General features: G+C 67.7%; 48 protein-coding genes and 1 pseudogene (1 of these 49 running past the window's edge). 30 read left to right on the forward strand and 19 right to left on the reverse strand.

Features of this window, described 5'->3' with window-relative positions; translation table 11 throughout:
• The first annotated feature begins 33 nt into the window (after window positions 1-33).
• From FHS28_RS00285 to FHS28_RS00345, 13 genes are all read left to right on the forward strand, one after another.
• The gene (locus tag FHS28_RS00285; RefSeq protein WP_088449612.1) at window positions 34-1,320 is read left to right on the forward strand and encodes a hypothetical protein; all 1,287 of its coding nucleotides are present in this window, start codon (window positions 34-36) and stop codon (window positions 1,318-1,320) included.
• Window positions 1,321-1,531: 211 nt separating this feature from the next.
• Window positions 1,532-2,716, forward strand: a complete 1,185-nt coding sequence (locus FHS28_RS00290) for a glycosyltransferase (RefSeq protein ID WP_221193643.1) — start codon at window positions 1,532-1,534, stop codon at window positions 2,714-2,716.
• Between the two features lie 2 nt (window positions 2,717-2,718).
• The gene (locus FHS28_RS00295; protein WP_088449610.1) at window positions 2,719-3,660 is read left to right on the forward strand and encodes an amidohydrolase family protein; all 942 of its coding nucleotides are present in this window, start codon (window positions 2,719-2,721) and stop codon (window positions 3,658-3,660) included.
• 48 nt (window positions 3,661-3,708) lie between these two features.
• Window positions 3,709-4,902 carry a glycosyltransferase gene (locus FHS28_RS00300; RefSeq protein ID WP_088449609.1) on the forward strand — a complete coding sequence of 398 codons (1,194 nt, stop codon included), beginning with the start codon at window positions 3,709-3,711 and terminating at the stop codon, window positions 4,900-4,902.
• Between the two features lie 89 nt (window positions 4,903-4,991).
• Complete coding sequence (locus tag FHS28_RS00305) at window positions 4,992-5,501, forward strand: hypothetical protein (RefSeq protein ID WP_088449608.1); 510 nt, start codon at window positions 4,992-4,994, stop codon at window positions 5,499-5,501.
• 265 nt (window positions 5,502-5,766) lie between these two features.
• The gene (locus tag FHS28_RS00310; RefSeq protein WP_088449777.1) at window positions 5,767-7,212 is read left to right on the forward strand and encodes a glycosyltransferase family 4 protein; all 1,446 of its coding nucleotides are present in this window, start codon (window positions 5,767-5,769) and stop codon (window positions 7,210-7,212) included.
• Window positions 7,213-7,223: 11 nt separating this feature from the next.
• Complete coding sequence (locus tag FHS28_RS00315) at window positions 7,224-8,345, forward strand: glycosyltransferase family 9 protein (protein ID WP_246409375.1); 1,122 nt, start codon at window positions 7,224-7,226, stop codon at window positions 8,343-8,345.
• The gene (locus FHS28_RS00320) at window positions 8,342-9,382 is read left to right on the forward strand and encodes a glycosyltransferase family 2 protein (protein ID WP_088449606.1); all 1,041 of its coding nucleotides are present in this window, start codon (window positions 8,342-8,344) and stop codon (window positions 9,380-9,382) included. Before FHS28_RS00315 ends, FHS28_RS00320 begins: the two co-directional genes overlap by 4 nt.
• A gap of 13 nt (window positions 9,383-9,395) precedes the next feature.
• Window positions 9,396-10,622 (forward strand): glycosyltransferase family 9 protein, encoded by a 1,227-nt coding sequence (locus FHS28_RS00325; RefSeq protein ID WP_246409378.1) that lies wholly within the window; start codon window positions 9,396-9,398, stop codon window positions 10,620-10,622.
• Window positions 10,546-11,496, forward strand: coding sequence for a glycosyltransferase family 4 protein (locus tag FHS28_RS00330; RefSeq protein ID WP_088449605.1), 951 nt, complete (start codon window positions 10,546-10,548; stop codon window positions 11,494-11,496). Before FHS28_RS00325 ends, FHS28_RS00330 begins: the two co-directional genes overlap by 77 nt.
• Complete coding sequence (locus tag FHS28_RS00335) at window positions 11,493-12,464, forward strand: UDP-glucuronic acid decarboxylase family protein (protein WP_088449604.1); 972 nt, start codon at window positions 11,493-11,495, stop codon at window positions 12,462-12,464. Before FHS28_RS00330 ends, FHS28_RS00335 begins: the two co-directional genes overlap by 4 nt.
• 144 nt (window positions 12,465-12,608) lie before the next feature.
• Complete coding sequence (locus tag FHS28_RS00340; RefSeq protein WP_184293910.1) at window positions 12,609-13,916, forward strand: hypothetical protein; 1,308 nt, start codon at window positions 12,609-12,611, stop codon at window positions 13,914-13,916.
• A 633-nt stretch (window positions 13,917-14,549) separates the two neighbouring features.
• Window positions 14,550-14,990 (forward strand): hypothetical protein, encoded by a 441-nt coding sequence (locus FHS28_RS00345; protein WP_088449601.1) that lies wholly within the window; start codon window positions 14,550-14,552, stop codon window positions 14,988-14,990.
• On the opposite strand, the gene FHS28_RS00350 is transcribed toward FHS28_RS00345, so the two are convergent.
• From FHS28_RS00350 to FHS28_RS00370, 5 genes are all read right to left on the reverse strand, one after another.
• Complete coding sequence (locus tag FHS28_RS00350; protein ID WP_088449600.1) at window positions 14,983-17,310, reverse strand: hypothetical protein; 2,328 nt, start codon at window positions 17,308-17,310, stop codon at window positions 14,983-14,985. The two genes, FHS28_RS00345 and FHS28_RS00350, sit on opposite strands and share 8 nt — an antisense overlap.
• Window positions 17,311-17,317: 7 nt before the next feature.
• Window positions 17,318-17,968, reverse strand: coding sequence for a D-sedoheptulose-7-phosphate isomerase (locus tag FHS28_RS00355; RefSeq protein ID WP_246409381.1), 651 nt, complete (start codon window positions 17,966-17,968; stop codon window positions 17,318-17,320).
• Window positions 17,965-18,981 (reverse strand): D-glycero-beta-D-manno-heptose-7-phosphate kinase, encoded by a 1,017-nt coding sequence (gene rfaE1, locus FHS28_RS00360; protein ID WP_088449599.1) that lies wholly within the window; start codon window positions 18,979-18,981, stop codon window positions 17,965-17,967. The genes FHS28_RS00355 and rfaE1 overlap by 4 nt, the downstream gene beginning before the upstream one ends.
• Window positions 18,978-19,481, reverse strand: a complete 504-nt coding sequence (locus tag FHS28_RS00365; protein WP_310736718.1) for an adenylyltransferase/cytidyltransferase family protein — start codon at window positions 19,479-19,481, stop codon at window positions 18,978-18,980. Before FHS28_RS00365 ends, rfaE1 begins: the two co-directional genes overlap by 4 nt.
• Before the next feature lie 81 nt (window positions 19,482-19,562).
• Window positions 19,563-21,992 (reverse strand): PAS domain-containing hybrid sensor histidine kinase/response regulator, encoded by a 2,430-nt coding sequence (locus FHS28_RS00370; protein ID WP_088449598.1) that lies wholly within the window; start codon window positions 21,990-21,992, stop codon window positions 19,563-19,565.
• Between the two features lie 287 nt (window positions 21,993-22,279).
• On the opposite strand from FHS28_RS00370, the gene FHS28_RS00375 reads away from it, so the two are divergent.
• The 3 genes and pseudogenes from FHS28_RS00375 to FHS28_RS23940 all read left to right on the forward strand — a co-directional run.
• Window positions 22,280-22,597, forward strand: coding sequence for a hypothetical protein (locus FHS28_RS00375; protein ID WP_088449597.1), 318 nt, complete (start codon window positions 22,280-22,282; stop codon window positions 22,595-22,597).
• Window positions 22,598-22,836: 239 nt separating this feature from the next.
• On the forward strand, window positions 22,837-24,324 hold the full coding sequence (locus tag FHS28_RS00380; protein WP_088449596.1) for a sigma-54-dependent transcriptional regulator: 1,488 nt from the start codon (window positions 22,837-22,839) through the stop codon (window positions 24,322-24,324).
• A gap of 134 nt (window positions 24,325-24,458) precedes the next feature.
• Window positions 24,459-25,310, forward strand: a pseudogene (locus tag FHS28_RS23940) (DNA topoisomerase IB); the annotation flags it as partial.
• A 211-nt stretch (window positions 25,311-25,521) separates the two neighbouring features.
• On the opposite strand, the gene FHS28_RS23945 reads toward FHS28_RS23940, so the two are convergent.
• The 4 genes from FHS28_RS23945 to FHS28_RS00400 all read right to left on the reverse strand — a co-directional run bounded on the left by FHS28_RS23945 (window position 25,522) and on the right by FHS28_RS00400 (window position 28,332).
• Window positions 25,522-26,268, reverse strand: coding sequence for a D-glycero-alpha-D-manno-heptose-1,7-bisphosphate 7-phosphatase (locus FHS28_RS23945; protein ID WP_246409383.1), 747 nt, complete (start codon window positions 26,266-26,268; stop codon window positions 25,522-25,524).
• Window positions 26,265-27,059, reverse strand: a complete 795-nt coding sequence (locus FHS28_RS00390; RefSeq protein ID WP_088449593.1) for an SDR family oxidoreductase — start codon at window positions 27,057-27,059, stop codon at window positions 26,265-26,267. The genes FHS28_RS23945 and FHS28_RS00390 overlap by 4 nt, the downstream gene beginning before the upstream one ends.
• A 308-nt stretch (window positions 27,060-27,367) precedes the next feature.
• On the reverse strand, window positions 27,368-27,835 hold the full coding sequence (locus FHS28_RS00395; protein ID WP_088449592.1) for a hypothetical protein: 468 nt from the start codon (window positions 27,833-27,835) through the stop codon (window positions 27,368-27,370).
• Window positions 27,832-28,332, reverse strand: coding sequence for a response regulator (locus FHS28_RS00400; protein ID WP_088449591.1), 501 nt, complete (start codon window positions 28,330-28,332; stop codon window positions 27,832-27,834). The genes FHS28_RS00395 and FHS28_RS00400 overlap by 4 nt, the downstream gene beginning before the upstream one ends.
• A 144-nt stretch (window positions 28,333-28,476) precedes the next feature.
• Between FHS28_RS00400 and FHS28_RS00405 the strand changes: the two genes are divergently transcribed.
• The 4 genes from FHS28_RS00405 to FHS28_RS00420 all read left to right on the forward strand — a co-directional run bounded on the left by FHS28_RS00405 (window position 28,477) and on the right by FHS28_RS00420 (window position 30,704).
• On the forward strand, window positions 28,477-28,947 hold the full coding sequence (locus tag FHS28_RS00405; protein ID WP_088449590.1) for a hypothetical protein: 471 nt from the start codon (window positions 28,477-28,479) through the stop codon (window positions 28,945-28,947).
• A 99-nt stretch (window positions 28,948-29,046) separates the two neighbouring features.
• On the forward strand, window positions 29,047-29,424 hold the full coding sequence (locus FHS28_RS00410) for a hypothetical protein (protein WP_088449589.1): 378 nt from the start codon (window positions 29,047-29,049) through the stop codon (window positions 29,422-29,424).
• A 13-nt stretch (window positions 29,425-29,437) separates the two neighbouring features.
• A complete protein-coding gene (locus FHS28_RS00415) occupies window positions 29,438-30,073 on the forward strand; it encodes a phage holin family protein (protein ID WP_184293912.1) in 636 nt (211 codons plus the stop codon).
• On the forward strand, window positions 30,045-30,704 hold the full coding sequence (locus FHS28_RS00420; protein WP_088449587.1) for a hypothetical protein: 660 nt from the start codon (window positions 30,045-30,047) through the stop codon (window positions 30,702-30,704). The genes FHS28_RS00415 and FHS28_RS00420 overlap by 29 nt, the downstream gene beginning before the upstream one ends.
• Before the next feature lie 139 nt (window positions 30,705-30,843).
• On the opposite strand, the gene FHS28_RS00425 is transcribed toward FHS28_RS00420, so the two are convergent.
• The 3 genes from FHS28_RS00425 to FHS28_RS00435 all read right to left on the reverse strand — a co-directional run bounded on the left by FHS28_RS00425 (window position 30,844) and on the right by FHS28_RS00435 (window position 35,220).
• Window positions 30,844-31,305 (reverse strand): ferritin-like domain-containing protein, encoded by a 462-nt coding sequence (locus FHS28_RS00425; protein ID WP_088449586.1) that lies wholly within the window; start codon window positions 31,303-31,305, stop codon window positions 30,844-30,846.
• Window positions 31,306-31,381: 76 nt separating this feature from the next.
• Window positions 31,382-33,838 carry an ATP-binding protein gene (locus FHS28_RS00430; RefSeq protein WP_184293914.1) on the reverse strand — a complete coding sequence of 819 codons (2,457 nt, stop codon included), beginning with the start codon at window positions 33,836-33,838 and terminating at the stop codon, window positions 31,382-31,384.
• A 107-nt stretch (window positions 33,839-33,945) separates the two neighbouring features.
• Window positions 33,946-35,220, reverse strand: a complete 1,275-nt coding sequence (locus FHS28_RS00435) for an AI-2E family transporter (protein ID WP_184293916.1) — start codon at window positions 35,218-35,220, stop codon at window positions 33,946-33,948.
• A 668-nt stretch (window positions 35,221-35,888) separates the two neighbouring features.
• Between FHS28_RS00435 and rpoN the strand changes: the two genes are divergently transcribed.
• Window positions 35,889-37,301, forward strand: a complete 1,413-nt coding sequence (gene rpoN / locus FHS28_RS00440; RefSeq protein ID WP_088449583.1) for an RNA polymerase factor sigma-54 — start codon at window positions 35,889-35,891, stop codon at window positions 37,299-37,301.
• Window positions 37,302-37,372: 71 nt separating this feature from the next.
• Here rpoN and FHS28_RS00445 read toward each other — a convergent pair whose 3' ends face one another.
• Window positions 37,373-37,762, reverse strand: a complete 390-nt coding sequence (locus FHS28_RS00445; RefSeq protein WP_088449582.1) for a hypothetical protein — start codon at window positions 37,760-37,762, stop codon at window positions 37,373-37,375.
• 358 nt (window positions 37,763-38,120) lie between these two features.
• Between FHS28_RS00445 and FHS28_RS00450 the strand changes: the two genes are divergently transcribed.
• The 6 genes from FHS28_RS00450 to FHS28_RS00475 all read left to right on the forward strand — a co-directional run bounded on the left by FHS28_RS00450 (window position 38,121) and on the right by FHS28_RS00475 (window position 47,756).
• Window positions 38,121-39,542, forward strand: coding sequence for a hypothetical protein (locus FHS28_RS00450; RefSeq protein WP_088449581.1), 1,422 nt, complete (start codon window positions 38,121-38,123; stop codon window positions 39,540-39,542).
• 63 nt (window positions 39,543-39,605) lie between these two features.
• Window positions 39,606-40,727: a mechanosensitive ion channel family protein gene (locus FHS28_RS00455; RefSeq protein WP_088449580.1), complete on the forward strand. Its 1,122-nt coding sequence runs from the start codon at window positions 39,606-39,608 to the stop codon at window positions 40,725-40,727.
• A 122-nt stretch (window positions 40,728-40,849) separates the two neighbouring features.
• Window positions 40,850-42,625: a hypothetical protein gene (locus tag FHS28_RS00460; RefSeq protein ID WP_184293918.1), complete on the forward strand. Its 1,776-nt coding sequence runs from the start codon at window positions 40,850-40,852 to the stop codon at window positions 42,623-42,625.
• A gap of 123 nt (window positions 42,626-42,748) precedes the next feature.
• Window positions 42,749-44,398, forward strand: coding sequence for a hypothetical protein (locus FHS28_RS00465; protein WP_088449578.1), 1,650 nt, complete (start codon window positions 42,749-42,751; stop codon window positions 44,396-44,398).
• Window positions 44,395-46,077: a hypothetical protein gene (locus FHS28_RS00470; RefSeq protein WP_088449577.1), complete on the forward strand. Its 1,683-nt coding sequence runs from the start codon at window positions 44,395-44,397 to the stop codon at window positions 46,075-46,077. Before FHS28_RS00465 ends, FHS28_RS00470 begins: the two co-directional genes overlap by 4 nt.
• A gap of 287 nt (window positions 46,078-46,364) precedes the next feature.
• Window positions 46,365-47,756, forward strand: a complete 1,392-nt coding sequence (locus tag FHS28_RS00475) for a chemotaxis protein CheA (RefSeq protein ID WP_088449576.1) — start codon at window positions 46,365-46,367, stop codon at window positions 47,754-47,756.
• A gap of 28 nt (window positions 47,757-47,784) precedes the next feature.
• Here the strand turns inward: FHS28_RS00475 and otsB are convergent, their stop codons facing one another.
• The 4 genes from otsB to FHS28_RS00495 form a co-directional block, all read right to left on the reverse strand.
• The gene (gene otsB, locus FHS28_RS00480) at window positions 47,785-48,549 is read right to left on the reverse strand and encodes a trehalose-phosphatase (protein WP_088449575.1); all 765 of its coding nucleotides are present in this window, start codon (window positions 48,547-48,549) and stop codon (window positions 47,785-47,787) included.
• Window positions 48,546-50,834: an alpha,alpha-trehalose-phosphate synthase (UDP-forming) gene (locus tag FHS28_RS00485; RefSeq protein ID WP_088449574.1), complete on the reverse strand. Its 2,289-nt coding sequence runs from the start codon at window positions 50,832-50,834 to the stop codon at window positions 48,546-48,548. Before FHS28_RS00485 ends, otsB begins: the two co-directional genes overlap by 4 nt.
• Window positions 50,831-51,400: a general transcription factor IIH subunit TFB4 family protein gene (locus FHS28_RS00490; RefSeq protein WP_184293920.1), complete on the reverse strand. Its 570-nt coding sequence runs from the start codon at window positions 51,398-51,400 to the stop codon at window positions 50,831-50,833. The genes FHS28_RS00485 and FHS28_RS00490 overlap by 4 nt, the downstream gene beginning before the upstream one ends.
• A 141-nt stretch (window positions 51,401-51,541) precedes the next feature.
• On the reverse strand, window positions 51,542-51,760 hold the full coding sequence (locus FHS28_RS00495) for a hypothetical protein (RefSeq protein WP_184293922.1): 219 nt from the start codon (window positions 51,758-51,760) through the stop codon (window positions 51,542-51,544).
• A gap of 123 nt (window positions 51,761-51,883) precedes the next feature.
• Between FHS28_RS00495 and FHS28_RS00500 the strand changes: the two genes are divergently transcribed.
• From FHS28_RS00500 to FHS28_RS00510, 3 genes are all read left to right on the forward strand, one after another.
• Window positions 51,884-52,867: an SDR family oxidoreductase gene (locus tag FHS28_RS00500; RefSeq protein WP_088449572.1), complete on the forward strand. Its 984-nt coding sequence runs from the start codon at window positions 51,884-51,886 to the stop codon at window positions 52,865-52,867.
• A gap of 162 nt (window positions 52,868-53,029) precedes the next feature.
• Window positions 53,030-53,656 carry a hypothetical protein gene (locus FHS28_RS00505; protein WP_184293924.1) on the forward strand — a complete coding sequence of 209 codons (627 nt, stop codon included), beginning with the start codon at window positions 53,030-53,032 and terminating at the stop codon, window positions 53,654-53,656.
• Window positions 53,653-54,354 (forward strand): hemerythrin domain-containing protein, encoded by a 702-nt coding sequence (locus FHS28_RS00510; RefSeq protein ID WP_088449570.1) that lies wholly within the window; start codon window positions 53,653-53,655, stop codon window positions 54,352-54,354. The genes FHS28_RS00505 and FHS28_RS00510 overlap by 4 nt, the downstream gene beginning before the upstream one ends.
• A gap of 55 nt (window positions 54,355-54,409) precedes the next feature.
• Here the strand turns inward: FHS28_RS00510 and FHS28_RS00515 are convergent, their stop codons facing one another.
• Together FHS28_RS00515 and FHS28_RS00520 are read right to left on the reverse strand one after the other, a co-directional pair.
• Window positions 54,410-55,369 (reverse strand): DNA/RNA non-specific endonuclease, encoded by a 960-nt coding sequence (locus FHS28_RS00515; RefSeq protein WP_088449569.1) that lies wholly within the window; start codon window positions 55,367-55,369, stop codon window positions 54,410-54,412.
• A 176-nt stretch (window positions 55,370-55,545) separates the two neighbouring features.
• Window positions 55,546-57,671 carry the 3' portion of a catalase gene (locus FHS28_RS00520; RefSeq protein ID WP_088449568.1) on the reverse strand. Its footprint extends 511 nt past the window's final position, so only the last 2,126 of its 2,637 coding nucleotides appear in the window; its start codon lies off the right edge, out of view; the stop codon is at window positions 55,546-55,548.

The following is a 57,671-nucleotide window of genomic DNA, read 5'->3' on the forward strand; positions in this document are numbered from 1 at the left end:
TTCAACCGTTCAGACGAACGAAAGGAATGCGACATGAACCAGCAAGGGCAACACCGAGGACGCAGTGACGAGCAGCGCCGCAATGAAGGACAACAAGAACAGTCCTCGCAGCGCAGCGGCTACGGCCAGCAGTACGGCAGCCAGCAGGGGCAGCAGTACGGCAGCTCGCAAGGGCAACACGGCCAGCAGTCCTACCAGGGTCAGGGCGGACAACGGGACGATTACGGACAAGGCGGCTACCAGGGCGGCTATCAAGGGGGCTCCCAAGGCAGCTACCCCGGCAGCATGCAGGGCGGCTCGCGCAGCTATGAAGGCAGCGAAGGCTACGCCGGTTATCAGAGCGGCAGCCAGCAAGGCAACTATCGCGACCAGGGCCCGCGCCATGAAGGCTCGCGCGAAGACCGTGGCGGCTCGCAGGACTTCAGCGGCCACTATGGCGCTTCCAGCGGCTATGGCTCCGGCTCGGGCGGCTACGGCGGCCAGAGTGGCTATGGCGGCAACTATGGCGGCCAGGGCAGCTACGGAGGCCAGAGCGGCTATGGTGGCCAGAGCAACTACGGCAGCCAGGGCGGTTATGGCGGGCAGGGCGGCTACGGCGGCTCCAGCCAGGGCATGCAAGGCATGCAAGGGCACCAGGGCGGCTATCAGGGCGGCAACTACCAGTCGGGCGGCTACGGCCAGCAAGCCGGCGGGTATGGTCAGCAGTCCGGGGGCTACCAGGGCGGCAACTACCAGGGCGGCGGCTATCAAGGCGGCTCCCAGGGGGGTTACCAGGGCGGCGGCTATCAAGGCTCGCAGGGCGGCATGGGTGCCTCTCAAGGCGGTTATCAGGGCGGCTCTCAGGGCTCGCAATCGTCCCAGGGCGGCTACGGCGGTTATGGCCAGGGCCAGAACTACGGCAGCAGCCAGCAGACCCACCACGATCCGGACTACCACCAGTGGCGCACCGAGCAGCTGCGCAATCTCGATGACGACTATCACTCCTGGCGCCAGGATCGCTACAAGAAGTTCAGCGAGGACTTCAACAAGTGGCGCTCCAACCGCGGCGGCAGCGGCAGCAGCAGCTCGTCGGACACCTCCGATCTGTCGGTCGGCAGCAGCTCCATGGGCGGCAGCTCCGGCGGCCTGACGGGTTCCAGCGGGTCCACCGGCGCTTCCGGTTCCTCGGGCCTGTCCGGTTCGTCCGGCTCCGGCTCGCTGGGCGCTTCGGGCTCGTCGGGCTCCACCGGCAGCACGGGCGCTTCGAGCCTGGGCACCGGCAGTGACAGCAGCTCGGGCTCGTCCCTGTCCTCCTCCTCTTCGTCCAGCAAGACGAAGTAAGCCCGGTTCCCGCCGACGGCGCCTCCGCGGACCTGTCCGCGGAGCCTCTGCGGATGCCGTCGGCGGGGCCTCGGGATGTGTATCAGCGGCAGGACCATCGGCGGTCCGGGCCGCCGTCCAGCCGGACCCTGGTGTCCGGCTCCCGCCGGCAGCAATGCCGGCCATTCAACACCTTCCGAGGCGCCGTGTCTGCGCGTGCCCGGAACACAAGATGCCACATCTCATCGTGTTCTCGCATTTGCGCTGGGGATTTGTCTATCAGCGTCCTCAACATCTGATGTCGCGGCTCGCGTCCGCTTACCAGGTGCTCTTCATCGAAGAACCGGTGCTGGATCGCACCGGTCCGGCGCGGATCGAGAGCCGATTGGAATCCCCTCCCGGCGGCGGTGCACCGGTCGAGGTGCTGGTGCCCTACACACCGGTCAGCGCCCCCGGCTTCGACGATGCGCAGCTGCCCAGTTTGCTGCCCCTGCTCGAACAGGCACTGGCCGAGCGCGGCGTGCGCGACTATCTCGTCTGGCTCTACACCCCGATGGCCTTGCCGCTCACGGCGGAGCTGATGCCCCGCGCCCTGGTGTATGACTGCATGGACGAGCTCTCGGCCTTCAAACATGCGCCGCCCCAGCTGCGTCAGCGCGAAAGTGCCCTGATGCAGTCGGCGGATCTGGTGCTGTGTGGCGGACCTGCCCTGCATCAGGCCAAGCGCCACCAGAATCCGCGTGTCTATTGCCTGCCCAGTGCGGTGGACGCCGCTCACTTCTCGCCGATGCGGCTGGACGCCAGCAGTGCGGAAGCGGCAGAAGCCGAACGGATGCAGGCCGGCATCGGCGGACCGCGCCTGGGCTTCTTTGGTGTGATCGACGAACGCATGGACCTGGCCCTGGTGAATGCCATGGCTGCTGCGCGTCCGGACTGGCAATTCGTGATGGCCGGCCCCGTCGTCAAGATCTCGCAGGAAGACCTGCCGCGCCATCCCAATCTGCATTGGCTGGGCATGCAGCGTTATCCCGTGCTGCCGTACCTGCTTTCCAGCTGGGACGTCTGCCTGATGCCGTTTGCACTCAATGAATCGACCCGCTTCATCAGCCCGACCAAGACGCTGGAATATCTGGCGGGCGAAAAGCCGGTCGTCAGCACCCCGGTGACCGACGTGGTGGGCCTGTATGGCTCGGTGGTGCGTGTGGCCGATGACGCGGAAGGCTTTTTGCGCCACTGCGAAGAGGCGCTGGGCTTGAGCGCCGCGCAGCGGCAGCGTGAGGTGCAGTCCTCGATGGCGGTGGTGGCCGCCTCCAGCTGGGATGCCAGCGCGGCGCAGGTGCGCCGCTGGCTGGCCGATGTGGCCCGTCCGGCCCATCCGCTGGCCGCTGTGGCCGGCACCCGGTTGAGGGCTGCCTGACCATGATCATCGACGCCCACCTTCACTGCACCGGTCGGGAAAATACCGACGATGTGCTGCGCACCCTGGATGAAGCCGGCATCGACAAGGGCGTGCTGCTGGCCCCGTTTCTCGGGGACGGCTACTCGCTGGACGACGCCGCCTCGCTGCGGCGGGCCAATGAGCATCTCTCGCGCCTGGTGCGCCGTCATCCGGACCGCCTGATCGGCTTTGCGGTGGTCGATCCACGCGACCCCCAGGCGCCGGAGGACCTTCGCTACGCGATTGAAGACCTCGGTCTGCGCGGCTGCAAGATGGTGCCGACCGGCTGGTATCCGTATGAAGAGCGGGTACAGCCGGTGTTCGCCGTCGCCAATGCGCTGGCCTTGCCGCTGCTGTTCCACAGCGGCATCTTCATCGACGGGCGCTCGGGGCGCTTTTGCCGTCCCACCTATTTCGAGGCGCTGCGTGACCATCCGCGCACGCGGGTGGCGCTGGCCCACATGGGCTGGCCCTGGACCGATGAGGCGCTGGCGGTCGCGCTGATCGACCGCATCCACGGCATCCCGCATGAACAGGCGCAGTTCCGCCTGGACATTTCCTTCGGACCGCCACCGGCCTATCGCCGCGAGGTGCTGGCCCGCATGCTGGATGTGCTGGGCGCCGGCTCGCTGCAATTCGGCAGCGATTGTTTCCTGCCGTGTTCCGGCGCCCATGTGAAGGAGCGCCGACAGTGGGTGACGGACCTGATGGATGAACTGGATCTGGGCGCCGACACCCGCCAGCGCATCTGGTGCGACACCGCAGCCGCGTGGCTCGGTCTCAAGCTGGATGCGGACGCCGGGACGCAAAGCCGCGCCCATCCGTCGCATCTGCTGCCCCGTCTCAGTGCCAATGATGAGGACGGTGCCGGTGGCGCCGCCCAAGCCCAGGTGCCGCGCCCCTGGCGTCCGATCTGCTGCTGATCAGCAGCATCGGCGGGCCGCGGAAGATCAACGAGCTGAAAGCTCCCCATGGATAAAACGACCCTGGCACGACTCGACGCGCCGAGCCCACGGCTGCATGTAATGGAAGTGGTGGGCAACGGCATCGTCGGCGGCATGGAGCGCTGCGTCGAACGCCTCATCGACCATCTGGGCCAGGGGGACCGCTTCCGGTTCACCGTGCTCTGTCCCTTTGAAGGGGACTTCAGCGACCGCGTCCGCGCCGCCGGCGCGGAGGTGGTGGTGGTGCCCATGCCGGAAGATCCGCCGTGGGCCGCCATCCAGATGGTGACCGGACTGATCCGCCACGCGCGAGTCGACCTGCTGCATGCCCACCTGCCCAATGCCCATCAGCTGGCGGGCCTGGTGGGACGCCTGGCCGGCGTGCCGGTGGTCTCCACCATCCACGGCCGGCAGATCATCATGCCCGACCTGGAAGTGCACCGCATGGTGGGCAGTCACCTGAGCGTCGTCTGCCAGCACAGCTACTACCACGCACTGGGGCTCGGCATCGACCCGGACAAGCTCAGCTGCGAACCCAATGGCGTCGACACGCTGGCCTTCCGTCCCGGTCCGCGGCCGGAGCAGGGCCTGCGCGAGCGCTTTGGCCTGCCGCGCGACACCCTGCTGGTCGGCCTGGTGGGACGTCTTTCCCCGGAGAAAGCGCCGGACGTGTTCCTGCGCGCGGCGTCGCTGCTGCATGAGCGCATGCCGGAGGTGCACTTCATGGTGGTGGGCGAAGGCCCGATGCGGGCGCAACTGGTCGAGGCGATCGATCGGCAGGGCTTGCCGTCGCATGTGCACATGGTCGGTCGTATCGACGACGTGCTCCCGGTCTATCACGACCTCGATCTGCAGGTGAGCAGCTCCCATTCGGAAGCCATGCCGCTGGCGCTGATGGAGGGCATGGCCACCGGGCTTCCGGTCATCGCCACCCGCGTGGGCGGCGTGCCGGAGATCGTCGAGCATGGGCGCAGTGGATGGCTGGTGGCCGCACGCGATCACGAGGACATTGCCGGGCGCATGGCGCAGATGCTCTCCCAGCCGGAGCTGCGTCGCAGCATGGGCCAGCGGGCACGCATCAGCATGGAGCAGCGACACGGCCTCCCGCAGCGGCTGGAGGCCGTGGCCCTGCGATTGCAGCAGTTGGCACGGCCGCTGGCATTGGAGCCGCGTCGCATCGCCAGTGCACCGCCGTTGACGGGCACCGGGCTTGCCGCATGAGCTGTGCACAGGGCCGACGTCCCCGCTTCGGGGTGTACGCCTGGTTCTACGCGTAATCCTGTTTGATTCAACGATTCAAGGAGATTGCCATGAACAACCGTTCGAAGATCACCACTCTGGCCATGGCTGTGGCACTGGCCGGCGGCGTCGGCATCCTGCATGCACAAAGCGGCAATGGCGGCGGCAACGGGCAAGGCAGCTCGGGCACCACCAGCGCCCGGGACCGCACCAATGATCCGCTGTCCAACAACAATGACCAGATGAAGTCGGGCACCGCCACGACCCGTTCGACCACCAACAATGGCATGAACAACTCGGCCACGGGGACTAACAGCACCACGACGAACAACAACACGATGAACAGCACCGGCACGGCCGCCGACGGGACGGGCGCTGCACCGAACAATGGGAACAATCCCAACACGACCGACACGTGGAAGGACCCGAACCGTACCAACGGGAACAACACGAACAACATGAACAGCGGCAACAACAGCACGTCCAACATGGACCCGAACAGCTCGGGTGCCATGTCGACGGACAACACGTCCGCCGGTTCTCGCGACTCGACGCTGCCGGCACGCGCCGACCGTAACTGATCGCTCTTTGAGCGAGACCCACAGCGACCTTCGGGTCGCTTTTTTTTGTTTCTGCGGGTGAGGCACGGAGATCGGGCTTGTCGGTCGATTTTTCCGATCGCCGAACGATGTCAGCCCCGAAGTTCATTAGACGGCCCATTGAAGTCAAAGATCGGAGAAAACACCGATGAACAGGGGACATCCGGTCGGCGAAGAGAAGCGCTGCTGGTATGTGCATTGCCGCTTCTCTGGCATCACGAATGGAGTCGTCATGGCAGACCAGTCCTTGAGAGTGGCATTGATCAGTGAGCATGCCTCCCCGCTGGCGCAGCAGGGCAGTGTGGATGCGGGTGGACAGAATGTGTATGTGCAGCATGTGGCCGCAGCGCTCGCGCGGCGGGGTCATCATGTGGACGTGCTGACCCGGCGCGACCAGCGCCACCTGCCGACGGCAGTGGACATGCGGCCCGGCGTTCGGGTGCTGCATATCGATGCGGGACCGCCGTCGTTCGTGCCCAAGGAGCAGTTGATGCCCTACATGAAGGCATTCGGCACCGAGGCCCTTCGCCTGATGCGCCGCAGCCTGCCGTATGACGTGGTGCATGCCAATTTCTTCATGTCGGGCGTGGTGGGACTGCGGCTGCAGCGGCAGCTGCAATTGCCCCTGATGCAGACCTTCCATGCGCTGGGGGCCGTCCGGCAGCTGCATCAACGCGAGGCGGATGCCTTTCCGCCGGAGCGACTGCTGCTGGAGCGCCGCATCGCCTGTGAAGCGGATTGCGTGATCGCGGAGTGTCCGCAGGATGCGCACGACCTCGTCACCCATTACGGCGCGCCGCCCGGACGCATTGCCCAGGTCCCCTGCGGTGTGGACCTGGAGGAATTCGGACCCGGCGACCGCCGCTCGGCCCGTCGCCGCCTGGGTCTGCCCGATGACGAGTTCATCGTGCTGCAACTGGGGCGGCTGGTGCCGCGCAAGGGCATCGACAACGTCATCCGTGCTGTCGGTCGACTGGATCGCAGCACGCCGTGGCGCCTGCTGGTGGTCGGCGGCGATACGGTCGTGCCCGACGACGTCCGCACGCCCGAGATCGGCCGTCTGCGCCGCGTGGCACAGGAGGAGGGCTGCGAACCCTGGGTGCAGTTTGTCGGCCGTCGGGACCGCGAGCAGCTGAGGGACTACTACCTGGCCGCCGACGTCTTCGTCACCACGCCCTGGTACGAGCCCTTCGGCATCACGCCGCTGGAAGCCATGGCCTGCGGCACGCCGGTCATCGGGGCTGAGGTGGGCGGCATTCAGCACACCGTGGTCGATGGGCTGACCGGCTATCTGGTGCCGCCGAAGGACCCCGAGTCGCTCGCCCTCCGGTTGCAAGATCTGCGCAGCCATCCCGAACTCGCCCGCATGATGGGCCGGGCCGGCCTGGCGCGTGTGCAGCGTGAATTCACCTGGGACAGCGTGGCCGAGAAGCTGAGTCAGGTCTACACGCGCGTGGCCCGTCAGCGTCGCATGCGTGCGGCGGAGACGTCTCTGCGCCTGATGTCTCACAGCGGTGCGTCGGCGGGTGCCGGTGCGGCCCTCATTCCGACCGACCAGCTCGCCGCCGCGCGTGCACTGCAGGAACGTCGGACGACGGCAGATCTGGCGGTCCGGGGGGAACCTGCGCCCACTGAGTTGACACAGGTCGCCGCCATGGCCGAGATGCCACGGCAATGGCTGGGGGCCAAATGACGGGAGACCTGTTGGATCAGGAACGTCACCGTCGCTGGCACAACGTGCGGCGTGTGCTGCTGGTGCGGCTGGACAATCTCGGTGACGTGCTGATGAGCACGCCCGCGTTTGCCGCCGTGCGCGAGACCTTGCCCTGGGCCCACCTGACCTTGCTGGCCGCGCCCGGCACCGAAGCCTTGCGGCCGCATCTGGACATGGTCGACGAGATTGTGGGGTTCAACGCCTCCTGGATGAAGGCAGGCGCTGCCCGACTCGACCAGGAACCTGCGGACCTGCGGGGCGAAGCCGAGCGTCATCTGGTGCGCCGCCTGAGCCGGGCGCACTTTGATGCGGCCATTGTCTTCACCGTCTGCACCCAGAGCGCCTTGCCTGCAGCGCTGCTGTGCCGCATGGCCGGCATTCCGCTGGCGGTGGCCCATGTGCGGGAGCGGGCCTACGGCCTGCTCAGCGATGAGCTGCCGGATCCGGATGTGGTGCGGGACGGCATGCGGCATGAGGTGCAGCGCCAGCTCGATCTGGTGGCGCATGTCGGACTGTTCACCCGCGACGACCGCCTGCGTTTCAAGGTGCTGCCCAAGGACCGGCTGTCGGCCGCCGCCGCGCTGAAGGCCGCAGGGCTGCGTCCCGGCCAGCCTTATGTCATGGTGCATCCGGGGGCGAGTGCGCCGTCACGCCGTTACGCCCCGGCAGCCTTTGGCGAGGCGGCCGATCTGATGCGCAGCGATCCGGCCCTGGCGGATGCCGCGGTCCTCTTCTGTGCCGGTGGCAGCGAGCAGCCGCTGATCGACGAAGCCCGCGCAGTGATGCGCTTCCCCAGCCTGGTGCTGGCAAAGCCGCCCAGCCTGGGTGAGCTGGCGGCGCTGATTGAAGGGGCTCTCGTGCTGGTGGCCAACAACAGCGGGCCGGTCCACCTGGCGGCTGCCGTCGGCACACCGGTGGTGGACCTGTATGCATTGACCAATCCCCAGCACACCCCGTGGCGGGTGGCAGCGCGGGTGCTGTCCCATGACGTGCCGTGCCGCAACTGCCAGAAGAGCGTCTGCGTTCAGGGCCATCACAACTGTCTGCGGCTGGTGGCGCCTGCCGAGGTGGCGGGCGCTGCGGCCCGACTTATGGAGGAAGTGGTGACATGAATGCCGTCCTGAAGTCAGCCCCGGATTCCGCCGAAGCGCGCGCGGTGCCTGACATCACCGTGGTGGTGCCGACCTATCTGCGTCCGATGCTGCTCGAGCGCTGTCTGCTGGCGTTGATGGGGCAGGACCTGCCGCGCGACCGGTATGAAATCGTGGTCGTGGACGACGGCCGTGACGACCGTACCCGCGACCGCGTGCGAATGCTGGCAGGGCGCACCGATGCGCCGTCGATTCACTATCTGCGCCCGGCCCGCGGGCGTGGTCCGGCCGTGGCACGCAACGCCGGCTGGCTGGCGGCGCGCGGCGCGGTCGTTGCCTTCACCGACGACGACACCATTCCCGACGTCCACTGGCTGACGCGCGGTCAGCAGGCCTTGCTGGCGCATCCCGAGTGGGTGGCCGCCTCGGGACGGGTGCAGGTGCCGCGCCTGGCGATGCCTGTGGACCGGCTGGAGCGTCCGACCGATCATGAGCTGATGACCCGCGGCCTGGAGACGGCCGAGTTCGTCACCGCCAATGCCTTCGTGCGGCGGGAGGCGCTGGTGCGCATCGATGGCTTCGACGAGCGTTTCCAGCGCGCCTGGCGGGAAGACTCCGATCTGCAGTTCCGCCTTCAGCAGCTGGGCCCGGTGGGCCGGGTGGCCGACGCGCAGGTGTGGCATCCGGTGCGGCCGGAACGCTGGGGCGTGTCGCTGCGGCAGCAGCGCAATGTCTTCTTCGATGCCTTGCTCTACCGCAAGCATCCCGACCTCTATCGCAGCCGCATCCGGCCGGTGCCGCCGTGGGACTACTACGCCATCGTGGCACTGACCCTCGCATCGATCGTGATGGCGCTGGCGGGTTGGGCCGAGCCGGCCGTGGTGGCACTGGCGGGGGCGGCCCTGCTGATCCTGATGCTGGCGCGTCGCCGGCTGCGCAACACCTCGCATGCGCCCCGGCATGTGCTGGAGATGGTTGCCACCTCGGTGGCCATTCCCTTCCTGTCGGTCTACTGGCGGCTGCGCGGCGCCTGGCATTTCCGAACGCTGTTCCTGTGAGTGGAGATCGCTTTTGAGTCTGCTGAGTTTCTCGACCGCTGAGCGCGCGACGCCCGCCGACCGCATCCACGCCCCGACCCAAGGGGCAGGGCGGGTCCAGGGGCCGATCCGCCGCGTGCTGATCCTGCGGGCGCTGGTGCTGGGAGACACGATGTGCGCCGTGCCGGCCTTTCGCGCCATGCGCCGCGCCTGGCCGGACGCGCGGCTGTGCGTGATGGGGACGCCAGCGTCACGGGACTACCTCTCGCGCATTTCCTGTGTCGACGAATGGCTGCCGTTTCCCGGCTGGCCCGGACTTCCGGAGCAGGCGGTCGATGTGCGCGGCCTGCCACCCGCCCTGGCGCTGCTGCAATCGATGGATTGGGATCTGGCCATCCAGCTGCACGGCAGCGGGCAGGTGACCAATCCGTTCCTGGCGCTGGCCGGGGCCCGTCAGATGGCTGGCTTCCAGGGCCCGGGCGCCTGGGTGCCTGAGGCTGACGCCGCGCTGTTTGCGCCCTGGCCGGTGCTGGGCCACGAGACCGAGCGGCTGCTCAGCCTGTGTCGTCACCTGGGCCTGCCGGTGGAAGACAGCCATCTGGAGTTCCCACTGCGGCCCGAGGACGACGAGGCGGTCCGCCAGGCCTGGCCCGGGTGGGAGGACTGCGCCTCGTATGCCTGCGTGCATGTGGGTGCGCAGTTGCCGTCACGGCGATGGCCGCTGCGGCGTTTTGCCGCGGTGGCTCAGTCCCTGCACGACAACGGCCATCAGGTGGTGCTCACCGGCACGCCGTCGGAGGCAGCGCTGGGTGAAGAACTCGAACGGCTGCTCGATGCGCTGGGGGTGCCGCGGCTGAACCTGATCGGTCGCACCAGCCTGTGGTCGATGGGCGCCCTGTTGCGCCGCGCCCGGGTGCTGGTCTGCAACGACACCGGCGTCTCCCACATGGCCGCCGCGTTGCGGGTGCCCAGCGTGGTGGTGTCCTGCGGCAGCGAGCCGATGCGCTGGGCGCCGCCGGACACCCGGTTGCACCGCTTGCTGGCCAAACCGGCACCTTGCCGGCCCTGCGCCTATCCGGAATGTCCCCATGGTCATGCCTGCGCGCATGCCCTGTCCGTCTTCGAGGTCCTGCAGGCACTGGACGACCTGCTGGCCCATCCCCACCCTCAGCTGGAGCCCTCCGATGGCCCGACGACTGCGCATCCTCACCTGGCACGTGCACGGCAACTACCTCTACAACCTCACCCAGGTCCCGCATGACTTCTACCTGGTGACCGACCCGCAGCGCTCGCCGGGCCGTGTCGGCCGCGTGGGCAGCCTGCCTTGGGGCGACAACGTGCATGAGGCGCCGGTGGACCAGATCGGCGGCATGCACTTCGATGTGGTGCTCTACCAGCATCGCACCGGCTGGGACGAAGACCGGCCCCGCTGGCTGTCCGCTGAGCAGCAGCAGTTGCCGCGCGTCTATCTGGAGCACGATCCTCCGCAGCAGCATCCCACCGAGACGCTGCACTGGGTGCAGGACCCCGCCGCCGTGATCGTGCATTGCACCCACTTCAACGCGCTCATGTGGAACAACGGCGTGACGCCCTGGCGGGTGGTGGAGCACGGCGTCAAGCCGCTGGGTCAGGAGCGCTATCACGGCGAACTGGCGCAGGGCCTCGTCGTGGTGAATCACCTGGAGCGGCGTGGCCGCCGGCTGGGCCTCGACCTCTATCGGCAGATGCTGGACGAGGTGCCGCTGTCGCTGGTGGGCATGGGCAGCGAGACGCTGCCCGGCGGGGTGGGTGAAGCGTCGCAGCAGCAGCTGCCGGGCTACATGGCGTCGCATCGTTTCTTCTTCCACCCGGTGCGCTACACCAGCCTGGGTCTGGCGCTGATCGAAGCGATGCTGGTGGGCCAGCCGGTGGTGGGGCTGGCAACGACCGAGCTCAGCACCGTCATCCGCAGCGGCGAAAACGGCTTCATCGACAACCGGCCGACCGCCCTGGCGGAGGTGATGCGTCAGTTGCTCCGCGAGCCGGGCCTGGCGCGCGAATGGGGACAGCGGGGTCGGGACCTGGCGCGCGAGCGCTTTGGCATCGACCGTTTCGTTTCCGATTGGATGCACATCCTTCACGAGGTCACGACATGAATCAGAATTCCCTTCCCGTGGCAGTGACCGGCGCGGCCGGCTTCGTTGGCAGCCACCTGTGTGAGGCCCTGCTGGCCCAGGGGCACCGGGTGATGGCGATGGACAACCTCAGCACCGGGGACATCGGCCATCTGGATGGACTGCTCGGCCACAAGGCGTTCACCTTCCAGCGGCGGGACGTATGCCTGGAGCCGCCGCGCGAGCTGGTGGAAGCGCGGCAGATCTTCAACCTGGCCTGCCCGGCAAGCCCCGCGTATTACCAGTCCGCGCCGGTGGACACGGTGCTGTGCAGCGTGCTGGGCCTGTGGCGGCTGCTGGAGCTCTCCCAGCGCACCGGGGCGCGCCTGCTGCAGACCTCCACCAGTGAGGTCTATGGCGATGCGGAGCGTCATCCGCAGCGGGAGGACTACTGGGGCAATGTCAATCCGAACGGCGCCCGTTCCTGCTATGACGAGGGCAAGCGCTGCGGAGAAGCCATGATGATGGCCTACCACCAGGAACGGCAGGTGGATGTGCGCATCGCCCGCATCTTCAATACCTACGGGCCGCGCCTGCGTCCCGGCGACGGCCGGGTGGTGAGCAACTTCATCGTGCAGGCGCTGCAGGGGCAGGACCTCACCGTCTACGGTGACGGCCAGCAGACCCGCAGCTTCTGCTACGTGAGCGACACGGTGCGGGCGCTGATGCTGCTGATGGAGGCGGATGAGCGGGGGCCGGTCAATGTGGGCAACCCCGGGGAGCACACCATGCTGGACCTGGCCGAGCAGATCCTTCGGCTGACGGGCAGCCGCTCGCGGCTGGTCTTCCGACCCCTGCCGCAGGACGACCCGCGGCGTCGCTGCCCCGACATCGAACGCGCCCGTGAACGACTGGGTTGGGAGCCGACCGTGAGCCTGGAAGAGGGGCTGGAGCGCACCATTCATCACTTCCGGGATCTGCTGGGCCAGCAGAGGGTGATCGTGGCTTAAGTTCGCCGCCTGAGCGATGACTTTGCGTTTTCGCAAGGTTTGAAAGGATCAGGACTCGCGACGCGTGCGGGGAAGGCGACCGGTCAGCACCCAGGGGGACGATGCCCCGTCGGGCATCTCACGTCCTTCTGAGGTGAGCTGTTCATGTCTTTCCCCTCTCCTGGCCAAGCCTTTGGTCCATCGCAGGGTTCTGCCTATGGGGCTCCCTACGGGAGTGCTGCCGGTCCGCACTGGCAGGCGCCTGCATTCAACGGCCAGATGCCGGCGGGCATCCGACTCGATCCCCAGGCCGCGGCCCTGGCCGGTGGCGACCCGGCCGCCATCCAGCTCTTCCAGCGGCTGACGGCCCAGTTCGGTACCAGCGTCAACTGGCTGCCCGATGTGGTGCGGCTCGGCCAGCTCTGCAATTCGCTGTCGCCGGCGGAACAGCGGCTGGTCCAGCGCCATCTGTTCTCCGCCAATGCCGCCCAGCTGGATGACTTGTCTGCACTCCGGCACGACCCGGAGGCGATGGCGGAAGTACTGGCCGGCGATGACGGCTGGGCTGATGAGGCCGCAGGTGACGGCCCGGCCCATGCAGCGTCGTCCAACGTCCGGGGGGCGGGTACGCCGCTACCGGAGAAGAGTGGCCGCCCTGATGAGTCCTCTCATGGGCGTGGGCCCGCGGTGTCCCAGGGCCGGCCGCCGATGCCGGGTCCGGCGGACTTCCAGCGCGCGCCTGGCTCGGGCCGACCTGGTGCTCCGTCTAGCGGCATGGCCGCGTCCGGTTACGGCGCTCCGCCCATGTGGATGCCTGGCCCATCGATGGGCCGACCGGCCAGCCCGGCATCGCTGGCTCCGAGCGCTCCTCCGACCGCACCGTCCTCGCCTTCCGGATTTCTGTCGCCCGCTGCACCGCTCACGCCGGGGTCACCTTACGCGTCGCCCGGGCCGGGTACTGGCGCGTTCCCAACGGGCGGATATGGTTCGCCGCCCCCTGCCTTCGGCACTGCGGGGGCGCCGGGTTGGTCGGGTGCGCCTGCGTCGCCTCTGGCCTACCACGCGCCTGCACCCGCGGGCTGGCCGGGTGCTGCACAGCCGCCGGTCGTCAGCAGTTGGTCGACCTCGTTCAATGGCGGCGCACCCATGGTGTTCAATGGCGGACCACCGATGGTGGTCAGTGGCGCGCCCCCGATGGTGTTCAACGGCACGCCGCCGGTGATGGTGGCGAACTACCCGTGTCTGCCGACGCCGCCGCTGGCGTGGGACGCTTGCGGCGGATTCATGCCCTACCAGCCGTTCCAGAGCTGGAATCCGTGGATGGGCGGTGGATTCGGCATGCCATCACCGTATTACATGCCCGACCTGCCCAGCGCCGGCATGAGCCTCGGCATGGGCGTGGGGGCCGCGCTGGCCTCCGGGGTGGGATCGCTGCTCGGCTCCTTCGCCTTCGGCCATCACCACTGCTGGTAACGCATCATGGACGCCAGCCGTTTAGCTCCGGGCCTTCTGCGCCACCTTCGGGCGCCTCGGGTGGCGGGCCTTCAGGCACCGCCGCCCAAGCGCCAACCCTGGTCGACGTCCGCGCCGCTGCCCGGCGCGCCGGCTGCAGACCGCGCTGCGACAAGGCCCGCTTCGGCGCCGGGCGCGATGCCCGCCTATCGGCTGCGTCTGGCGGTCGGTGCGGGCGCGCCGAATGGGGCTTCGGCGGCTGACATGAGCGCTTCCCGGCGCGGCGGCCTGACCTTCGCAATGGCACCCGATGCGGTGTATCAGGTGCGCTGCGCTGGGCTGTCGGCGTCTTTACCCGGGCCGGGATCCTCCGCGACGGTGTCAGTGGCACTAACCCCGACCGCGGAGCCTCCTTCGGAAACGGCAAGGGCCCCGGCAGTGGCCGGAGCATCGGCAGCGACCCAGGGGGCGACCACGGCTGCGATAGCGTCAGCGTCAGCGGCAGCTTCGGCGGCCACGTCAGCAACAACGGCGACGACCACCTCCTCCGCCGCGGAGGCGTCCCCGGATGCTGGTTCCGGCGCTGCAGGCGCTCCCGCTGTCCGCCGTCGATTACCGCCTCCCGAGCTGGTGGCGTTGTGCCGACAGCCGGTCATGCAGCGTCTGCTGCTCCTGGCCCAGTCGCGTCAGGCGCTGCTGGCGTTTGAGGAACAGTTGGCCAGCGAGTGGCGCCAGGGGCATCCCTACGCCGATGCGGCCGAGGTCGCCCGCGCGGTGTATGGCGATCCTCGTTATGAACAGATGATCAACCGCCTCAAATTTGCCGACAGCCCGCAGTGCGCCCGTGTGCTCGCTGCACGCATTGCGCGGGACGGCGGCGGCCTTTCCGTCTGCACCGCCACCGCCGAAGGCTTCGGCAACGAGTTCGTTCTGGTCGCCGCCCAACTGCATGACGACCTGACCGACTGGCACGACTTGCCCCCGGACACCGTGCTGATGGACCCTTGGGGTCAACGGCAGGGGCCGGCGCGTGGGCTGCTGATCGCCGCCGGTCTCAGCAGCAGTGAGTTGCGGGTGGAGCGGATGTTCACCTGACCGGAGCGGTCACGGCGGGGCCGGCGATCAGCCCATGGAGTTGCTGCCGCGTGCTGGCGGCCAGCGCCCGATGAGCCGCCTGCACCCGGCCTGCATCCTGGCGCAGCCGGCAGGGATCGACCGGCGCCATGGCTTCGCCACAGAGGGCGGACAGTGTCCGGGGGTCCATGGCGGCAGGAGCCCACACTTCGAAGGGCAGCGCGGCCTGCACGGCTGCCGCCATCGGGGTCTCCAGCGGCGGCGGCAGCCGGCCCGCCCACCGCAGGTTGGCCGGGTCCGCTTCACCGTTCACCGGCGGCGCGTTGGCATCCACCAGCAGCCGCCAGGCCGGATGCTGCCGCGCCACGGCCCGGATGGCATGGACGGCCTCGGTGTCCAGCGAACCCTTCCACCAGGAGGGCGGCGGCGTGGCTCCACCGGGTGCACCCATCTGCAGCCACAGGATGGGCGGGACGACGGCCGAGGACCCCAGGGACGAAGGCACCGGACCTTCAATCCATCGACGCGTCTCCTCGTCCTCATAACTGTCCGGGACCAATCGACGCAGCGCCACGGGGGGCGGCGGCCAGTCGGCGGGCAGCTCCAGCCGGACCAGACTTTCGAGTGTCACGGGGGGCCGGTCGCCGGCCTGGCAGGGGTGGTGAATCAGGCCGTCACCGGCGAGCGCCGTGATCCAGGCCGCATCCACCGCGCCGCCCGGTGATCGCCACGGCCAGCACCACCAGCGCCGGGGTCTCATCTGTTCCCGGTCCTTGCGCAGCAGTGCCAGCGCCTCTTCATCCGGCACTGCGGCCCACCCGGACGCGGGCGACTCCCCGACCGGTGCAGGGATGCCGGCCGGCGACGTTGCTTCCAACGTCGGCCGGGAGTCCCCTGCTCCCGCCACCGACACCGCCTCAACCGGACGGGGACGGGGGCGATGCAGCACCAGCAGCTCCGCATGGGGCGCCAGCGTATGTCGCCGGAGCACGGCCGGCACCGCCGAATCCCTGGGGGGCTCCACCAGCCGCAGTACGAAGTCCTCCGCCAGTGCCAGCACCGCCGCCTGGTGGCGTGCTGACCAGGTCTCCCACGGCTGCGGCAGCATCACCATCAGGCCGGACTTGTCCGTGTCCGATCCGTCCGGTGTGCTGGTGACCAGTCGGGCAGGATCGTTCAGATGCCGCCAGTTCAACAGCGCCCGGGCAAACGGCTTGTTCAGCCGCAGTTGGCCGGACGGCGGTACATGCCACATCCCGCTGCGATGCCACACCCGCGAGTCATGCCAATCGGGCCGATCCAGCATCGGGTACAGGCACACGCCCCCCAGTGGCACACCGCGGGCACGAGCCCGCTGCGCTTCTCCGGCGATCTCCTGCAGCCATGCCGCGCGCCCCACGCCGATGTGACCGGTCTCCGCCACGATCAACGGCCGGTGATAGCGGCGCCACACCGCCTCCAGCAGATCGGCCAGCGGTTGCCGGCGCGGGTCCCGCAGGTGCCACGCCAGCCGCTTCTCGCTCGGCGTCTCCCACTGGCTGCTGTGATAGTGGTTGAGCCCCAGCCAGTCCAGTGCTTCTGGATGGCCGCCCAGTTCCGGCTCCATCCGCCCGGCCAGCATGTCGAAGGCCTGCCACTGGAAGGCGCTGATGCGGTCCGCCTGCGTCCTGAACTCGGGCTGGTCGGGCGGCGGCACCACATGCACCACCGGCTCCACATGCAGGAAGCGCGCCTGCGGATCCACCTCGCGAATGGCGCGGATGCCGGCCAATGCAGCCCGTACCAGCCGCCGCTTGATCTGGAAGCCACTGACGCGGGAGTCTTCCTCCAGATCGGGTTGCCGGGCCTCCGGTGGGGACCCCGCAGGGCCCATCGCATCGCTGGCAGAGGCTGCCCAGGAAAGGAAGCTGATCTCGTTGATCGGCGTGTAGAACCGTGGGCCGGGGCACAGCGGCGCCAGCACCCGCGCCGCTTCGGCGGCGAAGCGCGCAAACCGCGGCACCAGCGCATCGTCCAGCAGGGTCAGGCCCGGGGGCACACCGTAATGCATCAGGGTCCAGAGAATCTGCACGCCCTGACGCTGCGCCGCCTTCGCCATGGCGATCGCGCGGCTGAAGTCGAACTGCCCGTCGGCGACTTCGGTCAATCGCCAGCCGATGCTTTCGCGCACCGTGCGGATGCCCAGCAGCCGTGCGCGTCGGTAGTCCTGATCCAGACGGTCGGCATGACCGGTGGCCCGCACCATGTCCAGATGTTCGCCGCGGCCATTCACATGGTCCGCGCCTTCGAAGCCCCCCATCCAGAAGGATGAAAAGGGCGGCACCGATTGGCGACCCGGCATGGCGGCCTCAGGGCAGGGCGGCGAGTGACTGCTCCACCATCCCGCACCAGCAGTGGCCGATGAAGATGTGGGCCTCTTGAATGCGGGCCGTGTCCGGATGGGGCACCACCACGCAGACATCACACAGCGCCGCCATGGCACCGCCGTCGCGTCCACTCAGGCCCACGGTGGTCAGGCCGAGCGTGCGGGCCCGCTCCAGCGCCCGCAGCACGTTGGGTGAGCTACCGGAGGTAGAAATACCCACCGCGCAGTCGCCCGGCTGGCCCAGACCCGCCAGCTGCCGCTCGAACACATGCTCAAAACCGTAATCGTTGCCGATGCAGGTGAGGGCGGAGGTGTCGGTGGTCAGCGCCATCGCCGCCAGCGGCCGACGCTCCTGCTGGAAGCGGCCGGTGAACTCCGCCGCCAGATGCTGGCAGTCGGCGGCTGAACCGCCATTGCCCATCAGCATGATCTTGCGTCCGGCGCGCAGCGTATCGGCCATCAGCACGGCCGCCTGCTCGATCTGGGGATGCAACTGGTCCAGCACCTGGAACAGCAGACGGTGCTGATGCAGCGATTCCTCGAAGTAGGGGCGGGCCACCGGTCTCGGCCAGGGGCGGATGTCGGCCGCAGGCAGCACCTGCGGGTCGTCGGTATGTCGGGCCATCAGGCTCATGCAGCCATCCCCATTTCTTCCAAGGTGACCGACGCGGTGCCGAACTTCTCCACCACCAGGCCGGCGGCCCGGTTGGCAGCGCGCACCGCATCTTCCAGGGTCTCGCCCCGGGCCAGGAAACAGGTGAGGGCGGCCAGCACGGTATCGCCGGCGCCACTCACGTCATAGACCTCGCGGGCCAGCGCCGGCACATGCAGGCACAGACCCTCGCGGGAAAACAGCGTCATGCCGGCCTCACCCCGCGTCAGCAGGATGTGGTCGATCTCCAGCGAGCGCTGCAGGCGGGCCAGCTTCTCGCACAGATCCTTTTCGTCGTGCCAGTGGCCGACGGCCGCCCGCATCTCGCTCAGATTGGGCTTGAGCAGCCAGGCCCCGCGGTAGGCTTCCAGATCGGGGCGCTTGGGGTCGACCAGCACCCGGCAGGGCTGATGGCGGCAGGCGCGGATCAGGTCCTGCACATCGCGCAGCGCACCCTTGCCGTAGTCGGAGACGAGGACCCAGCGGTGGTGATGGGCGAGGTCCCGCGTCATCGCATTGAAGGACTGGACGCAGGCTTCCGGCGGCGGGGCTTCCACGTCCATGCGCAGCAATTGCTGTCGCTGGGCGACGAGACGGATCTTCTGGATGGTGCTGACCTCGGCGCTCCGCACCAGTTGCAAGTGGATGCCCGGCCGGTCCAGCAGCGTGGTGAGCTGCTGACCGGCCGCGTCCTCACCGATCAGGCCGGTGAGGGTGCAGGGGCATTCCAGCGCCGACAGGTTGAGTGCCACGTTGGCGGCGCCCCCCGCACGCTGCGACTGCTTCTGCAGGTGCAGCACCGGCACGGGCGCCTCGGGGGAGATGCGGTTGACGGCCCCTTCCAGGTAGACATCGAGCATGCAGTCGCCAGCGATGAGCACCGTCGGTGTCGATCGAATCCGTGGCGCCGGCAGCGGCTGATCCTGCTGGGGTGTGGTGGGTGCCGCGGAAGGCGGCGCCTGGGCGCCCAGCGGCGTGTCAAAGCGCAGGGTCATGGCGCGAGGTGTCCCAGCCGTTGCATCAGGCCGGTGCCATCCGGACCGGTCACATACGGCGCAATCGCAACCCGGCCGCCCCAACTTTGCACCAGCGGCGCTTCAGGCAGGCCGTCGAGGCTGTAGTCGCCGCCCTTGACGTAGACCTCCGGACGCAAGGCCGCGAGCAGTGCCGCCGGCGTGTCCTCATCGAACCAGGTGACCCAGGACACGCAGCCGAGCGCCGCCACCACACGGGCGCGGTCTTGAAGCGCATGCAGGGGACGTCCTTCCGGATCGGGCTGTGCATCGGCCCAGGCCTGGGCCGACCGGTCGCTGTTCAGCGCCACCACCAGGCAGCTGCCATGGGCACTGGCGGCCTCCAGATAGCTCACATGACCGATGTGCAGCTGGTCAAAGACACCATTGGTCAAGACCAGCGGCCGCGCCAGCCGTGGTGCCATGTCGAGCAGCCGGTCAGGCGGCAGGCATTTGAGCGAACTGTCCCACTTGTCGAGCACGTACTTCTCCCGGATGCAGTGACTCCTGATGGAGCACACCGCATGCCTGAAGGTGTCTGCAAAAAAGTCGGGAGCGGTTTTTCAGGCGGCGCGGGCCTGCTCGGGCAGATGATGCTGGGCCAGCAGTTGCAGCAGCTTGTCCGGATCCACCGGTTTGGTGAGGTGGTGGTCGAAGCCTGCTTCGAGTGCAGCCTCCCGGTCGGACGCCTGACCCCAGCCGGTGATGGCTACCAGCACCGGCGGATGAATGTCAGTGCGCTCTCGCAGCCGGCGCGCCACTTCATTCCCATCCACCTGCGGCATGCCGATGTCGAGCAGGCAGGCGTCCAGGGCGTGCTGGTCGAAGGCATCCAGGGCCTCCTGCCCGTCGAAGGCCAGCACCACCGAATGGCCCTGCAGGCGCAGCAGCTCGGCCAGGCTTTCGGCGGCGTCGCGGTTGTCGTCCGCGACCAGGATGTTCAGCGGTCCGCCGCGGTAATGACCCAGCCGGTGCACCGGTTGCGCCGGGCTGGCCGCCAGGCGCAGCGGCAGGCGCACTTCGAAGCGGCTGCCGCAACCGGGGCCGTCGCTGTGGGCGGTGATGCGGCCACCGTGCAGCTCCACCAATCCGCGGGTCAGCGCCAGGCCGATGCCCAGCCCTTCGTTCATCCGGCCACCGGTCCGCCGCAGCTGGGTGAACATGTTGAACACCTCGCCCAGCGATTCGCGCGGGATGCCGATGCCGTTGTCGCAGACCTCGATCAGCACTTCTCCTGCATCGCCGCTGCGGGCGTCCGGCACGCGGCTGGCGCGGATCAGCAGATCGCCGCCCGGCTCGGTGTATTTGGCAGCATTGGTGAGCAGGTTGGCCACCACCTGCGCCAGACGGAGCGCATCCCCCTCGAAGCGCAGGGGCTGCGCCGGCAGCTCCACCTGCAGGCGATGCTGGCGGCCTTCGATGGTCGGGCGGGCAGTCTCGACGGCGGAATCGATGACCGCATGCAGCTGCACATCCTCCAGACGCAGGCTCAAGGCGCCGCGGGTGATGCGGGAGATGTCCAGCAGGTCGTCCAGCAGCAGCGCCATGTGCTGCACCTGGCGTTCGATCACCCCATGGCTCCAGCGCTTCTGGGCCTCGGTGGCCTGTGGCGCGCTGGAGAGCAGGGCGGCCTGACGAATGGGTGCCAGCGGATTACGCAGTTCGTGGGCCAGCGTGGCCAGGAATTCGTCCTTGCGACGGTCGGCCGCCTGCAGCTCCGCCCGGGCTCTGGCCCGCTCGGCATGCACGATGATCTTGCGGGTGCACAGGTCGGTCAGGTCGGTCTCGCGCAAGGTGATGTCATGCGGCGTCGGGAAATGCACGCTGATGAGGCCCAGCAGCTCGCCGCTTTCGCTGATCAGCGGCGTCGTGTGGGCCGCACCCAGTCCCAGCGAGGCCGCGAGGGCGCGCAGGTCCTGGCAGCGCGGATCGGTCTGGAAGTCGTTGACCACCACCCGGCTGCGCTGCACGCGGGCCAGGCCACAACTGCCCAGGCCCGCATCCATCAGGCGCTGGAGCTGCGTCAGGGTGGCGGCGTCATGCCCGACGGAGGCCTTGATCCTGAGCTGGCCGTCCTCGTCGTCGACAAAAGCCAGGATGCCGTGCTCCGCATGATGCAGGGCCACCACCACATCCAGCACCACCTGGAACTGCTGCACCAGCGGCCGGGGTTCCAGCAGACGGGTGCTGAGTTCCTGCAGCCGGTGCAGGTCGTTCACCCGGACACTCAGCTTCTCCTGCGTGTCCTGCAGCTGGTTCTCCATGCGCTTGCGTTCCGTGATGTCGATCACCGCGCCGCGGACATGGGTGACCTGCGCATCGTCGCGGATCAGGCGGACGCGCAGCAAGAGCCATTTCATGCCGTCGGGCGACGGCCAGGCCAGTTCATGCTCGAAGCGGTCGCCCTGGCGATGCAGCAGATGCTCCTGGGCCAGTCGCGCCTGGGCCACCAGCTGGGGCGGGAACTTGGACAGCAGCGCCAGTGCCGGCACGGCGCGGTCCGGCGCGGTCACGCCGCACAGGCGTGCCAGCGGAGGGCTGACATACAGGGTGCCGGCCACCTTGTCGAATTCAAACAGGCCGACGTCGGTCTCTTCCGCGAGCAGACGCAGGCGGGCCTGGGCCTGCGCCGTGCGCAATCCGCCTTGCCGCAGCCGCTCACCCAGCGCCAGCAGCAGCACGCCATACACCAAATAGGCCGCAATCGTGACCCGGCCGTCGTTGGACTGATGCCAGAACGTTTGAAAGGAAGTTTCATCCATGCCGGCGCTGGCCAGCCCCGCCAGCAGCACGACCGCGCCCGGCACCGGGCCGAACCAGACCGCTGCCAGCGCCACCGCCGGCAGGAAGAACAGGAAGGGCTCGCCGTTGCCGATCAGCGGCTGGGCCAGCCACTGCAGCACCATGGCCAGTAGCGCCAGACCCACCACAAAGGCCAGTCTCAGCAGGAATTGCCTGCTCGCATCGCTGAGCAGCATGAATTTCACCTTCATCCGAACACTTTCAGCCGGCTGCACCGCACAAGCCGGGTCAAGTGAATTGAAACATTCGAAGATGGCGAAACCGTAAAAAAGTGCCGAAAACTTGGTGGCAAATCGTCACCGAACGTTTTTGCAGGCACGCTGTTTGCCCTTGCTCTCCGGTTGTGCTGAAGGCAGGGGCGGTCGCTCCGTTCCTTCCGCGCCGGGACGCCTGGAACGCCGCAAGGGCAGGCCGCCGTCCCATCCAATGAGCAAACGGGCCGCCCGACGGCCTTCCAATGTCGAGTAGGGAGATCAACATGTGCCTGCGCAAGCTGGCTGCTGGCGGTGCGCTGCTGATGGCAGCGCCGATGGTTCTGGCGTTGAATCCGGTGGAGGCCGCACCCGTGACGGTGGCCGCCCTGGAAGCGACGTCCAAGGTTGCCCTGGGCGGCATCACGCCGGTCGCGACGGCAGAGGTGCGGCGCGCGGCGGGAACCCCGCCGACCAGTGCGCGTCCTGCTGCGCCGGCCGAGCGTGAGCCCAATGCCCCGCGCGATCTGAAGGCCTTGACCGCCCTCCTCGGTGGCTTGGCGCTGGTGGGCTGGTTCCAGCGCCGTCGCTCGCAACCCCGATGAACAGGCATCTGTTCGAGGTGGACGGTGCCCGTCCAACGAACAGGTGACAGAGAATTTTTTTCAAATTGAAGGCCAAGGGGTGGGAGTGGAACGGGGTTACTGTAAGAATGGCTCATGGATTGCAAATGACTACTCATTGCTGCCATCCACACGTCTTCGCACCAGCCCTGCTGATCCCGCGCTGATTTTCCCGGCCTTGCGGCCTGTGCCGCTGGCTCTCAACACCTAAGGACGTCACGGTGACCCATGCCTTGATCGTGGACGACGACATCGATTCCGTCGCCACCTTGCAAGAACTGATTGCGAGCGAAAAGTTCACCGTCTCGGTGGCCCACACCCTGCGCGATGCCCGCCGGCACATTGCGCTCCAGCAGCCCGACGTCGTGCTGCTGGATCTTCAACTCCCGGACGGCAACGGCATGGAGCTGTTTGCCGACGCGCAACTGGTGGCCAACTCGGAGGTCGTGCTCATCACCGGCCATGCGAGCCTGGACACGTCCATCCAGGCCTTGCGCCTGGGCGCGGCCGACTATCTGGTCAAGCCGATCAACATCCGCCAGCTGCAAGGCGTGCTCTCCCGCATCATGAAGCCGGCGGCCCTGCAGGCGGAAGTGGCGGACCTGAATGCCAACCTCGCCAACAGCGGGCATTTCGGCCTGCTGTGGGGCCGCACGCCGCCGATGCAGCGCATCTACGAGCAGATCTCGCGGGTGGCGGGCACCAGCGTTTCGGTGTTCATCAACGGCGAGAGCGGCACCGGCAAGGAGCTGGTGGCGCAAACGGTGCACGATCTGAGCCGTCGTCGAAAGAAGCCGTTCCTGGCGGTGAACTGCGGCGCGATCTCGCCCAATCTGATCGAAAGCGAAATCTTCGGTCATGAGAAGGGCGCCTTCACCGGGGCGGACAAGCAGCACGAAGGCTTCTTCGAACGCGCCAGCGGCGGCACGCTCTTTCTGGACGAGCTGACCGAAATGCCGCTGGAGCTGCAGGTCAAGCTGCTGCGGGTGCTGGAGACGGGTCGCTTCATGCGGGTGGGGTCCACCACCACGCTGGATGCCGACGTGCGGGTGATTGCGGCCTCCAACCGTCCGTTGCTGCAGGCGGTGCAGGCGGGCAAGCTGCGCGAAGACTTGCTCTACCGCCTCAATGTGTTCCCGATCGAGATGCCGCCTCTGCGCGAGCGTCTGGACGACGTGCCGCTGCTGGCCGAGCATTTCCTCAAGGCCATCGCGGCCAAGGAAGGCAAGAACAAGCGCTTCACGCCGCGCGCCCTCGCGCAGCTCCAGACCTATCACTGGCCGGGCAACGTGCGTGAACTGCGCAATGCGGTGCAGCGGGCCTATGTGATGGCCGCCGCCGATGTGGTGGATGAGCAATGGCTGCCGCGCGCTGATCCGGCGCATGAGGTGGTGTCGACCCTGGCGGCTTCCACCGGCACCTTCGCAGCCGCCTCGCCGGCGCTGGGCAGCCACGCTGCCGCGCCGATGGCCGCGCCCGCACCAGCGCCCGCGCCGGCCGAGCAGACCGGCCCGTCGGTCGTCATGCCGTTGGGCAGCTCGATGGCGCAGGTGGAAAAGGCCTTCATCCTGGCCACGCTGCAACACTACAAGCATCACAAGGAGCAGACCGCGGCGGTGCTCGGCATCAGCCTCAAGACGCTCTACAACCGACTGAAGGAATACGCCGCCGAAGATGCGGCCGCGGTGGACAGCTCCTCCGCGCACTGACACAACAGCCACCGAGGCGACAAAGGGCCGGGGCCCCAGCGCAGCGCACCACGCTGCGGTGGTGGCCCCGAGTTCTTTTGGGCATGCCGCCTGCCTGAACTGGAGCATCCAAGGCTATTCCTCCAGAGGATCACATGCCCCTGTGCTGGGTCTCCGATGTTGAACCGGGCCTGCGCCGCCTGCGCACCGCCAAGGGCTTCCGGTATGTCGACGCCAACGGTCGCGCCATTCGTGACACGTCGGTGATCCGCCGCATCCAGAAGCTGGCGATTCCTCCGGCGTATGAGGATGTCTGGATCTGCCCGCGGGAAGACGGTCATCTGCAGGCCACCGGGCGGGATGCCCGCGGTCGCAAGCAATACCGTTATCACCCCGACTGGATGCAGGAGCGGGGCGACAACAAGTTCGGCCTGCTGAGTGAATTTGCGCTTCGCCTGCCCCGGCTGCGCCGCCAGGTGCAGCGCCGGCTCCGCTCCGGCGGGCTGGACCGCGAGCGGGTGGTGGCGGCGCTGGTGCGGCTGCTGGACCGCACCTGGATGCGCATTGGCCATCGGGAATACGCACGGCAAAACGGCTCTTATGGTCTCAGCACCTTGCTGTGCCGCCATGTGAAGGTGAGCGGCGATGCGCTGATGCTCAGCTTCAAAGGCAAGAGCGGTGTGAGTCATTCGCTGGCGGTGAAGGACGAGCAGGTGGCCGCGCTGGTGCGCCGCTGCCGCGACCTGCCGGGCAAGGAGCTGTTTGCTTATGAAGACGATCAGGGTCAGCCGCATCGCATCGATGCGTCGGATGTGAACGAATGGTTGTCACGCCTGGGCAGCGACGTCTGCAGCGCCAAGGTCTTCCGCACCTGGCATGCCAGCGTGCTGGCGCTGGACCTGCTGTATGGGCACGCGCGAGCCGGCACCGCGCCGGGCGTTGCCTTGAAGGACACGCTGGAGCAGGTGTCCTCGCGACTGGGCAATACCGTCTCGGTCTGCCGCAAGTCCTACGTGCATCCCGGTGTGCTGGCCCTGGCGCAGGCCGAGGAAATGGCCGCGCTGCCGGCTCAGCGCTGGGTGCGTCAGCCGCCGTCGGCACCGGGACTGAGCCTGGCCGAGCGGCGCCTGCTGGGGCTGCTGCGGTCCCTGTCCCGGGAACAGGCCAAGGGGTCCGCCAAGGCGGTGGCCACGGCGGACGAGCCGCTGGCCCGGACGCTCAAGCGGTCGCTGCGGCGTTCCGCTGGGGAAGAAAAGCCCGCGACAGTAGCGCCATCGGCATCGAGCGCACCGGCGGCGAAGCGGGCGTCGAGCCGGAAGACACCGTCGGCGTCGTCCCCGACGCCCCGGGCGTCCCGTCGGACCGCATCGCCTCGAGCAGATGCGCCGCCAGTGCCGGCCACGAGGTGAAGGTGGCGGTCGGCTCGCGCAGCGGGGAACGGCGCCATTCGGTTTCGCCGCCGCTGTCGAACAGCAGGCCGCGTGCGCCGGCGCGGTGACCCGCTTCGACGTCATCCAGGATATCGCCGACCATCCATGAGCGCGCCAGGTCCAGATGGTGGGCCCGGGCGGCGCGGATCAGCATGCCGGGGGCGGGCTTGCGGCACAGGCATGCCGGCCGGCCTTTGGCATCCGGGCTGTGGGGGCAGACGGCGACATCGTCGATGACCACGCCGAACTCCTCCTGCAGGCGGCGCAGCAGCACTTCCTGCAGACGCGCAAACTGGGCGCGGGTGAAGAGACCCTTGGCGATGCCGGCCTGGTTGGTGACGATCACCAACGACAGGCCGGCCTCCCGCAACTGCGCCAACGCTTCGCCGGCGCCCGGCATGAAGCGCAGCTTGGCGGGATCCACGTTGTAGGGCACGTTCTCGATCAGCGTCCCATCCTTGTCCAGAAACAGGCAGGGACGCAGCGGCCGGGCCGGTGCACCGGTGAAAGTGTCGGTAGGAAGGAAAGTGGTCAAGGCCAGGAGCTTTCAAGGGTGGGCAGGACCGTCAACTCGGGAATGACGGTGCCCTCGGGCTGTTGAAGCACGTAGCGGACAGCTCGGGCCACGTGGATGGGATCCTGCAGACGCGTTTCATCAATGCCCGGGAAACGGTCCAGCAGGAAAGGGGTCTTCATGCCGCCGGCGACGATGGCGCTCACGCGCACATGTTTGTCGCGCAGCTCGGCATGCAGCGCATGGGACAGGCCCAGCAGCCCCCACTTGGTCGCGTGGTACGCGCTGGCGTTGGGCCAGGCGCGCTTGGACGCGGTGGAAGCGATGTTGATGACGTGGCCGCCGCCGCCTTGCTTGAACATCTGGGCGGTGGCGAACTTGGCCATCATCATCGGGCCGGAGAGGTTGGTGTTGAGCACACGTTGCCAGTCTTCGATGCTCAGGTCCGACAGCGGCGCCGTCACATCGGTGGCGGCGTTGTTGATCAGCGCATCCAGGCGGCCGAAACGCTGGACCACGGCGTCCACCGCATCGGCGCATTGACGGGGGTCGGTCACGTCCAGGGCGAGCGGCATGGCCTGAATGTCGCGCTCACCCAGCAGGGCGGCGCGGTCCTGCGCACGCTGCAGGTCGATGTCGGCCAGCACCACCCGCATGCCGCTTTCACCCAGCACCTGCGCAATGGCAGCGCCCAGGCCGCGGCTGCCGCCGGTGATCAGCGCCACCTGGCCATGCAGGGATTGCAGATCGAAGGCGAGGGCAGTCGCATCCTGTGCGGGCGGCGTGGTGGCGTGGGTCGGGGTGTCGATCATGATGGGGTTCCAGTGGTGTGAGGTGCTGGCAGTGCCGGGGACAACGGCCGCAGTTCAGGCCGCGGCCATTGCGGCACCGGGTCGGATGAAATCGGTCACAAGGCGTCGGTCACGGCATCGTTGCCAGGGGGACGAGTCTTGCTGCGTTGTCCTCATGGCAGGCGGCGTGCCGATGACAGTGCACAGCAGGGAAGGTCCTCGCCACCTGAATCAAGGACAGCCGGTGCTTCCGCCGGCAGTTCCGCTGGTCCTGCCGCCCGTCCATCCGATTCAACACGCGCGCGGGCGCTGCCCGCTTCACCGCATCGTCACCGTGCCTGCTCGGCCGCCTCCCACGCCAGGGCCCGCATCTGCACGGCGAGCATCATCGAAAAGCACTCGTCCCAGATCGGAAAGGCGCCGCTGGCGGCCACCACAATGCCGTCCAGGTAAACGCCGCCCCACAGCAGCGCGTCGTCGCCCGTCAGCCGGTGCGGCTCCAGCAGCTGCAGTCGGCGGCTGTCCATGCGGTGACGCCAGGAGAGGGCAGCCTTGCGGCGGGCATAGTCGGCATAGTCCACATCCCATCGGCCACGGTCGCCGATCGAATGCTCGTACAGCGACCGGGGTGCGGCCTGCGGCTCCCAGGGCGACACGGCAGGGTCCAGCACGACCAGGTGCAGGACGCCCAGTCCGCTGACCTCCTGACGTTGGAGCTGCGATTCAATCGCTGGCTGCACCGCGCGAGCGGCCTGCTGAGCGAGTTGAGGGGTCAGAAAACGGCTGCCTTCGGTCATCGGAACTCCGGTCGGAATGCGGGGAGGGAACGGTGGGACGCCAGCGGCGACTGCGCGGTGCAGGCTGCCGGCATGCTGGCCGTATTCAGCGCTTGCGGCGCGTGGGCCGCGCCGGCCAGCGCGCCCTTGGGCGGTGGCAGCAGCTCCCCCAGACGGGCCAGCGTGCGGCGTACATCCAGCGGCTTCGACCACATTTCCTGGAAACCGGCACCCAGGGCGTCAAAGTCGGAATCGGCGGTCACCGCAATGGCGGGCACGCGCGCCCAGCCACGACGCATGCGCAGCAGTTTCAGCAATTCGGAGCCGTGGCAATCCGGCAGATTCAGATCGACCAGCAACAACGACGGCTGCAGATGCGCACTCATGCGCCATGCCGGCATGCCGGCTTCAGCCACATGCAGACGCAAGTCCCGGCGCTGCTCAAACATCGCCTCCATGACGATGACGTTGAGCGGACTGTCCTCCACGTACAGCACCGAGGTGAGACCGTCGTTCATCTTGTCGCTCCTTCCCTTGCGAAGACGTGGTCAGTGAATCCAGTGACATTGGCAAGCGCCGTGCCTGACATTTCTCCGACGGGCACCGCCGTTGCCAGCCCGAGGGCTCCGAGCCGTTGGCTCCTGGACTGCGAGGGACTTCCCATGGCACATCCGAATGACCGCCCCACCAGCTTTGGCGTCTACAAGCCGGTGGATCATCTGGTAATCGCATTTCCCCAGGCCGACCAGGCGCAGGCGGCGGCCGACGCCCTACGCGCTCTGGCGCTGGAGGACAGCGACATTCACCGGTTCTCCGACACGCAGATGGTCGCGCAGGTGGCTGAGGACCTCAAGAATGCGAGCCCCCTGGCCGCCATCGGCCAGGAGATCAATCTTTTGCGGGCGCACGGCGAGCTGGCCGAGCGCGGCTACCACTTCGTTGTGGTGAAGGCCCGCGACGACGCGCAGGCGCGGCGCATCACCGAGACGGTCCGGCCGCACGGTGCGGAGCGGGCGCAGTACTACGGCCACTTCATCATCGAAGAGATGATGGATCCAGAGGCTCACCGCCCGCAGGTGGCCGAGTCCCCCGACCGCGGCCTGGACATGCATCCCAAGCCTCCCCTGCCATGAACCTGGAATCAGGCGGCCCGGCGTCGTCCGTCGTCACCCGGCATGCCGCTTGCCAAAACCTGCCCATCCAATCCCGGACTTCAAGCAAAGGAAACGATCATGAGCACCACGCCCAACAATGAGAAGAGCGACAAGACCGTCCCCTTCACCACGTCCGACGATGCCGCCAAGGGCGGTCTGTCCGGCAATGGTTCGTCCACCCTCGGCAACACGTCTGGCGTGGAGCTGGTGAACCGCGTGGCCCAGAGTGCCCACGCCGCCATCGACAAGCTGGCCAACCAGGCCACCCCGGCGGTGCAGCATTTGCAGAAAAGCCTGGAGGGCACGGGCGAGATGCTGCATCAACGCGCCGACCAGCTGCGCAGCACGGGTGACGAGTGGATGGAAGGCGCGCGCGACGGCGTGCGTGCCAATCCGCTCGTGGCTGTGGGCACCGCGTTCGCGCTGGGCCTGCTGATCGCCCGCCTGGCACGTTGAGGCCAGCGCGTCCATGAGCCATCCCCGTCGCGACACGGGTGCTGCGCCTCTGCCCGACGGGCTGTCGCCTCAGACGCCTGCGCCGCCTGCGGCCCATGCCGCTGGCGCCGCAGGCCCTGTGGACGCCGTTGATGCGGCGGCCGCGGCGGAACGCGCAGCACTGAACCAGCCGCCACCGGGGGGCGCTTCGCCCCATGCGGTGCCACCATCCCCGTCAGGAGAGGGCGCGTTGCCGCCACCGGACCTGGGCTGGATGGGCGACCTCCAGGGTCTGGCGCAGGCCGCGCGCGGCATGTTCCAGAGCCGGGCCCTGCTGCTGATGCTGGAGCTGGAGCGCGCCCGTCACGGCCTGATCAACCTGATGGTGCTGCTGGTGGTGGCTGCCATCGCCGGTGCAACCGCCTGGTTTGCGCTGTGGGCCGGGGCGATTGCACTGGCCGTCCATCTGGGTCTGGCCTTGCCGTGGGCCTGTCTCGGTGTGCTGGTGATCAACCTGCTGCTGCTGGGCTGGGTGGCTTCGGCGATGAAGTCGCTGGCGCCGCTGATGTCGCTGCCGGCCTCTCGTCGTCAGTTCCACTGGCTTTTCAACGACCCCCGTGACCAAGAGGACACCCCCGCCGATGGCCGCCCCGCAGCCCCCAGCGCCTGACACGCTCGAAGAGCTCAATGCCCGCATCGATCTGATCGAGCTGCGGGTGGTCCGGCGTGACATGGAGTTCCGTCACCATTCGCAATCCCTCAAGGCCCGTGGTCAGGCGCTGATGGCGCCCAGCCACTGGCTACGACCCGTGCTGGGCGTGGGCTCAGGCTGGCTTTTCTGGCGATTGCTGCGCCGGCGTCCGCGTCGGCATGGGCATCGTGATGAGGCGTCGGCCAGGCGTCCCCCGCTGGGTGCCGGGTTGCTGAGCGGTCTGCTCGGATCGGTGCTGGGCGCCAAGGCTGCGGAAGCGGCAACGCCGGATGCGGGGCCGCGAGGCGCTGCGACCGGTGCTCACGGCGCCGCCGGACATGACGGCAAGGTCAGGCCCGAACTCGGCATGCTGCAAATGCTGACCATGGCCTGGGGATTCATGCCGGCGCGCATTCGCGGCAGCCTCGGTCCGGACACGACCCAGCTGCTGCTGGGGCTGGTGGCCGGCCTGATGCAGGGCATGCAGCAGAAGCGCAAGGCACGCAGCCATGCCGCAACGCCTGCGACCCCAACGCCTGCGACCGAAGGGCCTGGGCCCTCGGTGAAGGCTGATGCACCGGTGCCTCCGGGCGTGCGCGCGGGTCTGTGATCCGCCGAAGCCAGGCAGACCTCAAGCCGAAGCCAAACTGAACGTCCAAACAAAGGGGCCGTCTCGACGATGTCGGGACGGCCCCTTGTTCCTGGCTACGTGCGGACGGCCTCCGATGCCGCCCGATCCTCAGCCGCGATCAGGTCTTGTCAGCGGCATTGCGCGCCTGGTCGCGCAGCAGGCGGATCTGGTCGTGATTGCGCAGCACACCGGCCATCTGGCGTTGCACAACTTCCATCACACCGGCCGGCAGGGCCTTCTGCGAGGCCTTGCGGTAGCGCGCCACCGCCGCGTCTTCACCGCGCTCGCATTCCTCGAGCATGGCCAGGTCGCTGTAGCCGGTGAGGGTGCCCTTCACCGCCACCCAGCCGCGGTGCATCGCGCCGCTGGTGCTGCCTTCGTCTTCCGGCTTGCCGCCTTGCTGCCGCACGAGTTGCTGCAATTCACCGGCGGCTTCGCGGCAGCCGGCTGCGCGTTGAGCGAAGACCTCACGCAGGCTGGCGCTGCGCACATGCTCGGCACAGCTCAGGAAGCCGTATTCACCGTCCTTGCAGGTCTCAATCAGGGTGTTCAGTTCGTCGATGACGTCGTTGCTGTCCATGGTGCTGCCTCTCAGTTGGGAAGGTTGATGCCTTCCAGGCAGCAAGGGGTGTTCCTGTGCTTGCTCAGTCCGCCACTCAGTCCGCCGCGCGATGCGCCGTCGCCGTCTTGCCCATCGCACGTGCCAGCGCATCCAGCAGCTGTGCGGGGGAGGCCGGCTTGCGCAGCACCGGGAAGGAGGACTCCGCCGTGAGCGCGTCGCTGTAGCCGCTGATCAGCACCACCGGCAGGCCGGGGCGACGGCGGCGCAGTTCACGCACCAGCGCCTGTCCATCCATGCCGCCCGGCATCACCACATCCGACAGCACCACATCAAAGGCCGCGCCGCTGCCGAACTGCTTCAGCGCTTCCTCGGCGTTGGCCGCGGTGGTCACCTGGCAGGAGAGGCTGCGCAGCAGGCTGGCGGTCACCCGGTTCAGTTCCTCGTTGTCTTCCACCAGCAGCACGCTGGCACCCGCCAGGGCGCCGGGGTCGGTCACCACATCCGGACGGGCCGCGGGGGCGGACGTGCTGGCAGGCAGCAACAGCGTCACCGTGGTGCCGTAGCCCGGCGTGCTGGCGATGCGGGCGGTGCCGCCGGCCTGTACGCAGAAGCCCAGCACCTGGCTCAGACCCAGGCCCGTGCCCTTGCCCACTTCCTTGGTGGTGAAGAACGGCTCGAAGACCCGTGCCTGCACCTCTTCCGGAATGCCGGCGCCCTTGTCGGTGAAGGTGATCACCACATAGTCGCCGGGGCCGACGTCCTGTCGCTCATAGGGTTCGGCATTGCGCGCTTCCAGCAGGATCTCGCCCATGCCATTGGTGGCGTCGCGCGCATTGAGCGCGATGTTGATCATCGCCAGTTCCAGCTCCGCCGTATCGACATGCACCGTGCGGGTGTCCGGTGCCACCACCAGCTGCAGCTGCATGCGCTTGCCCAGCACGGTGGCGAGCAGTTCCTTCATCTCGCCCAGGGCGGTGGACATGTCCAGCACCTGCGGCCGCACCGGCTGACGGCCGGACACGCGTAGCAGGTGCTGCGTCAGCCGGCTGCCCACTTCCACCGAGCGCATGATCGCGCCTACCGGCATGGACAGCGACTCGGCATGCGGGCTGCGCTGGATCAGGTGGGCGCTGTTGCTGATGACGCCCAGCAGGTTGTTGAAGTCGTGGGCCACGCCGCCGGTGAGGCGGCCCAGCGCCGCGGTGCGCTGGGTCCGGGAACTGCGCTGCTCCGCCTCGCGGGTGCGGATGATGGCCTCGTTGACCCGTCGCTCCAGTTCGCCGCGACCCTGGCGGATCGCCGCACTGGCGTCTTCCAGGGCCAGGGCCACTTCGTCGCATTCCGCCATGCCGGTGGCGCCGGCCTGCACCGGCTCTCCGGCTCTGAGCTTGTTGGCGATGTCGGTCAGCTGATGGATGGGTCGCGAGATGCGGCGGCTGATCCACAGCGCGCCCCCGAAGCCGCCCAGGATGAGCAGCAGCGACCCCAGTACGATCGGGCGCAGTGCCTGCGCGCGGCCCCCCAGCACCGTGTGCCGGGGCACGGCGGTCAGGAAGGTCCAGCCTTGCGGTGAGGTGCTGAAGAAGCCGATCACCGGCTGGCCGTCCAGCGTGACCGATTCAAAGACGGACTCCCGGTTTTCCGCCATGCGTTGCTGCAGGTCCTGCGTGGCCCGGCGCCCGGCGAAGGCGGTGCCGCCCGGGTGACGGGCGACGACGGTGCCGGTGGCATCCATGATGGTGGCGGTCCAGTCCGCCGGCATCTTCTGGGCATCGATGATCTGCTGGAGTTCCTGCGGCAGCAGCGTCACCGACAGGTTCATCTGCACCTGGCCATTGCGCTCCACCGGCTGGACGATGACGGCGCGCAGCTGCCCGCTGACCGGATCCGGCTCCAGGCCGCCGATGACCGGTTTGTCGACCAGGGCCAGCATGTTGGCAATGGGGGGGGTGACGGTCTGGGCGCCGCTGCCGGCGCTGCGCATGAAGTTGCCCGGCGCCGACGCTGCGGCGCTGCTGCGCAGGGCGGAAGCGGGGAGGGTGCCGGGGCCGCCCGCGCCGCTGACGGCGGGTGCCGTTGCATTCGTGCCGTCCGCGCTTTTGCCACCGGCGGCGTTGGCGGCATTCGTCGCGTTCGGGGCGTTCGGGGCGTTCGTGCCGGGCATGCCTGCCGTGCCGTCCGCACCGGCGGGCGTGATCGCGGGCCGGGTGCTGAACAGCACCTGATCCGCCGTCGACAGCTCCACCCAGCCCGCCATGCCCTGCATCGCGCGTCGGGACTGCAACTGCAGCGTCGCCAGGTCTTCCGGCGACAGCACCGCCCCCTTGTCCAGCGACTGGGACAGCGCCAGCATGCGCGCAATGCTGGCCCGCTGCGTCAGTTCCTTGTCCACCACCATGGACAGCGCGCGGGTGTTGTCCTGCAGATGGCGCACCAGCGCCTTCTGTTCATCCTGCCAGGTCCGCCAGCTCACCCAGAGGGCAGCCAGGATGCTGGGCACCATGACGGACAGGACAAGCAGCAGCAGTCGGGTTCTGATCGAAAGAGGCATGGGCTGGTGGGCACTTCGGACGCGCCAGCGCGGCCAGGCGCCGGCATCGGACCTGGACGACGGGTGGGAAAGGATGCTGTTCAATTCGAAACGCAACGGTTGGCAGTCTAAGGGGCGGAGCGAGGCTGCTGGAGATCGGTGTGGATCTCGGTGTGCGTGTCCCGGGTCATCGCCTGCAGACGGGCGGGTTCCGCGGGCCCTTCCACGATTTCGGTGTGAATGGCGGTGTCAATGGTGGTGTCGATGCGGGTGACCGTCGCGCCGGCCGGATGCAGCAGCGCCGCCAGGCTGGGACTGGGACGGTCGCTGCCCTGCAGGTACACCGACACCGGGCGCATCAGCCGGTTGCGCTTGCTGATGGCCTTGAGCAGGATGAGCAGCGGCACCGCCAGCACCGCGCCCGCCATGCCCCAGAGCCAGCCCCAGAACATCACCGACAGCAGCACCGACAGCGGATTCATCGACAGCTGCTTACCCACCACCGTCGGCGTGACCGCATTGGCCTCCACCGCATGGATGGCCAGGTAGGCCAGCATCGGACTGCACAGCGCCAGCACACTGCCGTCGCCCGGAGACGAGGCCAGCGAAGCGCCGAAGATCAGCCCGGACATGATCAGCGGGCCGAGGTAGGGCACGAAGTTCATCAGCGCCGCCATCGCGCCCCACAGGCCGGGATTGGGCAGGTCCAGCGCCCACATCACGCAGGCGACCACCAGGCCGACGCCGCTGTTGATCAGCCCCACCGACACCACATAGCGCGAGATGTCCCGCTGGGCCGCCCTCAGGCCTCCCAGCACCACGGCCCGTAATCGGGGGCGGGCGGGCAAGAGTTCAATGCAGCGGGACAGCACCCAGTGCTCGGAAGCCAACAGGAAATAAAGCAGCACGGTGGTGGCCGCCGCCGAGACCACGAAGCGCAGGCCCTGGCCCACCACGGTGGCGGTCAGGGCCACGCTTTCGCTGGTGATCTTCTCTCGCAACGGATCCGGGGCCTGCGCAGCGGCCCGTGACCCGGTGCGGCGTTCCGGGCCAAAGCCGGGAATGGAGGCGCGCCAGCGGTCCACGCGGTTGAGCGCCTGGGACACCGCCTCCGGCGCGCGCTGCCACCACTGCGCCGCCGGCTCGGCCAGCAGCGCCAGGGCCAGCACCGTGCAGCCCACCAGGGTGGTCACCAGCATGGCGGCGCTGATGGTTTCCGGAATGCCGTGATGCCGCATCGTCCGGACCGCCGGTGCCATCACGAAGGTGAGGATCAGTGCCACGAGCACCGGCAGCACGATGCTGCTTGCTTCCCGCAACAGGAAGAGCAGGGCAATCAGCAGCAGGCCGCGGGAGGCCCATCGGCGGACCGTCGTCGGGCGGGGAAGGACAAAGGCACGCAAGGGCGAGCGCTCCAGGCAATCAGGCAATGAAGGAAGATGTAGGAATGACCCGGCGGAGCCATCCTGGGGGGCTTCAAAGCAATTGCCGCGCCAATGCATGGCGCTCTGGTCCTTCAATCAGGTGAAACCGTGGGACCCTGCATTCAAATGCGCCCCAAAGCGTGAACGGGTTCTCTGTTTGCGGGACTGGGCGTTACCGTACGCCCCCTGCGAAAGGGGCACGGCCATCGTTTGGGCACGAACGTGTGGTCGCCGACGGCCCTGCGGCTCAGCAGCGGGACACGTAATAACAGCGAGGCGATGGGGTGGCACACGACCGCATCGGTAAAGGATGCCGCAAAGGATGCAGGATCACGCCCGTTCGACAGGGGTGATGACGATCAGAAGCGAAGGTGAGGGGGGCGCTGCGAGCCGTTTCGCAGCTTCCTGAAACATTCGGGGCAGGCCGCATGCCTGAGACCATCAAGCGCTGATTGCGCGTGTTTGCGGGGCATTTCGGGCATTTGCAGACGGCATGGCGCCGCCCGGTAGCTGCCATTTCAATCGCCCCGGCGGCGCAAAAGGGCGCCAGTGTCGTGAGGCGGCATGGGTCTTGCGTTACATGACGCATCTGGCCGGTTCGTGCATCTCGGACCGACCCATCCACACACCTCACAGGAGTAGCAACAGTGGGAGCCTTGGAACTACGGCACGAGCACAGGCAGTCTCAGACGCTGTCCCCACGTCTGCAACACGCCGTCAGGTTGCTGCAGATGTCCTCGCTGGACTTTTCGACGATGGTCACCGACATGCTGGGGCGCAACCCCTTCCTCGAAGTGACCGAAAGCTCGGAAGAAGGTTCGGCGCTTGAAGGCGAGATGCCGGTGGCAGAGTCCCCGGTGATGTCCGACGTCCCGGAATCGCTGCCGGACGACCGCGAAATCTGGCGCGCCGACAACGGCAGTTCATTGCGCCGCGCGGAAGACGGCGAAATGAGCGCGCTGGAAATGACGGCCGCGCAGACCTGCCTGCGGGAGCATCTGCGCAGCCAGCTGAATGTGCTGCGGCTGTCCACGCGGGACTTGCTGCTGGCCTCCATCGTGGCGGAATCGGTCGACGATGACGGTTACCTGCGCAGCTCGCTGGAAGAGCTGGCCGCGGTGTCGCAGCTCAATCCGCCGCCTGAGCCGGGCGAGATGCAGATTGCGCTCAAGCGGGTGCAGGCGCTGGACCCACTGGGCGTGGGCGCCCGCAGCGTCGGCGAATGCCTGCTGCTGCAGCTGCCCAAGATTGAATGCGGCCGCAGCCGCCTGCTGGCCGAGCGCATCATCACCCAGCATCTGAATCTGCTGGCCTCGCGGGACATCCCGTCGCTGGCCCAGCTGCTGGACATCACCGTGGCGGAAGCCGAAGCAGTCTGCCTGAAGCTGCGCCGTTTCGACCCCCGTCCGGGCTGGCGTTATGAAACCACGCAGGCGCCCTACATCGTGCCGGATGTGCTCACCACCAAGGTCCGGGGCCAGTGGCGCGTGCAGCTGAATCCGGCGGTGATTCCGAAGGTGCGGATGAACCAGGTGTATGCGGAGCTGTTCCAGCGGCATCGCACCCAGGGTCATGCCGAAATGGCGAACCACCTGCAGGAAGCGCGCTGGACGATGCGCAACATCGAGCAGCGTTTCTCCACCATCCTGGATGTGGCCAATGCCATCGTGCGTCGCCAGCGTCACTTCCTGGAATTCGGCGCCATGGCGATGAAGCCGCTGGGCCTGAAGGAGATCGCGGACGAGGTGGGCATCCACGAATCGACCGTCTCCCGCGTGACCAACAACAAGTACCTCGCCACGCCGACCGGTGTCTATGAGCTGAAGTACTTCTTCTCCCGCGCGATCGTCAGCAGCAATGGCAGCGCCTGCTCGGGGACGGCCATCCGCGGCCTGATCAAGGACATCATCGAGGCAGAGAAGCCCGAGAGCCCGCTGTCGGATGCGGAGATCACCCGTCAGCTGGCGCGCCAGGGTCTGGTGGTGGCACGTCGCACGGTGACGAAGTATCGGCAGATGCTGCGCATCGAGGCGGTGGACCGTCGTCGTCAGCACAGCTGATCGCGTCTGCACCCGGCACAACGGCCCGCTCAGCGGGCCGTTGCCTTTTCTGGGGCGGCTTGGCGGCGGTCTCAGGAACGGCCGGCCTTGCCCTGCGGTGCGACGGAGCCTCGCGGCGCGGGGGCTGCCTTGGGATCCGGCACCATGCCCTGGCGCTGTTCCGCATCCAGGCCGGGGGTGGCGCGCAGGTCGGTGTCGACCTGCCCGTCCTTCAGATCCTGATGGGCCTGCTGCAGGACTTCCCGCTGGCGGTCGCCCGCGGCGCCGGTGCCCATGCCGCCGGTCGAGTCGGGGCCGGTCGATTGGTCGCGCTCATGGGGCAGTTGCACGTCGCCCACGTTCTGCGGATCCGGATGGCGTTCGCCCGGTGCCACCGGCGGTTTGTCCAGCAGGCGGCCGGTGTCTGATCCGCCGGTGGTGGAAGGCTTGGAGGGTGGTGCGGAGGAATTTGAGGCGTTCATGCGGGTCTCCTTCAATTCGGTTCACCGCCCAGAGGCAATCGACTGGCCTGATCGCACACGCAACACGCTGGACGGGCTGCGCGACGCCGGGCAGAACGCCGCGGGAAGCCCCTGGGACAGGCGGCGGGACGGGTCTGTGAGGCGGAGGCTGGCGAAGCGGCAGGGTGTCAGGTGAATCGGGCAAATCGCAAAGTGCGACGGGCACGCTGGTCCTAGCATCGGGGCCGTTATTCACGATGGAATTGCGAGCCTTGTGATGTTCACCTCTCCTTTGCGTGCGCCTGCGGGTGAGGGCGTTCTTGCCGACGTCGAAGCTCCGTCCCCGGAGATGGCGATTCAGCCTTCCGTGTCCCCCTCCATGGATTCATCCGTGGGTTCATCGGTGGATCCGTCCCTGGAGCGATTCGGGAACGGGCATGTCGATGTGGATGTCGATGTCGATGTCGATCTGCGTCGGCTTCATCTGTCCTCACCGGTGTGGGCGACACCGGGCGCCTTTGGCCCCTCCAAGACCTGGGTCCCGCAGTCCTTGCCCCTGCAGAGGCTGGAGATGCAGGACACCGCCCGGTGCCTGCTCAGTCGCGCCCGCCAGGAGGCCTACCTCCGGTGCAGGACGCTGGACGCCCGCACTCACGCGGAGGATCTCCCGGGCCTGCGCGACGCCATGCAATCACGATTGTGGGTGGTGGAGCAACTCATGGAGCAGGTGCCGGAACTGGTGGAAGATGCGCGCACCGTCGGCAGCGGACTGCGCATCTTCCGTACCGCCCAGGCGCTGATGGATGCCGCCGAGCGCGTCCTGAACGGCGGCTACCGCCACTACCCCGAGGCCGTCCGGCTCAATTGCCTGGATGGGGCGTGCTACACGCGTCTGGCGTCGCAGCTGGATCCCGACTTCTGGGACCGGGTGGTCCGCTGCGACCTCCTCACCCCGGAGCAGGCGGACGCTGTCGTGCTCCAGAGCTGTGAGCATCCCTATCGTGATTTTCAGCCGCGCTTCAGCTGCTGGAAAGATGCCCCCATCCTGCCAGCGCTGGACGCCAGCGCCGTCCGTCCCGTTGCACTGGAGACCGATCAGGTCAGCGACATCTGGGAAAGTCTGGGCGGGCACGGCGTCATCAATGCGATGACTGCGGCCCGGATGCTGCGGCACGACCGTGACAGCGACGCAGCCGATGTGGATGCGGTGGTCGCGCAGTGGATGACCCTTCGTCCGGGGTCACTGCACGCGGTGTTCATCCCCAACGCGGACATCCTGGTGCTTCGCACGGACTCGGCGGCGGCGCGTCAGATCTTCAACGGGCGGCCTGAGCATCAGCAGGCGCGCTATTGCCCGGAGGTCCGTCGGCTGTTCATCGGGGTGAAAGTCACCGGTGAGACCCGCGAAGTCCCTGCGGCCCGGCGGCCGCCGGAGGGCAGGCATCCGCCACGCTTCTGGCTGGAGCATGCCCGCATGCTGGTCCGGGAAGGCTGGAAGGCGCCGCCCGAAACACTGATCCGGGTGGTCCGGTCGATCGAGCCGGTGGAGGGCGAATCGATGGAATTCACGGTGGGCTGGAACACCGGTGTGCTGGACCTGCCGGAAGGCGGCTTCCTGGAGGCGCTGGCCGCAGCGACCTCTGACCAATCACTCGGTTTCGAGCTCGGAGTCTCTGAGGAGGAGAGCCATGCCATCGTGGTGGCGCGTTTCCTGCTCGGACAACCCCTGCCTGAGGCGCTCCGGCGCTACGTCGCGCGGCAGATGCGGTGGGCAGGGGTGGTGCAGGAGACCGCCCTGTGAGGGGACGTTCGCTGAGCAGACCTCGCTGGGCACCCCGGCACCTGACTTGCCACCCATGCCCGCATGACTGCATCTGCCTGGGAAGCGCGCCTGCGGGCGCTCGACATTACTTTGTGGGGGCAGTGGCTGATCGGCGCGGTGATCATCGTCATCGCGGCGTTGCTGCTGCATCGTTTACTCCGACCGCTGGCGCTGAGACTGGCCCGGTTTTCCGTCGTCGCGACCTCGGTGGTGCGTCGCATCGACCGGCCGGCCCGCTGGGCGATGCCGACGATCGGCCTGCTCATCGCCACGCAGGGCGTGCCCGAAGGTACCGTCGGTCTGCAGGGACTGCAGCACCTGCTGGGCATCGTGACCATCGTGGTGGTGGCCTGGCTCGGCGTCTCCGCCATTTCCGGGGTGGCCGAGGCGATTGCCGAATTGAATCCGGCCAATGTAGCCGACAACCTGCATGCACGCCGCATCCAGACGCAGACGAAGGTGCTGGCCCGCATCGCCAGCGCTGCGCTGATGCTCACCGCGCTGGCCTTCATCCTGATGACGTTCCCGCGTGCCAAGCAGTTGGGGGCCAGCCTGCTGGCGTCGGCGGGCATTGCCGGGCTGGTGGTGGGTATCGCGGCGCGCTCGGTCTTCAGCAACCTCCTGGCCGGCCTGCAGATCGCCATGGCGCAGCCGATCCGCCTGGACGACGTGCTGATCGTGGAAGGGGAGTGGGGCCGTGTGGAAGAGATCACCAGCACCTATGTGGTGCTGAAGATCTGGGACGAGCGGCGGCTGATCATCCCGCTGCAATGGTTCATTGAACATCCCTTCCAGAACTGGACGCGCACCAGTTCCAACATCCTCGGCTCGGTCATGCTGTGGGTCGACTACACGCTGCCGGTGGCAGAGCTGCGCGCCAAGGCGCAGGCGATGTGCGAGGCCTCCCGACATTGGGACGGACGAGTGTGCGGGGTGCAGGTGACCGAGAGCAATGACCGCACCATGCAGATCCGGGTGCTGGTGAGCGCCAAGGACTCCGGCAGCAACTTTGACCTGCGCTGCGAACTGCGTGAAGGGCTGATCGCGTGGCTCCAGAAGGCACATCCCCAGTCGCTGCCGCGGATGCGGGCGCTGGTGGAGAACGAACCGGCGCCGGTGGCGCCCTCGGTGCAGCCCTCGCTGCCGCCGTCACCGGCCCCCTGAAGGGACGGTGAGGTCCCCCGCGTGAGGGGGAACAAAGCCAGGATCTCCATGACTGAGACACCGTTGCAGCGTGCCACGCTAGGGTAGAGGTGGACGCGGATGCGACGGAGCAAGGAGAGACTGTGCCCAATCGACTCACCGCCTGTCTGCCGCAATGCCTGCGGCCCATGGACGCCGACGACGAACCCACCCGTGCGTCTTCGCGCGCCGGGGAAGGGCCTGCCCGCGGCACCCCGGCCGGGGCCGGCAGCGCCACCGCCGCTGCAGGGGCTTCAGCCACCGCGGCGGCTGCTGCAATGCCGATGACCCGCCTGGAGCGGATGGCCGAGATCGACCGACGCCTGGAGGGCATGCAGGCCTGGCCGAAGACACCCGCGCTGCGGTCCTTCCTCCAGCAGGGGCGCTCGCTGCTGTGCGACGCCCATCGGGATGGCCTTCGTATGGCGGCGCAGCAGGCGCGTTATCAAGCCTGGCAGCGGGACGTGGACGTGCTCGATGAGACCTGGCAGGCCATGCCCACGGTGAGGGACCGGTGGGTCGATCGGCTGGAGGCGGCGATGCGCCGGCAGCCGACGCCCCCACGTCAGGGGATGTTGAATGAGCAGCTGATTCCCGCCCGGCAACAGGTGGATCTCGCGCTGGAAGCCTTTGGGCGTGGGCAGCTGGACCGGGCGCTCGATGCCGAAGCGAAGGCAGCGGAACGGGTGCAGACGGCGGGCCGTCTGATCACCTGGATGGAACGCTCGACCGAATCTGAGATCGGGACCTTCAGCCGACAGTGCCAGAACGACCGGTTGGTCAACAGCACTGCCCAGATGCGGGCCTTCCTGGACCGGATGCGGCGACCGGACGACGAAGCCCGATTGCGCCAGCATCTCGGCTCCACCGGGCGGGAGTCCCTGCTGTCGGCCGGCTCGCGGACCTCCCGCACCTCCAACTCGGCGCCGATCGAGACGATGCTGAGCCACAGCCTCGTCCACTCCCTGAAGGAGCTGCGCGCCCAGGCGGACGCGTTGCCGCAGAACAACCTGCAGCGCGACGCTGCGAAGGCCCTGTGCGATGCCTTGAAGACGGAGGTCCGGGCCGGTCCCCGGCAGGTCAAACCGGAGCACCGGGAGTTGTATGAGTCGCTGCGTCAGCGGATCACGTTTTTCAACTACGTGGCGCAGCGGATGCGCCTGTCGGAGCTGGCGATGAGTGAGATCCGCGACGCCATGCCGCAGTTACCCCCGGCCCAGTTTTACAGGCAGCACGAGGCGGAACGTCTGCTCAAGGAGATACAAAGCGCCTTTGACCGCGAAGACCATGCCGCGCTCTTCCAGCTGGGTGAGCATGGCGATTCACTGCGCCGCGCCACGGTGGCGCTCGCGCGCAATCGAAGCGCAGACCAGCACATGCTGACTCACATCGCCGAGCGTCGGTGTGAGCTGGCGCTCCGGTTGAAGCCGTGGAACGACCTGGGCGGGCTGACCAGTCCCGCGCTGCTGTATGCGAGCCAGGCCAAGACGCTGCTGCGGCTGCTGGACGAATCCACGGACATGGAGCATTGCAAACGGCTGCTGTATGAGGTCGAAATCGCATGTGACCGGCTCGCCGCGATGCCTGGCAGCCGCGGAGGCCCGCGCACCCCGCAAGCCGTTCACGCCGCGCAAGCGCTGCAAGCCGCAGCAGCCGCGCCAGCCGCACGAGCCACACCACGATCAGGGCAGGCGCACTCGCATCCCAGCCCGGCTTCCATCCGCAGCTCCGAAGGCGGGATGAACACCCCGCACAACACCAGCCAGGGCAGCAGCGGCAGCAGCAGTGGGCGGAGCGTGCGGTCCCTGGAAATGCTGCAAGCGCTGGAGTCGATGGAGGCGCTGAATCCGGAAGAGGGCTTCCCGGCGGAAGCCTCCTGATTCGGCGCGGCGGCGGTGCGACAACCGCGGAACAAAGCCGCCGCCCCCGTGACTGAGGTTGCGCCCCAGCATCCCGCACCGCAGTCGCTTGCGGGTGCGCGTGCCATAGACCAAGGAGTGCCCGTGCCCTTTCGACTCAGCGCCTGCCTGCCGCAGTGCCTGCGATCCGAGGACCTCTCGGATTCCGATCACCCTGTCGCCGAACACGAGAGCGTTGTGCCCCGCGCCAGCTTCGCTGAGTCCCGCCGGGCGGGGGCTCAGGCTGCCGCCGGCGCTGCTCTCAACGCCCCGGCGCTCTCCGCAACCGAGTGGCTGACGGAGGTGGACTTCCTCACCTTCGCCATGAATGACTTTCCAAAAACATGGCTGATGTTGGCCGTGCTGGAGGATGGACGCAGGTTACAGAACGAAGAACTTCGAGGGGGCGTCGCCAATGCTGACCAGATGAAGCGGCTCCGCGAATGGCAAGGGCACGTGCTCTCGCTGAAGCGGCACTGGGAGGAAATGGCCACGGTCAGTCAGCGAAAGTCGGAAGAGCTGGAGCGTTTGATGATCCTGCAGCACGACCCGCGCCTGAAATCCTTGCTGCGTGAGCAGTGGCTGCACGCCGATCAGCAGGTGAAGGTGTCGCGACAATGGTTTGGCACCGGCGTCCACGACCGCGCGAAGAGTGCCAATCAGCAGGCGGCCCTGCATGTCGATATTGCGCACTACCTGCTGCCCTATTGGGAGCGGGCCACCCCACCGCAGCAGGTGCATCTCGAACAGATGTTCGAGCGCTGCCGTCAACAGGGATCCTATGGGGAGGTGCGGGCATTTCTCGCCAGCGCGCAGTTGCCGGGCTGGCAGCACCGCGTGCAGCATTGGTGCTGGCGGGCCTCGCCGGATTCCCATCCCTGGGTGCCGGATGCAGCCGGCCAGGAGCGGTGTTCGGCGTTGCGTCAGTTTGAACACAAGGAAGCAGCCCTCAAAGAACTGAAGCGGCTGCGGACCGCGGCGGACCGCCTTCCGCAGGCCCAAGGGCTGCAGGCCGCACTGAAGCACGCCTGCGTCACGATGGCGCAAGCCCTCACCGGCGGGCCGCCTCGCTTGAATGTGGTCAATCGCGCCTGGATTGAGCTGCAGGGTGCACGCGTTGCCAAAGCCCATGAAGCATCGGAATCGGTGGCTGACGCGGAACGTCGCCTTGTCGAGATCAAGGCGGCCATGGATCAGCTGCCGGACTCTCAGCACTATCGTCTCGCACAGGCGGAACGCCATTGCGAGGCCATGGCGGGGGCCTACCAGCAGGAAGACTATGACGCGGTCGAGCGACTTCAGCGCAGGCATGTGGCGTTATGTCGCGCCACGTTGACCTTGGCGCAGCAGCCCGGCGCGGACATCGAGCGGTGGGTGAGCATCGGCGAGCAGCGCAGTCTGCTGAAGATGCGATTGGATCGCTGGACAGACAAGCCCGTCAAAGCGGGCCGCGACTTGCTCAGCGCGTCCCGCGCGAAGGAACTGATGGACACGCTGGACGTCTCCCCCGACCCCCACACCTGTGAGCAGTGCCTGGCGGAACTGCAGTTGATCTGGTTGTCGCTCTCCCGTGCGGGCTTCTCCGGGGAGCCCGGGTGGCCACCGCATGCGCCGCCTCCCATTCCATTGTTCCCGCCCCCAGCCACCGCCGCCGCCCCCATCGTCACCGTCGCAGCCGTCTCCCACATGCCGCAACCCTTGCCTCCCATTCACCTCCCCATGCGCCCGCCAAGCCTGCCGGGAGACGCTCGATGATGCGCCGCTTCGCTCAACTGTTTAGCGGCGGCTACAGCGCCGTGCCGGAATGGGAAGACCAGGCCGAACCCCAACACCCGTCTCGGGACGCGCGGGGTGGCAGCGCGGGGCGTTCGGAACGCCCCGAACGTCCTCAGCGTGCCGAGCCTTCCGCCCGTTCGGCGCGGACCGACCGTTCCGACCGCACGGCGGGTGCCTCGGCGCCAGCAGCCGAGGACCATCCGGAGCTGGCCTCACCCCTCGCTTTTTCCCATCTGGCGCGCGACAGCCTGGGGCGTGCGCTCGCCTGGGGTCCCTTCCACAGCAAGGACGCCAAACGCCTGCTCGAAGACCTCTGTGACGTGGTGGATGCCGGACTGGATCCGCATGTGAAGCATGTGGAATGGCGACGCTATGCGGCTTATCACGCCGATCTGATCAAGGAGATGGACGCGGCCTGGCAGTCCTTGCCCGGCCTGCGCGAGCGCCATGCCGAGCAGTTTGACGCGACATTGGCTCAGCCGCTGGACGGTCCACTCGATCACTATCTCCAGATGCAGGTGGCGGTGGCAGAAGCCAATTTTCAAAGGGCGCGGGAAGCGTTTTTCAATCGGCGATTCCCGTCTGCCCAGGCTCTGGATGCCCAGGGCCTCAAGTATTGCGAACGGGCCCGGGATCTGCTGCTGTGTCATCGCCATGGGACGGCGCAGGAGCAGCTGGCGATGATGGCAGTTCTCGATGCCGTGCGCGCGAAACGCGAGCCTCCTGAGGCGGAGGAGGCGCTGGTGGAGGCCGCTGCATGGCGTTCGCGCGGCAGCCTCCCGCCCTGGCCACCGTCAGCAGACGCCGCGTCCGGACCCAAGGCCGCCACCACCCCAGCGGCCAGCGCCACCTCTGCAAGCTCCGCAGCCTCCGCAACATTTGGCGCTCCAGCCACCCCGACCACTTCCGAAGTGCCCGGCGTCTCGACTCAGGCGTCTGTGCCAGCGCCGGACTTCTGGGCGCGGTTGAGCGAGGCGAGCGTCATCCTCCGGACCGAAGGTGCGCGGATTGACCCAGGGCGTCACATCGAGAATGTGCTGATGTTGCTGGTCCGGGAGAGTGAGGAAGCCGCGAAGTCGGCACGACCTGAATACAAGGCCCTGCTGAACGATCTGCATCATCAGATCGGGGTGGCGCGGCTGGCCTGCGATGAGCTGGACGAAAGCAGGCGGGCGCACACCGCGTTGGCGCAACTGCTGCAGCAACACCCGCAGTGGCGTCAGCCGATGGCCGCCACACTGGCAGCCATCACGCGGGGGGTCGAAGACGCGGGCCTCTCCCTCCAGCAAGGGGCGCCGGAGGAGGCCAGAGCCATGGCTGAACGCACCGGCCAGAAAGCCCGTCAGGCGGCCGGGCGGGTGCTGATGGCCGAGGCCGGCCGATGGCCGGACGCGAAGGCCCAGTTGACGCGCCGGGACCAGGCGGCGGAGCACTACACGCGCCTGCTGGGAGGCCGCGCCTCGCCAGCCTCCGAGCGGCTGCTCAAACGGGCGGCGCGGATGCTGCAGGCATTTGATGTAGCCGGAAGCGGGAAGGACGCCGAGCGCCTGCTGGTTGGCATGAACGAGGCCTTGCAAAGGGTGGATCTGATCATGCGGCGCGCCGGCGACAAGCGGACGTCGTTCCTTCCCACGCAGAAAGCACCCGCTCACACCTGACGCTCCCCCTCGATGTTGCGGCCGACCTTCCCCCGGCGTTCCCCATCGATGCCCGCCCGTCGCCCCAATCCCCAGAGAAAGCATTCATGTTCGGCAGGAAGACCGGCCCGCACGCGGGCTATGCAGCAATTTGCAGCGACGAGGCGGAAGCCATGCGCGCGGAGAACGACTCCGTCTTGAGGGGGACGGCTTCCGGAGTAAGTGATGCCGCGTGCGCCGGGAAGGCGCTGCACAGCGCCGACATCCCTCCAGCGCTGCCATCCCGGGTGCTCTTCTGTCACGAAGTCATGAGCTGCGTACGCAAACTGGAGGCCTGGAAGCCGGAAGGGGGAGCGCTGCTGGTTCTCTACCGCGCCGCGCTGACCGGGCAGGACTACGCACTGAGCGACCGCGAGCTCACGCCAGCGTGGCGCCAGTTTGCCGCGAATCTCAAGAACGAAGTGGCGACGTACGAGCAGGACTGGAACCGGCTCACCGGGCTGAGCAGGAACATGATCCACGCGTTCGACTGGATCCAGACCGAGCCGCTGGAGGATCGGTTCGACCTCCTGCTCCAGCGCCAGCTGGCGGTGGCGCATCGGAAGTTCAAGGATGCCAGGCGCGCGTTTGAGGCGGGCGATGTCCGGTCCGCCTGCCGGGCGGATCATCAGGGACGGCAATACTGCTGGTTCGCTGACGCCATCCTGCGCTGCGCCCGCGAAGGCACCGAGGCGCAGAAGGACGAACTCCAGCAGATGCTGGCGGAAGGCATGCAGAAGGGCAACGTCCCGAAGATGTATCAGCAGCTCAAGAGCAGCTGCTGGTATGCGCAGGCGCCTGCCGCGGAACCGCTGACCGATGATCCGTTTGCAGAGATGGCGGCCGCCGGCCCCGCGCCCGACACCGCAGCCAGCTCACCGACCTGGAGTCCGCCGTGCACCCCCACCGGCACGCTGACGCGCATGGCGAGCCACACCGCGGCCGCTCCGCGCACCGTCCGCGAGCGGATTGAAGATCTACTGGCGATCGCGCGCCTGCGCTTCACCCAGATCGACCGCAGCCGGCAACTGAGTCAGCGCTTGAGTCTCTTGCACGCGGAGTTGCCAGGGCCCCGGGAACTTCCCTCTCAAGGCTATCTGGCTGCATTGGACCAGCTGGAGCGGGATGTGGCCACGGCGCAGCGGGTGTCAGCGGTCCAGCAGGAAGCTGTGCTGGCCGAAATCGCGCTGCGCAACTTTCTGGCCAGCCGACCCGCGCTCGACGAGATGCTCCATTACCGGAAAGACGGAGCGAAAAGTGCTTACCAGGCCAGCTTGCAGTACGCCAGCGAGGGACGGATGGACCGGGCGGAAACGGCGGCCCGCGACAGTTTCAATCTCAACAACCTGGCGCTGCAGATGGCCCGGAGTACCGAGGCGGGAACATGGCCCGACGCCGCTGCACAGATCAGGCAACGTGACGCGCTGTGCCTGGAGGCGCATGCCCAGGCGAGTGGTCCCGTGACCGTCACCATGGCACGCCTGCTGGACCGGGTGGTGGCCCTGAGAAACGGGTTTGACACCGCGGTGAATCAAGAACAGGCGGCGGTCATGCTGGACCGGATGGAGCGGACGCTGGCGCAGGTGAAGGCGCTCGGCCGTGTGCCTCCGCATCCACGGACAGCGCCCGCTTCCACTCCAGCGGCGCCCGCAAGCGCCTGACCGCGGAGCCCGCCCCGGCGCGGGCCCCTCAAGCGCCCAGCGTGTCCACCAGATGCTGCAGGACCTGCGCCATCTCCGCCTGCTCCTGCAGGTAGTAGCGCGCATGGCTGTTGTCCAGCCGCGGCCCGACCCGGACGGTCACCCAATCGCGCTCGGCGCGCTCGAACACCGGCTCGTCGTTGGTGTCGTCACCGGCATAAAAGCCGCTGCGGCAACCGTAGCGGGCCATCAGACGATGCATCGCATCGCCCTTGTCCGGCGCACCGGCCGCCAGCACGTTCACCACCTGCTTGCCGGGCTCGATCAGCACCTCGGGGGGCAGTTCGGTCAGCAGTTCGTCGATCACCGCGCGTGCCGCCACCGGGTCCGGCGAGAGCCGGTAGTGGATGGCGATGGACGCGCCCTTGTCCTCGATGAATACGCCCGCGGTCGACAGGCGTGTGCGGCGGTCCTCCACCCGTGTCCGGAAGGGTGCCAGCGTCTCCACCACCCGCGCGTCGGGGCCCTCGATCAGATCCTCGGCGCCGTGGTTGCCAACGATGTGGGTCGGCGTGAAGCCCAAGCGCTGCTGCACATCCTCCACCTGTCGGCCGGTCAGGATCACCAGCGGCAGCCGCCGCGCGAGGGTGGTCAGCAGGGGTACCATCGACGGCGGCGTGCGCGCGGTGTCCGGATGCATCACGATCGGCGCCAGGGTGCCGTCGAAGTCAAAGGCCAGCAGCGGCTGCTGCTGCACGAGGCGGGTCAGGGCCTGCCGCCCTTCGGGTCCAAGAAGATGTTGTTGCAGGCTCATGCGTCGATCGCCTCCGACCCTTCGCGGGCGCGCCGTTGGACCCGGCGCGTAATGCGTTCGCGCAGTCGCCACTGCCCCGCATCGGCCAGCATGCGTCCGGCCCAGCGGTAGACGTTGAACTCCCGCACCGTCATACGCAGGCTGGCCATCCGCTCCCGCTGCTCGTTCGGCGGCATGTTGGCGGCACGGTGCAGCGCGTCGGTGGTTTCTTCCACGTGATAGGGGTTGATCACCAGCGCTTCCGGCAACTCGCGCGCGGCGCCGGCGAAGCGGCTGAGGATCAGCACCCCCTGCTCGTCGTCGCGGGCGGCGATGAACTCCTTGCAGACGAGGTTCATGCCGTCGTGCAGGCTGGTCACCACGCACATGTCGGCGGCCCGGTAGAGCTCCATCAGCGCAGCATGGTCGTGATGCTCGGCCAGCAGACGCACCGGCTGGTAGCCGTCGCTGCCGAAGCGCTGGTTGATGCGATCGGTCACGCGGTGGATGCGGTCCTGGAATTCGCGGTATTCCTCCAGCGCATTCCGGGTCGGGGCGGCCACCTGGACCAGCACGAAGCGGCCCTGCCACTGGGGATATTTCTCCAGCAGGCGCTCCACCGCATGCAGACGCTCCAGGATGCCCTTGGTGTAGTCGAACCGGTCCACCCCGACGGCGATGCAGGCATCGTCCGGCAGCTTCAGCCGCTCGATCACCGCACGGCGGGCCTCGCTCGGGGCCGGCCAGCGCAGACGTTCATCGTCCGTCGGCCAGGCGATCGAGATCGGATAGCTCTGCACGAGCGTCGGTTCCCCCTGGTAGCTGATGGTGGCGTGTTCATGCTCGATGCGGGCTTCCAGGTAGCGGTCCACCGTCTCGGTGAAGTTTTTGCAATGGAAGCGGGTGTGGAAGCCGAGGATGGTGCTGCCCAGCATCCCCTGCAGCAGCTCGCGGCGCCACGGGCAGATGCCGAAGGATTCCGGGTTGGGCCATGGAATGTGCCAGAAGGTGATGATGGTCGCCTTGGGCAGCTTCTCGCGGACCATGGCCGGCAGCAGGGCGAAGTGATAGTCCTGCACCAGCACGACCGGATCGTCGCTGCGGGCTTCGGCCACCACCGCATCGGCAAAGCGCTGGTTCACCGCGCGGTACTGGGCCCAGTCGGACTCACGGAACACCGGCCGCACGTGGGCCACGTGACACAGCGGCCACAGGCCTTCGTTGGCAAAGCCCTGGTAGTAGCCCTGTTCTTCCTCTTCGGTCAGCCAGATGCGGCGCAGGACATAGTCCTTGGTGTCGGGCGGTACCGCCACGCGGTCGTTCTCGTCCACCGTGTCGCGGTCGGCGCTGCCGCTGCCGTGGGCGATCCAGGTGCCGGAGCAGGCGCGCATCACCGGTTCCACCGCGGTCACCAGACCGCTGGCCGGGCGGCTGACGGTGATGCCGCCATCCTTGCCCTTCAAGTGGATGTAGGGCTCGCGGTTGGACACCACGATCACCTGGTCACCGCGCAGCTGCGTACGCAGCAGGCCCCGCAGGCGTTCGGGATCCCATGGCGTCAGCGGGCCATGCTCCCGGTAGAGGTTGTCTTCCAGCTCGCGCAAATGCTGGCGGATTTCCACCTCCAGCGGTTGCAGCTCCGGCGGAGCGGAGTCGGCCACCGCGCTGCCGGTGCCGGTCTGCAGCAGCGGCCGGACCAGCCCTTCACCGCGCAGAATGGCGCGCATGCCGGACACCCAGCCGCGCCAGCTCAGCTGCGCCACGATCATTGTGATGCCGGCCACCGCCAGGCCGAGCACGGTGATGAAAATGATCATGTAGCGCCGCGTGTCGATGCTGCGGCGGTCGGGCAGGCTCAGGTCATGCAGCAGCACCAGCCGGTCGGAATCCGCCTGCTGAGCATTGACCGGGAAGTCGCCGATGTGGACGGCGCCGCTGGACAGCTCCAGCCGCGGATCCTGTTTCTTGGCAATCTCGCGCGCCTCTCCACAGGTCAGCGAGCCGGGGAAGCCCTTGGTGCTCAGGATCTGTTCATTGGTGGCGCTGCACAGGGCAATACCCACCAGACGTTCGTCCAGCACGCCGCGTTCGAGCAGGCCGCGCAGCCGGTCGAGCTTGGCGTTGGGTTCGATGTCCGAGATGGCCAGCGACAGCGTCTTGGCCACCATCGCACCGCGAGCGCTCAGGTCGCGCGAGAACCAGCGCAGGGTCATGCGATCCAGCAGCGGCAGCGCCAGCAGGGCGGCCACCGTCAGGGTGACCAGCAAGGGCACCAGGAACCGGATCTGAAGATGGATGGATTTCATTCGCCACTCCCTGGGCGCGCAAGGAACCGCGGTCGATGCCATCGACCGAAGCCCGCGCGCGGATCGTTGTTGTCGTTGTCGTTGTCGTCATTGATGCCGCTGGCATCGCGCTCGGCCGCTTGCTGGCGCACCGCCATCAGGCCGCCAAAGGCCAGACCCGCCGCAAAGCCGCCCCACAGCAGCCATTTGCTGCCGGCTTCGGCGGCGCGGTCGGCGGAGGGCGTGAGACGGCGCGGACTGACGATCTGATCGATGCCGGCGGCCACAACCGTCAGCATCAGTGCATCGGTACAGGCATTGAGACGGGTGGGGCGGCGGCGCAGGCAGCGCACGCGGTCATACAAGGCCCCCCAAATGACGGAATGGGCCGCATGCACCGCCACCGTCGAGGCACGGGAAAACAAAGGCGGGCGGCCGACGCGGTATTCCCGCGCGCCGATCAACGACCCGACACGGTGGGCATGGTCAGTGCGGCTGCCCCGCAGCAGGGCCACTCCGGACAGCAGGCTGGCCAGAATTCCTTCAGCGGCGGCGCGTCGCAGCGCCTGGATCAGCAAACCCTTCAAAGGCGACTCCTGTGACAGAGAGAAACAACCCTCGGTCTTAGGCAATCACCGTGCCATGTGACACCGCTGGATCAGGCTCGATTCGCCCGAATGTCGAACGGATCAATGGGCCATCGGCTGTATCCGCCGCGGCGCGGGGCCTTAGTGCAGGGCGGTGGGCGGCGGCATGTAGGGCGGCTCGCGCACAGGCACCGGGTTCTCGGGCAAGGGCGGGTCAATGATTTCTGGCGGGCCGGGTTCCGGCGCGGTCGGAGGGCCGTGCGGCGGGGGTGGCACGCTGGGCACCTCATTGGGGAAGGGCGGAGACGGCGGAATGCTGTGCGCCAGCACCCGCGCGGATGCGGCAAGAGTGGGAGTCATGGGCAGGGTCCTTGGAAGTGTGAGGTTCATCCTGCAAGCGGCGCGCCCGGTGCGTGGCTTGCCATCCCAACTCATCACTCCTTTTTTCTTCAAGCTTCTTCAAGCATTCGGAAGGAAGTTCCCATGAGCAGCAAAAACACCCAGGACCAGCAACGTGAGATCCAGAAGGATCAGGACCAGTCGGATCGGGCCAGCAAGGGCAGTGGCAAGGGCGGCGGCAAAGAGGACACCCGGCCTCTGCAGGCCGGGACCCGAGAGCAGCCGAGCCAACTGCCGGCGCAGCACATCGAGAAACCCGGCCATGAGGCCGATCTGGAGCTTGCACCGCGCTTTCTGGCGCCTGATTACAAGGGCTCCGGCAAGCTGCAGGATCAGGTGGCGCTGATCACCGGCGCAGACTCCGGCATCGGGCGTTCGGTGGCCGTGCTGTACGCGCGCGAAGGCGCGGATGTCGCGATCGTCTACCTGAGCGAAGACGAGGATGCGCGCGAGACGCAGCGTCATATCGAAGCGGAAGGCCGCCAGTGCCTGCTCATCCGTGGTGACGTCCAGGAGCGCAAGTTCTGCGAGGACGCCGTGCAGCAGACGGTCAAGCGCTTTGGCAAGCTGGACATCCTGGTGAACAACGCGGCCTTCCAGGAGCATGCCGACTCGCTGGAAGACCTCACCGAAGAGCGTCTGGAGCTGACCTTCCGCACCAACATCTTTGGTTACTTCCATATGGCCCAGGCCGCACTGCCGCACCTGAAGGAAGGCAGCGCCATTGTGAACACCGGCTCGGTGGTGGGCCTGCAGGGCAGTGGCACGCTGCTGGACTATGCATCGACCAAGGGGGCGATCCATGCCTTCACCAAGTCGCTGGCGCAGAACCTGCTGCCCAAGGGCATCCGGGTGAATGCGGTCGCACCGGGGCCGGTGTGGACGCCGCTCAATCCGGCGGATGCCCCGGCGGAGAAGGTCGCCAAGTTCGGCAGCAGTGCGGATGTGAAGCGTGCGGCGCAGCCGGAAGAGCTCTCACCCGCCTATGTCTTCCTGGCGTCCAAGGTCTGCGCCAGCTACATCACCGGCATTGTGCTGCCGGTGACCGGCAGCATCGGCGCCATCTGAGGACGACGCCGGTCCGCCTTGCGGCCCAGGTGCGTCCTGCGTCTGGAAAGGGGTTCAAACAGGGGTCAAAACAGCGGTGTTGGCCTCTGTTCATCGACCTTCCGGCCGATCAGGCATTGTTGGCACCCCGTTTGCCGGATGATGGCAAAGGAGCTCTCGAACATGAACCACAAGCCATTTGAGACGCCCTGGCAGTTGTTCTGGTGTGCCGACGCGGCCGATGAGCGGCTGCTGCATGTGAGCGAGTCGGTGTCTTCGGTGCTGGGCATGACGCCAGGCGCCTTGATGGAAGATCCGCTGCAGTGGAACCATGCGGTCCTGCCGGCGGATGCCGCCGCCTTGCCTCGTCCCTTCTTCGCGGAAACGGTCCCGCATGCGGGTGACCAGCTCCGCGAATACCGAATGCTGGGCGCGGATCTGCATCTCTATCAGGTCCGCGAGCGTCGCTACCGCTGGCGTGATCCGGTGAGCGGGCGGCTGCATATCTTCGGCCTGGTCGAAGGGGTGCAGGAACTGCGTCGCCCACCCGACGAACCGGTCGAGCCCTCCTGGGAACACCTGTGGGCCCACGGCGACAACGAGCCGAGCCGCTCCGGCAGCGTGCCCCGCACGCCGGATCCGGCCAAGCAGACCGACGACAACGCGGACGATCCCGGCCCGCCGAGCCACGTCCCTGACGACCCCGGCGTGCCGGGCGAGGGCCCCAAGCGATACCACGACGACTACGGATCGACGCGGCGGATGTCCTCGCGCGGCCGGCCCTTCGCCGTGTCGGAGCCGCTGTCATGAGTCATGTCTTCCAGCAGTTCGATATGCAGTGGCAGGCGGAACGGCAGGCCCGGGACGAGGTGGTGGCCCTGTTGATGGACGACCATCAGCAGTCGCTGCTGGCGTTCCGGCAGTACGACCGTCTGCGGACCAGCGCCGATGCCGCCAGCCGCGAGGCGCAGGTGCGGCGCATCTGTGCGCTGGTGACCCTGCATGCGACGCTGGAGGAGGAGCTCTTCTACCCGGCGCTGCGCCGCTGCCCGGACGTGGGCGCCGCTGAGCTGCGGCTGGTGCATGAGGCGGAAGTGGAGCAGCTGGTGGTGCGGATCCTGATGGCGCAGCTGCGCCGGATGGAAGCGCAGGACACGCAATTTGATCCGCTGGTGGGCGTGCTCAGCCGCTATGTGGAGCACCATGTCAAGGATGTGGAGCAAGGCATCCTGCCGCGACTGAATCAGGTGGCGTCGCTGGGATGGCAACAGCTGGCGCTGGATCTGCAGCGCCGCCGGGAAGAACTGCTGAGCAAGTGGGCGACTGAGCTGCAAGGGGACGCGGGCATGCAACGGGCGCCTTTGGACGCGTCGGTCGCTTCGGGCTCCGCGTCTGGCTCCGTAGCTTCGTCAGGCTCTTCCTCGGCGGCTCCAGGCGCGGCGAGCCGCCTGCAACGGTCATCGGCACCGGGGATGGATTGCACGGCCTCCAGGGTGAACCGGCGCTGACGTGCCCCTCATGCCTCCTACCGCTGTGGCGGTGGGTTGATTCGCCGTCCCGCGGTCAGCCGGCGCCCGGCAGGAATCGGATGCCGGTTCGCTTCACGAGTTCTTCATAACTGATCGGCGCCTGGATGCGTGCCGTCGCCGTGTTGGGCAGCCAGTGCGCCCAGCTGCGACCGGTGGTGTCGTCATGCACCAGCTTGTACATCGCGGCCGGGATGGCCGGACCGTCGTCGCCCAGGCGCGGCGGGTGGGCGTCGTAATAGGCGCCGGTGATGATGGTCACCGGACCCCTGGCCCGCATCACGTAGGCGCGGGTGTCCTTCTCGATCTTGTTCCAGGGCTGCTGGTTGTTGACCGCGTTTTGCGGCACCACATTGGCCAGGGAAAATGACTGCGCCATGGAACGCTCGTCGCTCATGTCACGCGCCGGTGTCAGGTGGCCGCGGTCATGGCGTTCGTCCTTGGGGCGGCGGGACTCGCCGGCGTAATCCTCCAACTGGGCACGCTCACGCGCGGGCAATCGGGCGTCGGGGAAGAACGCCTTGCGGCCATCGGGCCGTTTGATGTCGGCGCCGTCGCGCAGCTCGGCCGCCGTCAACCGTTCGGCCGAGAACAGAGGCCCCTTGAGTGCGCCTGCGTGCAGGACGGCGAATTGGTCGTAGCAGAGCGCGCGCAGGGTCCCGTAGCGGGCGCTGAGGAGGGTGCCAGCACCAGCAACGCCGCTCACAGTGTCGGCGTCAAGGACCGGCGCCTGCCCGCGGAAAAAGTGTGATGCGCAGGCCTGGAAGCTGCCGGAGACCGGCGGCAGATCCGCCGTCCGACTCTGGGCCGATGTGTGGCGCTGGGCAGCTCCTTCTGGCGCGTTCATGCGCTCCAGGCTGCGTTGCAGGTCTCGCGTCAGCGATCGGGTGCTGTCGGCGTTGCACAAGCCCGGCAGGGCGAGAAGGGAAGACGCCAGCAGCAGGCCGAGCGCCGCGCGCCCGGGGACCGGCGCGCCAAAGCAGAAAGAGGGGATCAACGAGTCAACCGTCAGAGACCAAAGACGGGCGTGAGATTACCGATGAAGGGCAGGCGCCCCTGCATTCGTGTGCGGTCTGCAAAACAAAACGCCGACCGCGTGTGACCGCGGTCGGCGTTGCAAGGCTCTTTCAGGACCTCAGATCAATCGGGTAAGCGACCCAGAGGCCCGGCGGCTCACACCAGTGGCGGATCCGTCTCCCGCTCGAACGGCCGATGCTGGCCCACCGCCGTGATGAAGGTGCTCATCACGTCGGCATCCACGCTGCCCTTGCCGCCGGCATCCATGAAGAACAGACCCGGGTCGCCGCCGCCTTCCTCTGCGGACCCGGGTGCACCGGTCGCCGCGAGCAGCGCGCTGCTATGGCCCAGCACCAGGATCGGCTTGCAGTGCCGGTACAGGTCCTGCACAAAGCTCACCGCCTGACCGGAGATCGACAGATTCGGCCGGTCCGCCGATTCGTCCGGCAGCACCACCGCATCCCACAGCGCACCCGGGGCGGTCTCCAGCGTGACCTCGACCTGCATCGGATCGCCGCTGGCGGGTTGCACATCCCCCAGTCGATGGCCGATCAGGCGCGGCACGCCACCGGCTTGCAGCACGGCGGTATGCACCGCCCGCACGGCGGCGCCATCCACGCCCTGGTGCACCAGCAGTGCCACGCGGCGCCCGTTCAGCGCGCCATCCCCCGGACGTGCCATCAAGGACAGCGCCGGCGACTGCGTCACCTCCGGCGGCTGCACCGAGCCCTGCACACCCGCACCGATGTGGCTGCCCGGCGCGAAGTCCGGCAGCGGCGCCGGCACGTCCATGCCCAGGCCGTCGGCCACCCGCTGCGCCAGGGTTGCATCCACCCGCGCCAGCAGCGCCAGCACACGCTGCCGCACCGCCGGGGTCTGCACCCGGGTCAGCTCGAAGCGGTAGGCGCCCACGATGTGGTTCTGCTCCGCTTCACTCTGGCTGTTCCAGAACAGACGGGCTTGGTTGTAATGCTCCGCAAAGCGCTCCGGCTTGCCGCGCAGCGCCTCGCCCTGGATGGCCTTGGGATAGGACACAAATCCGCTGGCGCCCGCCTGGAACGGGCAACCGCCGCCCAGTGAATTCGGCTCATACGACACGCGTCCACGGGGAATCGCCTGACGATGCAGGCCATCGCGCTGGTTGTTGTGAATCTGCGTGACCGGCGCATTGATGGGAATCTCGTGGAAGTTCGGACCACCCAGGCGGGTGATCTGTGTGTCCACATAGGAATGGATGCGGCCGGCCAGCAGCGGGTCATTGGTGAAGTCAATGCCGGGGATGATGTGGGCCGTGCAGAAGGCCACCTGCTCGGTCTCGGCAAAGAAGTTGTCCGGATTGCGGGTCAGCACCATGCGGCCCACCGGGCGCAGCGGCACCAGTTCTTCCGGCACCAGTTTGGTCGCATCCAGGATGTCGAAGGACCATTGCTCGGCCTGTTCCTCGGTGAACACCTGCAGGCTCAGCTCCCATTCCGGATAGTTGCCGGCCTCGATCGCTTCCCACAGGTCACGCCGGTGGAAGTCGGAATCGGCACCGGAAATCTTCACCGCCTCATCCCACACCAGCGAGTGCGTGCCGGCCTTGGGCGTCCAGTGGAATTTGACGAAGTGGGCCTCGCCGCGGGCATTGATCAGCCGGAACGTATGCACGCCAAAGCCCTGCATCATCCGGTAGCTGCGAGGAATGGCCCGGTCAGACATCGCCCACATCAGCATGTGCGCGGATTCCGGCATCAGGGAGACGAAATCCCAGAAGGTGTCATGCGCGCTGGCGGCCTGCGGCATGCCATGGTGCGGCTCCGGCTTCACGGCGTGGATCAGGTCGGGAAACTTCATCGCGTCCTGGATGAAGAACACCGGGATGTTGTTGCCGACCAGGTCCCAGTTGCCTTCGTCGGTGTAGAACTTGACGGCAAAACCGCGCACGTCGCGGGCGGTGTCGGTCGAGCCGCGCTCACCGGCGACGGTGGAGAAGCGCACAAACACCGGCGTGCGCTTGCCCGGAGCGGCGAAGGGCGCGGCGACGGTCAGGTCGTCCAGAGCCTCATAAGCTTCGAAGTAGCCATGGGCGGCGGAGCCACGGGCATGCACCACCCGCTCCGGGATGCGCTCATGGTCGAAGTGGGTGATCTTCTCGCGGAGGATGAAGTCCTCCATCAGCGTCGGCCCGCGCAGGCCGGCCTTCAGCGAGTTCTGGTTGTCAGCCACCCGCACGCCCTGATTGGTCGTCAGGGCTTGGCCATTCGAGTCGACCCGCACGCGGTCCAGCGATTCATTGGTGG

This window comes from Roseateles terrae, from assembly GCF_014192155.1.
GTDB lineage: Bacteria > Pseudomonadota > Gammaproteobacteria > Burkholderiales > Burkholderiaceae_C > Roseateles > Roseateles terrae.

Coding starts and splice junctions, on each gene's coding strand:
- FHS28_RS00285 (WP_088449612.1), top strand. CDS start 34: ATGAACCAGCAAGGGCAACACCGAGGACGCAGTGACGAGCAGCGCCGC.
- FHS28_RS00290 (WP_221193643.1), top strand. CDS start 1,532: ATGCCACATCTCATCGTGTTCTCGCATTTGCGCTGGGGATTTGTCTAT.
- FHS28_RS00295 (WP_088449610.1), top strand. CDS start 2,719: ATGATCATCGACGCCCACCTTCACTGCACCGGTCGGGAAAATACCGAC.
- FHS28_RS00300 (WP_088449609.1), top strand. CDS start 3,709: ATGGATAAAACGACCCTGGCACGACTCGACGCGCCGAGCCCACGGCTG.
- FHS28_RS00305 (WP_088449608.1), top strand. CDS start 4,992: ATGAACAACCGTTCGAAGATCACCACTCTGGCCATGGCTGTGGCACTG.
- FHS28_RS00320 (WP_088449606.1), top strand. CDS start 8,342: ATGAATGCCGTCCTGAAGTCAGCCCCGGATTCCGCCGAAGCGCGCGCG.
- FHS28_RS00330 (WP_088449605.1), top strand. CDS start 10,546: ATGGCCCGACGACTGCGCATCCTCACCTGGCACGTGCACGGCAACTAC.
- FHS28_RS00335 (WP_088449604.1), top strand. CDS start 11,493: ATGAATCAGAATTCCCTTCCCGTGGCAGTGACCGGCGCGGCCGGCTTC.
- FHS28_RS00340 (WP_184293910.1), top strand. CDS start 12,609: ATGTCTTTCCCCTCTCCTGGCCAAGCCTTTGGTCCATCGCAGGGTTCT.
- FHS28_RS00345 (WP_088449601.1), top strand. CDS start 14,550: ATGCAGCGTCTGCTGCTCCTGGCCCAGTCGCGTCAGGCGCTGCTGGCG.
- FHS28_RS00350 (WP_088449600.1), bottom strand. CDS start 17,310: ATGCCGGGTCGCCAATCGGTGCCGCCCTTTTCATCCTTCTGGATGGGG.
- FHS28_RS00355 (WP_246409381.1), bottom strand. CDS start 17,968: ATGAGCCTGATGGCCCGACATACCGACGACCCGCAGGTGCTGCCTGCG.
- rfaE1 (WP_088449599.1), bottom strand. CDS start 18,981: ATGACCCTGCGCTTTGACACGCCGCTGGGCGCCCAGGCGCCGCCTTCC.
- FHS28_RS00370 (WP_088449598.1), bottom strand. CDS start 21,992: ATGAAGGTGAAATTCATGCTGCTCAGCGATGCGAGCAGGCAATTCCTG.
- FHS28_RS00375 (WP_088449597.1), top strand. CDS start 22,280: ATGTGCCTGCGCAAGCTGGCTGCTGGCGGTGCGCTGCTGATGGCAGCG.
- FHS28_RS00390 (WP_088449593.1), bottom strand. CDS start 27,059: ATGATCGACACCCCGACCCACGCCACCACGCCGCCCGCACAGGATGCG.
- FHS28_RS00395 (WP_088449592.1), bottom strand. CDS start 27,835: ATGACCGAAGGCAGCCGTTTTCTGACCCCTCAACTCGCTCAGCAGGCC.
- FHS28_RS00400 (WP_088449591.1), bottom strand. CDS start 28,332: ATGAACGACGGTCTCACCTCGGTGCTGTACGTGGAGGACAGTCCGCTC.
- FHS28_RS00405 (WP_088449590.1), top strand. CDS start 28,477: ATGGCACATCCGAATGACCGCCCCACCAGCTTTGGCGTCTACAAGCCG.
- FHS28_RS00410 (WP_088449589.1), top strand. CDS start 29,047: ATGAGCACCACGCCCAACAATGAGAAGAGCGACAAGACCGTCCCCTTC.
- FHS28_RS00415 (WP_184293912.1), top strand. CDS start 29,438: ATGAGCCATCCCCGTCGCGACACGGGTGCTGCGCCTCTGCCCGACGGG.
- FHS28_RS00420 (WP_088449587.1), top strand. CDS start 30,045: ATGGCCGCCCCGCAGCCCCCAGCGCCTGACACGCTCGAAGAGCTCAAT.
- FHS28_RS00425 (WP_088449586.1), bottom strand. CDS start 31,305: ATGGACAGCAACGACGTCATCGACGAACTGAACACCCTGATTGAGACC.
- FHS28_RS00430 (WP_184293914.1), bottom strand. CDS start 33,838: ATGCCTCTTTCGATCAGAACCCGACTGCTGCTGCTTGTCCTGTCCGTC.
- FHS28_RS00445 (WP_088449582.1), bottom strand. CDS start 37,762: ATGAACGCCTCAAATTCCTCCGCACCACCCTCCAAGCCTTCCACCACC.
- FHS28_RS00450 (WP_088449581.1), top strand. CDS start 38,121: ATGGATTCATCCGTGGGTTCATCGGTGGATCCGTCCCTGGAGCGATTC.
- FHS28_RS00455 (WP_088449580.1), top strand. CDS start 39,606: ATGACTGCATCTGCCTGGGAAGCGCGCCTGCGGGCGCTCGACATTACT.
- FHS28_RS00470 (WP_088449577.1), top strand. CDS start 44,395: ATGATGCGCCGCTTCGCTCAACTGTTTAGCGGCGGCTACAGCGCCGTG.
- FHS28_RS00475 (WP_088449576.1), top strand. CDS start 46,365: ATGAGCTGCGTACGCAAACTGGAGGCCTGGAAGCCGGAAGGGGGAGCG.
- otsB (WP_088449575.1), bottom strand. CDS start 48,549: ATGAGCCTGCAACAACATCTTCTTGGACCCGAAGGGCGGCAGGCCCTG.
- FHS28_RS00485 (WP_088449574.1), bottom strand. CDS start 50,834: ATGAAATCCATCCATCTTCAGATCCGGTTCCTGGTGCCCTTGCTGGTC.
- FHS28_RS00495 (WP_184293922.1), bottom strand. CDS start 51,760: ATGACTCCCACTCTTGCCGCATCCGCGCGGGTGCTGGCGCACAGCATT.
- FHS28_RS00500 (WP_088449572.1), top strand. CDS start 51,884: ATGAGCAGCAAAAACACCCAGGACCAGCAACGTGAGATCCAGAAGGAT.
- FHS28_RS00505 (WP_184293924.1), top strand. CDS start 53,030: ATGAACCACAAGCCATTTGAGACGCCCTGGCAGTTGTTCTGGTGTGCC.
- FHS28_RS00510 (WP_088449570.1), top strand. CDS start 53,653: ATGAGTCATGTCTTCCAGCAGTTCGATATGCAGTGGCAGGCGGAACGG.